The following is a 55,180-nucleotide window of genomic DNA, read 5'->3' as shown; positions in this document are numbered from 1 at the left end:
TATAATTTCGGATACGCCATCACGCATCCGCAGCTCTGGCTGAACTGGTCGGACAAAGAGGCGATCATGCGCTTTGTCTACTACGGCGGGTCGGTCGAGTTCTTCTTTGTGGTTTTCACCATCTTTCTGGTTCTGACGGCCGTTGGGCTGTATTTCAGGAACTTTATGTGGGGGATGGTGCGCGGTCTCGAAGGGTTCGCCAACACCACTGGCCGGTTCTTTGCCTGGGCCGGTCTGCTGATGGTCATCCAGCAGATCGTCATCGTTTTCATGCAGCGCGTGTTCGCGCGTCCCGACATGGCATTTGGTTTCGGTATTCCGATCCAGATGGACATCAGTTGGTATGCTGAAGAGCTTAAACTTTACAACGCCATGGTCGTATGCCTGTGCTGCACCTACACATTTGTGCAGGGCGGTCACGTACGCGTCGACCTGATCTATGCCGGGATCAGTTACAGGGCCAAGCGTGTGGTCGATATGCTGGGGTCGGTCCTGTTCATGATGCCGATGGCGGTACTGACCTGGATGTACGGCTGGTACTTCATGTGGCGGCATCTGATCGTGCCGAAACCATCGGCCAGCGACACGCTGGACAGGCTGGTCATGAAATCCCGCGCGATGCGCTGGAACGTCGAAACCATCGGTTTCAGCCCCAATGGTTTCAATGGCTACTTCCTGTTCAAAATTCTGCTGATTGCCTTTGCAGCAATGGTGTTCCTGCACGCGATTGCATTCCTTTACCGGTCTTACCTGGAATTTGTGGAAGGGCCGGAAAGCGAAGGAAAATACCTCGACAAGGACAGCCTTGGTGAGGGTGAAGAAGCCTACGAAGGCGCACATTAAGGACGGAGACCAAGACAATGCTATTCGGACTTGATGGCGTCGAGATAGGCCTCATTATCGTATTCTTCTGCCTTTTCGGAGGCATTCTGAGCGGCTTTCCGGTGGCCTTCGCCATTGGTGGGGCCGGGGTGATCTCGTTCGGGATCATCGCGGCTCTGGACAGCGCCGGTTTGCTGGTCCATCAGGCAATCGACACCGGGTCACAAGCCTATCGGGACGTCGTGAATTCGGGTGTAAAACCAGATGTGATCTCGGTGTTTCGATATCCGGACTTGCCGAGAATTGCTGAACCGGTCTTTACCGCAGGGTGGGAAACAGCGCTGGACCGGAACGTATCCTTCATCGTGAACCGGATGAATGAGCGTGTTCTGGCGGGGCAGTCGATTGAAACCCTTCTGGCCGTTTTGATGTTCGTGCTGATGGGCATCACCCTGGAACGCTCGAAAATCGCGAACGACCTGCTGACCACCATGGCCCGTGTCTTTGGCCCGCTGCCCGGTGGTCTGGCCGTTTCGATCGTGGTCGTGGGCGCGTTTCTGGCTGCCTCGACCGGTATTGTTGGCGCGACCGTTGTGACCATGGGTCTGCTGGCGCTGCCCACAATGCTGCGCAACAACTACTCGCCGGAACTTGCGACAGGTGTGATCGCTGCCTCGGGCACGCTGGGGCAGATCATTCCGCCCTCCATCGTGATCGTTCTGCTGGGAACGCTGGCGGGTGATCTGTATTCCACCGCACAGGAAACCCGGGCGGTTGAGGCTGGATGTACCGACGCGCTGACCTACCTGGGTGAGCCTGCTGTAGTTTCGGTGGGTACGCTGTTTCAGGCGGCATTGCTGCCGGGTATCATGCTCGCGTTGCTCTACGCGCTTTATGCCTTTGGTTACGCTCTGCTCAACCCGGAAAAGGCGCCTGCGGTCGAGATGTCCGGCGGTGGCGGTGAACCAATCACGCGCGCCGAGGGTCTGACATGGCTGTTGGGTGCTCCGGTGGCATTGATCGCCGGTGCCTTTCTGCTGAGCAGTGTTGGCGTTATCGGAAGCCAGAATATCACTGTCTCCGGGTTTTCGGATATCGGGCAGGGCGCTTCGCTGCGGACCAGCGTGTCGGCCGAATGTCAGGCGTCGATGATCGAATTGCATGGCCAGGAAGCATGGGATCAGGCCGTCGCCGAGCAAGAGGCGATTGACGCTGCCGGTGGCGTGTCCGAGGCGCAGCGGCTGAGCGAGGAAGAACTGGCCGCCGCGCAGGAAGCCAAGATCGCTGCCGCAGCGCCGATCGGAACCGGCGTTGCGATTGTTGTGGTACTGTTGGGCCTGACACTGGTGCTGGGCCGCGGCATCGCGCCGTCCCGTCCCGTGCAGCCCTTGATCGTGGGTGGGATTGGCTTGTTGCTGATGCTGCTGGTCGATGTGCTGCTGGTTGCACCGACGACCACGTCAGGGGCCACGTTCGTGCTGTTGGCGTTGCCATTTGCGCTGGCCATCTATGGCTGCAAGGAGGCCGCCGCGCGCTGCGCGACCAATGATCTGATCCGCGTGGTGTTCCCGCCTCTGGTTCTGATCATCGCCGTTCTCGGCTCGATCCTTGGTGGTGTGACCAACCCGACACCGGCAGCCGCGCTGGGGGCTGGTGGTGCGATCATGCTGGCTGCATACCGCAAGCTGAAGGATCAGGAACGGTCGGGCAATATCATCATCTGGTCGACCTTTGCCGTGATCATCTGCTTACTGCTTGGGGTGAATTTCGACCTTAGGATCAATCAGGGCGGTGTCACCGCTGAGACTTGGATAGCCTTTTTCCTGGCCTACGGTACCTATCTTTTCGCCTTGTTCGGCTTGCTGTTCGGATGCTGGGTGTTGTTCTCCAGCGGCGTTCTGACACCTGTGGTGCGGGAAACCGCAAAAGTGACATCGATGGTGTTCACGATCCTGATCGGCTCGCAATTGCTGAACCTGGTGGTGATCTCGTTCGGGGGCGAGCACTATATCCAGCAATTCCTCAAGAGTTTCGACAACGAGTTCACGGTCTTCCTGATCGTGATGCTGGTGCTGTTCATCCTTGGGTTCGTGCTGGATTTCCTGGAAATCATCTACATCGTGATCCCGATCGTGGGCCCGGTGATCTATGGCGGGTCGTTCGATCCGAAATGGGTGACGATCATGGTGGCGGTGAACCTGCAGACCTCGTTCCTGACACCGCCATTTGGGTTTGCGCTGTTCTACCTGAGGGGCGTTGCGCCTAAGGAGGTGACAACAGGTCATATTTATCGTGGGATCGTTCCGTTTGTCCTGATTCAGGTCGTGGGCATCGGAATCCTGTGGTTCTTCCCATCGATTGTGACCATTGTGCCGGATCTGATCCCGAATTGATCAAAGACTGACAAAATGAAAAGGGGGCCTTCGGGCCCCCTTTGCTTTGAACTTGGTAGGAAGGGGCCAGCCCCTTCCTGGCCTTTGGCCAGTTCATCCCCGGGATATTTTCAGCCAGATGAAGATACGGATCAGGTGAACTGGATCAGGTCCCAGCGATTGCCGAACGGATCGCACCAGACGGCGACGGTGCCATAGGGTTCGTGGCGGGGGTCTTCTTCGAAATGGACATCGTTTTCACGCATTGCGGCGTGGTCGCGTTGGAAGTTGTCAGTTTCGAGAAAAAAGCCGACACGGCCGCCTGTTTGATTGCCGATGGCGGCCTTTTGGTCGGGACCGTCAGCCTGTGCGAGCAAAAGCGATGCGCCTCCGGAACCCGGTGGCGCAACACGAACCCATCGCTTGCCTTCGCCAAGCGCAATATCCTGCAACAGCGCAAAATTCAGTGTTTCGGTATAGAATGCAATCGCCTCGTCGTAATCCGGAACCACCAGCGTGACGGCGTGCAGGTTTTGGCGCATGGATGCTGTTCAGCCTTTGGTCGGGTGGCGGTCAGGCAGCTGAATATTGGCCACTTGTTCCGCAATCGGAGCTGTAGACAATGGATGATGCTGCGCGTCAGGCAGGCCATCAGGATCCCGGATAGGTTTCCATTCGTTTTGAATATACGCTTCCAGACCCGAGAACCGGGCCTTGTATCCCATTTTGGGACTGCCCGGAACCCAATAACCCAGGTACACGTAAGGCAGGCCGGCCTCGCGCGCGATATCGATATGATCGAGGATCATGTAGGTGCCAAGCGAATTGGACGGTTGGGCGGGGTCGTAAAAGGAATAGACCATGCTGAGCCCGTCATCGAGCACATCTGTCAGGCTGACAGCGATCAGATTGCCGGTTTTGGGGTCAGCATATTCAACCACGCGACTGCGGATCGGCGTTTCCTCGATCATCGCGGCGAACTCGAAAACGTCCATGTCCGCCATACCGCCATCGGCGTGGCGGGTATCGAGATAGCGGCGAAACAGCTCGTACTGTTCGTCCGTCGCCCAGGGGGAATTGGCGCGGCGCTCCAGACCCTCATTGCGTTTTGCGGCGCGTCTCTGGCTTTTGTTGGGTTGAAAGGCCGACACGTCGATCCGGGCGGACAGGCAGGCGGCGCAGTCCGTGCAGGACGGGCGGTAGAGTACATTCTGAGAGCGGCGAAAACCCTGTTGGGACAACGAGTTATTCAACTTATCCGCGCCATCACCCTGAAGGGCAGTGAACAATTTACGCTCCATCCTGCCCTCAAGATAAGGACAGGGCTGTGGTGCCGTCACATAGAATTGTGGCGCTATTGGCAGCGTGTGTCGCATGAAAGTCCCGTGTTTCCCGCAACGCGATGATAGCAACGCTTCCGCGAGCCGCCAAGTGATTCAAGGCGTCGGTTCTTTTATGCCCGCTGGTTGATCATGACGGTTCCAAGGAACGCGTCGGTCAGCCCCTGGCAGCGGGAACTGGTCAGCATCATGATGACTGAGATGATCTGGATCACGAAGAATGCCATGCTGACAAAATAGCCGGCGGTATGGGCCAGTGCTTTGCCGGTATCCATCCGGGCGCCGAAGGCATCGCGCAACTCAATGTTCATGAAGCGCATTCCCAGCGTCGCGGATCCGTTAGAGATGGTGACAACCCGGTACACAAAGCTGATGATCCCGTAGATCAGGGGCAGGAAGAAAACGCCCATTCCAAATGTCAGGAAGACCGGGACGATGCAAAGAAGCGAGATGAAGGCGATGTCGAAAAGCCATGCGACAAAGCGTTTGGTCGCCACGGACTGATAGAATTCAGGCTGGCGGTCGGGATCGGGCAGGTGGGTCATCAAAGGAATTCCGGGAGGTTATGCAGGTGTACCCTGTCCCGAATGACGGGACAGGGTAAGGCTGGATCAGGCGCGCTCGCCGTTTTCCGGCTCATCATGGTTTTCGCGGGCGCGTTCATCCATGAACTGGTCGAATTCGGCCTTGTCCTTGGCTTCGCGCAGGCGATGCAGAAATGCTTCGAAATCTGCCTGTTCACGCTCCAGTCGGGCCAGCGTGTCGGCCTTGTAGGCGTCAAATGCGCTGTTGCCCGAAGGTTTCATGGCGCTCATGTGGCTGTGCCAGGTTTTGCGGCGGCTGCAGGATTTGCTGAACATACGTTTGCTCCAGATCATGTAGGCCAGAAGGGCCAGGCCAATCGGCCAGAAAATGATGAAACCAAGCACCATGACGGCGATCCAGGCGCCTTTGCCTTTGTCGTCAAGCCAGGCCTCGGAACGGTGCAGCCATCCCGGGTTTTGGGGAGTGGCGTGGTCGGACATTGCGGTCATTTCAGGTCTCCGGGGTTGATGTAAATCGTCTTCACATCACCAAGATGGGAGCGGTAAAACCGGGTTGCAAGGGGTAATGTGAAAAAGATTTACATTTTGGCAATTTCCTCAACTGCGGTTGACGCAGGGGCGTCACGCGCGCAGGTTCCGGCTATGGATGACCGCGAATACAAATCCGCCCCGACATTGGAAGAAATCCTTTCGCTTGAACGCCAGGTCTGGACGGCGCTGGTCGAGGGGGACGCGACGGCTGACCGGGCCTTGCTGAGCCCGGATTTCTTAGGCGTATACCCAACGGGCTTTGCGAACCGTGACGCTCATGTCGGGCAGTTCGCGGATGCGCCGACGATGGCCAGTTTTGAACTCGGCGATGCGAGGCTCCGGGTTTTGACGGAGGACATCGTATTGCTGAGTTATCGCGCTGACTACACGCGCCCGAATTCGAAGATGAAAGAGGCGATGTTGATTTCATCTCTTTGGGAAAGGCGGCACGGCGTTTGGGTGAACAGTTTCAGTCAGGACACGCCTTTGACCGGAGAGTGACCGGATTGTCTCATTGACGTTGCTCAACGGTGATGCGCAACCTGCGCGCATGACAGATGCACTTGCCATTATTCGCGCACCGCTTGCCTATGATCCCGTTTTGGGGGCCGAGACGCGGGCGTTGGTGCCCGATCTGACCAGCGAACAAGGTGATCTGATCGCCGGAACAGCCGGTTCCAGTCCTTATCTGAAAAGCCTTGTTGAACGAGAGGCCGAATGGCTGTCGGGCGCATTGCACCACCCTGATCAGGCGCTGGCAGATGTGATGGATACCGCCCGTGCTTTGCCGCCGGATCAGTTGAAACCGGGGCTGCGGCAGGCCAAGCGGCGCGTGGCCTTGCTGACCGCGCTTGCTGATCTGTCCGGGGCCTGGCCTCTGGAAAAAGTGACCGCAGCGCTGACCGATTTTGGTGCGCTGGCAGCGGATGTCGCCGCCAAGGCGGAAATCGCGGCTCTGATCAGACGCGGTAAACTGCCGGGAATGACCGAGGAAGATGTTGTAAACGCTGCGGGAATGGTCATCCTGGCTATGGGCAAGATGGGTGCGCACGAACTGAATTACAGTTCGGACATCGATCTGATCGTCTTGTTCGACGAGACACGTTTCGAACCGGATGATTTCTATGACGCGCGGCAAAGCATGGTGCGCGCGACCCGCAATTTCTGCGCCACGCTGAGCGAGAAAACCGCTGATGGCTATGTCTTCCGCACCGATCTGCGCCTGCGTCCCGACCCGGCCGTAACACCGGTCTGCTTGGCGATGGAAGCGGCTGAACGGTACTATGAAAGCCTGGGTCGCACATGGGAACGCGCCGCCTATATCAAGGCGCGCCCCTGCGCGGGCGATATTGCCGCCGGAGACAGGTTTCTTGACGCGCTGCGCCCATTTGTCTGGCGCCGCCATCTGGACTTTGCAGCGATTCAGGACGCCCACGACATGCGCTTGCGCATTCGGGAAAACAAGGGGACCGGCGGCACGCTGACCATTCCCGGCCATGACATGAAACTGGGGCAGGGTGGCATTCGGGAAATCGAGTTCTTCACCCAGACACGCCAGTTGATTGCGGGTGGCCGCGACCCGGATCTGCGGCTGCGCGCAACGGTTCCGGGGTTGGCGGCGCTGGCGAACAAGGGGTGGGTGCCGCAGGACGTTTCAGAAAAGCTCAGCGATCACTACCGCGCCCATCGCGAGGTTGAGCACCGCATCCAGATGGTTCACGACGCCCAGACCCACAAGGTTCCGAAATCCGAAGACGGAATTGAACGCGTCGCCTGCCTGATGGGGATCAGCAGCGCCGCGTTGCAATCTGACCTGACCCGCAGGCTGACCGAAGTACATGAACTGACCGAAGGGTTTTTCGCCCCGGGGCATGGCCCAAGACCGACCTCGGTAGAAAGCGTAGAATTTGACAAGAACGTTTTGGCCCGCTGGCCGACGTACCCCGCTTTGCGCTCGCAGCGCGGCGCACGGATATTCGAACGCCTGAAGCCCGAATTGCTCTCGCGTCTGGCCAAGACAGCCCAGCCCGACGAGGCGTTGCAGGCGCTAGATGGGTTTCTGGCCGGATTGCCCGCCGGGGTGCAGCTGTTTTCCCTGTTCGAAGCCAACCCGCAACTGATCGACCTGCTGATCGATATTGTCGGTACTTCGCACGCACTTGCCACGCATCTATCGCGCAACGCTTCGGTTTTTGATGCCGTTATTGGCGGCAGTTTCTTTGCCGATTGGCCCGGGCAGGCCGCGCTTGAGTCTGAGTTGACGCAGGCGTTGTCTGGTGAGGACGATTATGAATCCCGGCTGGATCTGGCGCGGCGCTGGTGCAAGGAATGGCATTTCCGCATCGGTGTACACCACCTGCGCGGATTGATTGACGGTGTAGAGGCCGGGCGGCAATATGCCGAACTGGCTCATGCCGTGATCGCCGCAATCCTGCCCTGCGTGGCCGAGCAGTTTGCCCGCAAACATGGCCCGGCACCGGGGCGCGGGGCCGTGGTGTTGGGCATGGGCTCGCTGGGGGCGGGGCAGATCAACTCGCAATCCGATCTGGACATGATTGTCATCTATGATCCGCTGGATCAGGATATGTCGGACGGGCCGCGTCCGTTGGGCACGCGTCCGTATTTTGCCCGATTTACACAGGCCCTGATCACCGCCTTGTCTGCGCCGATGTCGCAAGGACGGCTTTACGAGGTCGATATGCGCCTGCGCCCCTCCGGCAATCAGGGTCCGGTGGCTACAAGCTGGGCCAGTTTTACCAATTACCAGAAAAATGAGGCCTGGGTGTGGGAACATCTGGCGCTGACCCGTGCCCGCGTCGCGGGCGGTAACCCGGACCTTGGCGATGCGATCGAAACCTTCCGCGCAGATTTCATGGCGCAGCCGCGCGACCGGGACAAGATCTTGCGGGAGGTCGCCGAAATGCGGGAACGGCTTGCCGCCGCAAAATCGCCGGCTGGTATCTGGGACGCCAAGAACGGCCCGGGGCGGATGATGGATATCGAACTGATGGCCGAAACCGGAGCGTTGCTGGCCGGCATTCCCCAACGCGACGTGCATTCCGGGCTGGATGGCGCGGTCGCTGCCGGGTTGCTGGATGTCGCGCAGGCACAATCTCTGAAAGACTGTTACGACCTATGCTGGTCGGTACAATGCGCTGCGCGACTGCTGTCGGGTAAAGTGATCGAGGCTGATCAGATCGGCGAAGGCGGCACCGCCTTCCTTTGCCGGGCCACTGGATTTGATCAGGTCAGCCAGTTGCAGAACGCGCTGCAGGAAAGCTACGATACGGCCGCCCGGCTGATCGGGTTGGTGATGCAAGGGGAAGACGATGGGCCGAAACTCTGATCCAAACGATCACAAGGGTCTGATACTCGAAGCCTATCGTATTGACGGCATCACTTTGCCCGAATGTCGTAGTATCTTTCTGGACTGGGCGCTCAGCTTGCCTGCGGATCGTGATCAGACGCAGGCCCTGACCGAGTTGCACGCGGCTTATGCAACTGAAAATGCTGAACATCCTATGACGCAGGTGCTGAGTGAGGGGCTGCAAACCGCTCAGGCTCCGAAGCGGCGCGGCGGCTGGCGCGGGCGCGACAGGTAAACAAGGGGTTTCGCAGACTTGCGTTCGCCACTAAGAGGGCGTCATGACCCAGCCTGCTGAAACAGATCGCCCTTCCATCCGTCTGAAACCCAAGGCCAATGCGCGCGGTCTGCGCCATGGTTTTCCCTGGGTTTATGCCAATGACATCGTCACCGACCGCCGCACGCGAAAAATCGCGGCTGGTTCGCTTGCCGTTCTGGAAGATGACAAACGGACGCCGATCGCTTTGGTCGCGGTCAATCCGGTTTCAAAAATCATGTGCCGCGTTCTCGATCGCGATCTGAACGCGCAACTTGATGCAGTGTGGTTTGAAACCCGCCTGACACGGGCGCTGGAGATGCGCGAGCGTTTGTACGACGCACCCTATTACCGCCTCGTGCATGCCGAGGCCGACGGATTCCCGGGCGTCATCATCGATCGTTTTGGTGACGCCTGCGTGATCCAGCCTAACGCAGCTTGGGCCGAAGCCCATCTGGACAGGCTGACGGATGCGCTGGTCAAGGTGACCGGGGTTTCCACGGTGCTCAAGAATGCCTCTGGTCGTACGCGCGGGCTGGAAGGGCTGGATGATGTGAACATGACCCTGCGCGGTACAGCCCCGGATGCTCCGTTGCCCGTTCCGATGAATGGCGCGACCTACATGGCCGATCTGACGGGCGGCCAGAAAACCGGTCTGTTCTACGATCAACGCCCAAATCACGCCTTTGCCGCCAGACTGGTGCATCCGGGTGCTCAGGTACTGGACGTGTTCAGCCATGTGGGCGGCTTCGGTCTGGCGATGTTGGCGGGCGGCGCTGCTGGTGCGCTATCCGTAGATGGATCTGGGGCAGCGCTGGATCTGGCGACCAAGGGGGCTGCGGCCTCGGGCTTTTCCGACCGCTTCAGCACGCGGCAGGGTGATGCGTTCGATGTTTTGACCCAGTTGGGCGAAGAAGGAGCCCGCTTTGACGTTGTGGTCTGCGACCCCCCGGCATTTGCACCTTCGAAACAAGCGCTTGATGCCGGTTTGCGGGCCTATGAACGTGTTGCGCGTCTGGCCGCCCCGCTGGTCAAACCCGGCGGGTATCTGGGCTTGTGCTCCTGTTCCCACGCGGCGGATCTGGGCCGCTTCAGGGACGCATCCGCCCGCGGGATCGGGCGGGCCGGGCGGCAGGCGCAACTGATCCACACAGGTTTCGCCGGTTCCGACCACCCGCAGCTGCCGCAACTGGCCGAAAGCGGCTACCTCAAAGCGGTTTTCTTCCGGTTGTGAAGGCGGTTCTGGACACCTGCGTCATCTACCCCACGGTGATGCGAGAGATGCTGCTGGGCGCGGCCCGTCTGGGCCATTTCACACCTGTCTGGTCGAACCGTATCCTCGAGGAATGGGCCCGTGCCGCGCGCAAGCTGGGCCCTGACGGTGAAATGCAGGCCCGCGCCGAAATCGCTCTGACACAGACGCAATGGCCGGGCGCAGCAAAGTCAGCGGCTCCGGGTATCGAAAACCGACTGTGGCTGCCTGATGCTGCGGACATCCACGTGCTGGCAACTGCAGTCGCCAGTTCCGCTGATGTGATTGTCACGGTAAACGCCAAGGATTTTCCCAGAAACCTTCTGGCCGAAGAGGGCCTTGACCGCGTCGACCCCGATACCTTTCTGCATGGTTTCTGGAGTACCGACCCCGACGGAATAACCCAAAGCGCCGCGCGCGTTCTGGCCGAGGCCAACCGTCTGTCCGGCGATCAATGGTCCATGCGCGCGCTCATGAAAAAAGCCCGCCTGCCGCGTCTGGGCAAAGCGCTGCATACGACTTCTGTTTGAGAATCGCTCGGAGAGCGAAAGGGGCGGCGCCCCCAAGCTCCGACCTTATCCGTTTGACCCCCAACGCTGTTCAAGGACTTCCAGCGCCGCAATCCGCTCATCCGTCTTCGGGTGACTCATCAACCAGGCCGGAACGACACCGGCGCGCTGCTGGGTCAGGCCTTCCAGCTTGTGAAACAGTGATTTCTGCGGGCCAATTCCGATCCCTGCCTTGGTCAGAAGCGCAGCGGCATACTCATCCGCTTCATACTCATCGCCACGCGACAGTCGCGAGGCCAGCAGATGCGTCAGCATATTGGCAATCCAGGCACCGATGAAGGGAATGAACCGGTTCAGCAGCATCATCAGCGCTGCGCGCAAAGCGTTCTGCCCGGAAAAGTCGATCATCCGCCGCCGTGCATGTCCAAGCGCAACATGGCCCAGCTCATGAGCGATGACGCTGGCCATTTCTTCGGCGGAAACCTCTCCGTTTGCAAATTTCCGGTAAAAGCCGCGTGTGATGAAGATGCGGCCATCCGGCGAGGCCAGCCCGTTAACAGGATCAATCTCGTAAATATAGACCGGCACCCGATCCACATTCAAAGCGGCAGCCAGCCGGTCGGTCATCCGCTTCAGGGCCGGGTCTGCCAGCTCGGTCGATTTGGCATCCAGTTCCCGATGCGTGCGCCAGACCGAGATGCGATACATCACAACGGCATAGGCTATGGCCAGCAGGATCGGGGTCAGACGAAGCATAGTTCAGATATGGGCGTGCAGGCCGGTCAGGGCAACCTGAATTCTCGGTTTGAACGCAGGTTGTGATCTGTGCGTTGGAATTCAGGTTTCGACCAGATTGTAATGCTTTATCAATCTGCTTTCGACCAGTTCAGCCTCGGCGGGGTCGATATGCGGGCTGGCGTAATCTTCCCCGACAAAGGCTTTCAGGGCGTCCAAACTCTCCCAAACCATGACAAAACTGAATTCTCTGGGTGTCTCTTTCCGCGGCGCACCGGGAAGCACATTTACGATTCCCCTGGTGCTTTTCATAAGCGGAATAGCGGTTTCATGGAAAAACCTGCCAAACTCTTCCTCTTTGCCAGGGCGTGTTACAACCTGAAAGATGCGAATGATCATTTTCGTGTACCTCTCCGACATGGTGAGAATGGTACATCATAACATGGTGCGCCTTGCGCCCGGCTCCCCTGACGTTACCGCGTCAGTTCGCGCATCCCTTGCTCCAGTCCAGCCAGTGTCATCGGCACCATGCGATCCTCGAAAATCTCGCGGATCATTCCGATCGAGTGAGTGTATTCCCAGTATTTCTCGGGGACCGGATTGATCCACAGGTTCGATGTCCACTGCTCGCGCGCGCGTTGCAGCCAGACCTGACCGGCTTCTTTGTTCCAATGCTCGTTCGCGCCACCGGGATAGGCGATCTCGTAAGGGCTCATCGAAGCGTCGCCGACAAAGATACACTTGTAGTCCGGACCATAGGTGCGCAGCACTTCGTGGGTCGGTGTCTGTTGATCCCAACGACGGCGATTGTCGCGCCAGACGCCTTCATAGAGGCAGTTGTGGAAATAGTAGTATTCAAGATGTTTGAACTCGGTCCGGGCGGCCGAGAACAGCTCCTCGACCACCTTGATATGCGGGTCCATCGAACCGCCCACGTCCAGAAACAGCAGCACTTTTACGGCGTTGTGACGTTCAGGCCGGGTTTTGACATCCAGATAGCCGTGTTCTGCCGTGGCCCGGATGGTTCCGTCCAGATCCAGTTCTTCGGCAGCCCCTTCACGGGCCCAGCGACGCAGGCGTTTCAGTGCCACTTTGATGTTGCGGGTGCCAAGTTCAACTGTGTCGTCTAAGTTTCTGAATTCACGCTTATCCCAGACCTTGACCGCGCGCTGATGGCGGCTTTCCTTTTGACCGATCCGGACGCCTTCGGGGTTGTAGCCATAGGCGCCGAACGGCGAGGTTCCGGCGGTGCCGATCCACTTGTTGCCACCCTGGTGGCGGCCTTGCTGCTCCTTCAGACGCTCGCGCAGCGTCTCCATCAGCTTGTCAAATCCGCCCAGAGCCTCGATTTCGGCCTTTTCCTCGTCACTAAGGTGCTTTTCAGCCATCTTGGCAAGCCAGTCGGCGGGGATATCGACCGCCTCCAGCACCTGATCGAAAATGATCTCGCTCAGTCCTTCGAAGCTGGCGGCAAAGGCCCGGTCGAATTTGTCGATGTTACGTTCGTCCTTCACCATCGACACACGAGCGAGGTAATAGAAGGCCTCAACATCATAGGTGGCCAGCCCTTTTTCCATCCCTTCCAGAAACGTCAGATACTCGCGCAGAGACACCGGAATGCCTGCTTTGCGAAGGTTTTCGAAGAAGGGCAGAAACATCGGATCAGGCTACCAGACGAACCAGGATCAGGGACATCACCAAACCTGCCAGTGCGAACGCGATGCCGTATCCGGCGGCGTATTGTGCAATGTCCGCCCCGGACCCATTGCGTTTTCGCGCGGTCAGCGCCCCCAGAATTGCGCCCAGAACCGCCATGCCCAGAACCACTACCATTCGCCCGTCATCCGTTGTTTTCAGTGTTGGCGTTCGTCGCGGCGACTTCCTGAGTCACGGAACGCATTACCAGATCCGAGCCGAAGCCGTATCTTGCCCACCCAAGACTGTCCAGCCTGACGGCGCGTGCCTGTTCCGGGCGACCGGCCTGATTGAGAGCCTCGGATTTCAACAGCAGCAGCGTGGCCAGGATCGAGGCGTTTTCGGCCCTTGTCATGACATCAATCGCGTTGTCCAGTTGAGGCAGAACCTCCGGTCCTCTGCCTTGCGCCAGCGAATAGGCTGCAGTCTGTGTCGTGACATGCGCCCTATGAACTTCGGTGCCGGGGGTCTGCATCAGATATTGCATGGCAATGTCGTACTGACGTTTCGCTTCCAGCGGGTCATCGAACTGGGCCATTCGGCCCAACAGATAGTGTGGGTAAGCGCGGCGATGATCTGTCCAGCCGCGCGCTTTTCCGATCCGCGCTGCGTTCTCGGCTGCCCGGACCTGTCTGGACGAGCCCTGACCCGGCCCAAGCGCCTTCTGTATCGCAACAATCCACTCGCGCGGCGTTTCCGAAACGGGTTGCTTCGGCAATCTGTCACCGCGTGGGTTCAGGCGGCTCAGAACTCCGGGCAGGGCGGCCGCGACCTGTTCAGGGGTCATGCCGTTGCGCAGTTCGGGCGCGTAGGCGGTGCGCAGGATCAGCATGTCAAAGCCGGTCAGGACGGTGTGGATATTGTCGTCGTTGAAAACCGAATCCGGCAGGTGATACAGGTCATTCAGTGGCCCCAGCGCTTGCGCCAGTTCCTCGTGAAGGCAGTCGCGCATTTCCTGTGGGCTAACGTCGTATGGGATGAAAATCCCCAGACGTTCGCGCTTGCGCAATTCGGTCCAGTTGCTTTTGCGTTTACGCCGGTCGCGGCGGTATTCTTCAAAACTGGATGCGTTTGGCACCACAAAACAGGCGGCATTGGGCAAGATGCTGTGGATTTGTTTCTGACCGACCGCCTCGATGGTAATGTTGGCCTGACCGTCCCTGATCTGACGGATGTCGATCCCGGCTTCACGTTGCAGGCGGGTCAGCAACCTGGTCAGATCGCGTTGCATGCTGGCGGTCGGCGTGCCGGTCAACCGGACAGTGACCGGACCTTCAAAGCGCGTGAACACCGGCAGAACCGCGCCGGATTCCAGTGCGAAATGCAGCGACATAAAATCAGCAGCGATGTTTCCGTTCGAGCGCGCGGGCGGCATCGGATAAGATCTTGTGAACATCTTTGCCGGGGGCAGCACGGTTTCCACCGCTTGCACCCGGGTCGGGGGCTCCGTCGTTTTGACAGACGCACAGCCTGCCAATACGGCCGCCAGACAAAGAGCACCCCATCGCATCATGGGCGCTGATACCTGATAAACGGAGTTTGCGTTCCAATGCGGTCGTAAAGTTTTCGGGCAGTATGATTGAAATCCTGGGTCAACCAGTAGACTGACGGCGCACCTTGGCGATCCGCCTCGTCATAGACCGCCTGGATTAGTGCCCGCCCGACACCCGTGCCGCGCGCTTTGGGGCGTGTGAACAGATCCTGCAGATAGCAAACCTTTTCAACCTTCCAGGCGTGGCGGTGAAACAGGAAATGAGTCAGCCCGATCAGTTGCCCGTCCAGTTCGGCAACGAAACAGGAAAAATCACTTGGGTCATCTCCCAGAAGACGGGAAAAGGTCGTGTCATAGACGTCGTCCGGAACCGATGTTTCGTAGAACGCCAGGTAGTCGCGCCACATGTCGGACCACTGATCCCGGTCCTCGTTACGCAAGGGGCGAACTGTTGGGGCGTCGGGCATCTGTTGCAGATCCTGTCAATTCATGTCGGTCTCGGGGCGCGATGCGCCGGGGCTGGCCGGAGTTATGCTGACATCCGGTCGGACCCATGGCAACCCGCGATCACCCGATGTTCAGCCATATCGGCGGAATTACCGCTTGCTGCGCGCCATGAAAGCAAGGCGTTCGAACAAATGCACGTCCTGTTCGTTCTTAAGCAGTGCGCCATGCAGCTTGGGCAGAGCGTTGACACCATCACGCTTCAGGTCTTCGGCTGTCAGATCCTCGGCCAGAAGCAGCTTGAGCCAGTCCAGCACCTCCGAGGTCGAAGGTTTTTTCTTCAACCCCTGCGTTTCGCGGATTTCGTAGAACTGGGTCAGGGCCGTGGTCAGCAGCGCGTCCTTGATGCCTGGGTGGTGCACGTCGACGATCCGGCGCATCGTGGCCTCATCCGGAAAGCGGATGTAGTGGAAGAAGCAGCGGCGCAGGAATGCGTCGGGCAGTTCTTTTTCGTTGTTCGAGGTAATGATTACGATCGGCCGGTTTTTGGCGCGGATGGTCTCTCCGGTCTCGTAGACATGGAACTCCATCTTGTCGAGCTCCTGCAAAAGGTCGTTTGGAAACTCGATATCGGCCTTGTCGATCTCATCGATCAGCAGAACGACCTTTTCGTCCGTCTCGAATGCCTGCCACAGCTTGCCCTTGCGGATGTAGTTCGACACGTCGTGCACGCGCTCTTCGCCCAGCTGGCTGTCGCGCAGGCGGCTGACGGCATCGTATTCATATAGGCCCTGTTGCGCGCGCGTGGTCGACTTTATGTTCCATTCGATCATTCTCAGACCCAGCGCACCGGCCACCTGCTTGGCCAGTTCGGTCTTGCCAGTACCGGGCTCACCTTTGACCAGCAACGGGCGTTCAAGGGTCACAGCGGCATTGACGGCGATGTTGAGGTCGTCTGTGGCAACATATTCGGCTGTACCTTGGAAACGTGTGGTCATTGGGCCCCCGTGTCGTATCGTGCCCGTCATGGGCGGAATTTGCGCCCCTTGGGGTACAGAGGGCGGGCGGGTTTGACAACCCGCGCCGCTGCGTCCGTGCAGGCAAAATTGCAGCCCGGGAAGGCCAGGGAATTGATTCGCCCTCATCCTAAAGTTGCGCTGTTAACAAACTGCCCGGAAAAGGCCCGGAAAACTCCACAGAAAAACAAGGTTTTCCCTTGCAAAGTATCATTATTAGATACTGACATGATGACGGCGCAGCAGTCCGGGTTTTGTGTAGTGACATTCCCTGCGCCGTCGGATAAATGCTGCGCAGAGGGGGTGCCAAATGTCAGGTGAAACGACCGCGACCGACGTTTCTGGCCGTACCGAGGGAGCACAAATGAAACAGGAAGTTTTTCTGCCGGAAGATTATCGACCGGCCGAAGATGAACCGTTCATGAACGACCGCCAGCTTGAATATTTTCGACGCAAGCTGACCGATTGGAAGAATGAACTTTTAGCAGGCAGCCGCGATACCATCGAAGGGTTGCAGGGCAACACGCGTAACATCCCGGATGTCGCCGACCGCGCAAGCGAGGAAACCGACCGTGCGCTGGAACTGCGTACCCGTGATCGTCAGCGCAAGCTGGTGGCCAAGATCGACTCGGCACTGCGCCGGATTGACGAAGGCGAGTACGGGTATTGCGAGATGACGGGCGATCCGATCTCGCTCAAGCGACTGGATGCGCGTCCGATTGCGACCATGACGCTTGAGGCGCAAGAGCGTCACGAGCGCCGTGAAAAAGTCCACCGCGACGATTAACCGCCGGAATATTGCAATTCAAAAACGCCGGGGCCATTGGCTCCGGCGTTTTTTGTGCGGTAAGTCTGATTCATGAATACTCAGGGTTTGAAAATCGCGGTTGTGGGTGCGGGAATCGGCGGCCTTGCCGCCGCCTCCGCGTTGCGTCAGACCGGGGCTGATGTGGTGGTCCTTGAACAGGCCAGTGACATCAGCGAGGTCGGGGCCGGGTTGCAGATCAGTGCCAACGGCATGGTGGTGCTGAAAGCATTGGGTGCGGTGAGTGGCGCCATCGAATCTGGCCAGCGGTCCTATGGAACGGTTTTGCGTGATTATAAAACTGGCCGCTTCATCAGCCGAATACGGGAACCTTCGGCAGGTCCCACTTATTACTATCACCGGGCGGACCTGATTGAATTGCTGCTGAACTCCGCCCAGGCGGCTGGCGTGGAAATCCGTTTGAACAGCCAAGTTCAGGACATCCGGGAAGACGACGATAGTGTCGAGATCCGGATGGCAAACGGTGATCTGCTGACGGTCGATTGTCTGATCGCGGCAGATGGCGGCCGCAGCGCCATTCGTCCCTATCTGAACGGCGAAGAGATACCGGGTTTTTCCCATCAGGTTGCCTGGCGCGCGACCATCCCCTGGAGTGTTGAGCTGAGCGCACCCAAGGCGCATCTGACGATGGGGCCAGGGCAGCATGTCGTGACTTACCCCCTGCGGGATCAGAGCCTTATGAACATTGTCGCAATCGAGGAACGATCCGACTGGCAACAGGAAGACTGGCGCCTTGCGGGTGATCCGGAGGAATTGCGCCAACGGTTCTCGGATTTTGGCGGAAAAGTGCGTGAGATTCTGGGCGAAGTGCAAGAGACTTTTGTCTGGGCGCTTCACCTTCGGCCGGTTGCACGGAAATGGCAGAATGGACGCATTGCCTTGCTGGGGGATGCCGCCCATCCGACGCTTCCGTTCATGGCGCAGGGCGCCTGTCTCGCACTGGAAGATGCACTGATACTGGCGCGTTCGTTTCAGGCCGACAGTCTGGAGGATGCGCTTGGCAATTATGAAACCGCGCGCGCCACGCGCGCCAGAAAGGTTGTCGAAACGGCAACGGCCAATGCGCGCAACTTTCACCTGCGCGGGCCGATGCGCGTTGCAGCACAAATGGCACTGACCGCGATGGGGCCGCGACTGGGGCGGCGGTATGAGTGGATCTACAGTTACGACGCCACGGCGTGACGACTTACAGATCGAAATCGACCCAGACCGGAACGTGGTCGGATGGTTTTTCCTGTCCGCGAACCTCGGCATCGATCCGGCAATCGCGCATCAGGTCGGCCGCTTGAGGGGTCAGCAGAAAATGATCAATGCGAATGCCGTCATTCTTGTTCCAGGCTCCGGCCTGATAATCCCAGAATGAATAGTGGCCCGGCCCCTGCGTGCGTGCCCGAAAGGCCTCGGTAAACCCAAGGTTCAGGATCTTGCGAAACGCCGCACGGCTGTCCGGGCGAAACAGGGCGTCCTCGCGCCAGGCGTCCGGACGTTTGGCATCTTCGGCCTGAGGAATGATGTTGTAGTCACCGGCCATCAAGGCGGGCTCTTCACTGGCCAGCAGATCTTTGGCCCGCTCATAAAGCCGGTCCATCCACGCCAGTTTGTAATCGTATTTCGGTCCCGGAACGGGATTGCCGTTCGGCAGATACAAACCGCAAATGCGCAGGGCCTTTTTTCCGACGACAGTCGCCTCGATCCAGCGTGCCTGTTCATCCGCATCATCGCCCGGCAATCCGCGGGTCACGTCCTCAAGCGGCAACTTGGACAGGATGGCCACGCCATTGAAACTTTTCTGGCCGTGGGTCTCGACGTTGTATCCCCGCTCTTCGAACATTTCCCTTGGGAAATTCTCGTCTACCGATTTGATTTCCTGAAGAAGCACCACATCCGGTTGCGCATCGTCCAGCCACCGGGGCAGCGCTTCGGCCCGCGCCTTGATGCCATTGATGTTGAATGTGGCGATTTTCATGCGCGGTCCTCCGTGGCTTTGGGCAACCTATCGCCCAGAAAAGGCCCTGCGGCAAGATCATGGGCGGATTTGCGAGGCTCGGCCTCGCCGTTCGAGGTTCTTTTGACAGAAGCAGAGCAGGGACCATGCTTCTTTTGTTTGCAAACGCCTTGGGGGGGGGCGGGTCTTTCCCGGGGTGGGGGTAGAGCCCCCATTTCAGTCGCTACATTGAGAAAGATGTGCCGCAGCCACAGGAGGACGTGGCATTGGGATTATCAATCACAAACCGCGCCCCGATCAGTTCCTGCGAGAAATCGATCACCGCATTTTCAAGAAACGGCAACGAGACCGAGTCCACAATGACCTTCTGACCTTTTCCTTCCAGAACAAGGTCATCCTCTTTCGGGATATCCAGCGCGATTTCGTATTGAAAACCGGAACATCCGCCGCCTTCCACTGCAACGCGCAGGGCCTGACCCTGATCTGCCGCGCCGATTTCGGCCAGGCGATCAAAAGCGCGTTCTGTAACTGTCGGAGGCAGATTCATGCCGGGCTCCAAAGGTTTATTTCCGCATTACCTTACAATATAGAAATTGCAAGGACAGGCGACAAGGACAAGACTATTGGAGCGAGCGTGTTTTGCCTCGGATCCGGGCCGCGCAAGGGGGCGGCTAGTTCCCGAGGAGGAAAGCAGTTTCCGGTCATGCTTTCAGCGCGACCGCGACAGGATCATTCATGCCAGCGCATTTCGGCGGCTCAAACACAAGACGCAGGTGTTTGTCGAGCATGAGGGTGACAGCTATCGCACGCGCCTGACCCATTCCATCGAAGTCGCTCAGGTCGCGCGCACGATTGCTGGCGCGTTGCGGTTGAATCCCGAACTGACCGAGGCCGTCGCGCTGGCCCATGACCTGGGGCATACACCGTTCGGGCACACCGGCGAGGACGCGTTGCACGCTTTGATGAAACCCTATGGCGGCTTTGATCATAACGCCCAAGCCATTCGGATCGTCACGAGGCTGGAGCGTCATTATGCCGAGTTTGATGGTTGCAACCTGACCTGGGAATGTTTGGAAGGCATCGCAAAGCACAACGGCCCGGTTGTCGGTGAACTGCCGTGGGCACTGGCGGAATGCAATCAAGGTTTCGATCTTGAACTGCACACACATGCAAGTGCCGAGGCGCAGGTTGCAGCGCTGTCGGATGACATTGCCTATAACAACCACGACCTGCTGGATGGCTTGCGCGCAGGTTTGTTTTCGGACGATGAAATCCTGCAACTTCCTATCGTCGGCGATTGCTACTCGGAAGTGGATCAAAAATACCCGGGTCTGGACGCGTACCGTCGTCGGCATGAAGCGCTTCGGCGGGTCTTTGGTGTTATGGTCGCTGATGTCATCGACACATCAACCAAACTGATTGCAGCTTCCGGCGCGCAATCGGTCGAGGATATCCGCAACCTTGGCTATCCGGTTGTGCGGTTCTCGGACGACTTGTGGGCGCGGCTCCGGGAAATCCGGGCCTTGTTGTTTTCGCGCATGTATCGCGCGCCCAGCGTCATGAAAGTGCGGGCCGAGGTCGGAAAAGTTGTTGAGGAACTTTTCCCCATCTACCTGAGCGACCCGAAACAGATGCCCGCGCGCTGGCACGAGGACATCGAAGCCGCCCAAGGTGAAACCGCGTTGGCGCGCATAGTCTCGGACTATATCGCCGGTATGACGGACCGGTTCGCCTTGCAGGATCACGCAAGGCTGACCGGTGTTTCAGCTACGAAGGACTGACTACTCGACCCCGATATAGGCCAGCGCCCAGACTTGTTGCCCGGATTGTGTCTGGGCTAGGTCGGCGTCATCGGTGGGCGGAAAAACGATCATGGTGGGGCCATATCCGCCGATCCCCATTGGTGCGCCATCTGCGTGGGTTGCAACAATGGGCTTGTGGGCGACGATGCTGTCCCACGCAATTTCGGCTTGATAGCCGTCCATGGCCATGGGCCTTGCTGTTTTGCCTTCCGCGCCTGCCATTTTCATCACGTCCGACAGAAGTGGCCCGGAAAAGGCAATCTCTCGCTTGTTGCCTTCGCGGCCATAGGTGATTGAAATCTCGGTCTGTTCCAGCGCATCCAGCATTGCGGCATCAAAACCTGCGCCGCCATCGTGCTGAACCTCGAGGTATCCCAGCAATCCGCCGTCATTTTCGCTGCGCGCGGGCAGGTTTGTCTGGGATACCGCACCGCCCAGGGTCAGCAACACGTGGCCTTGGGGCGAAGGCATATCCGCCCAAACCGGCAGGGATGTTGTCAGCAGCAGGGCAAGGGGCAGGGCAAGGCGCATAATTGGTACTCCTGTTGGTGGTTTTTGCCGACATTAGCCCGGTTCACGTCTAAACCAAGCCTAAACTGATCGCTTCCATTGACCTTGCCGCTTTGCGTGGTAAACCGCCGGGCAAGCAAAAGGACATCCGAAATGAACCTGTTTTCCGAGATCCGCGGCCTCGTTCTGGACGCGCTGGCACAGATGCAGTCCGAAGGCGCTTTGCCAGAAGGGCTGAGCTTTGACAACGTGGCCGTCGAGCCGCCGCGTGACGCCGCGCATGGCGACATGGCGACGAATGCAGCGATGGTGTTGGCGAAGCCAGCCAAGATGAAGCCGCGCGACATTGCCGATGTGCTGGCCGGGAAACTGGCGGCGGATGACCGGATCACAAGTGCCGAGGTCGCCGGGCCGGGCTTCCTGAACCTGCGGCTGGCTCCCGCTGTCTGGCAGGGCGTTCTGGCTGCCGTGCTGGAAAAGGGCACAGACTATGGCCGTTCGACCATGGGTCACGGGCAGAAAGTGAACGTGGAATACGTGTCCGCAAACCCCACCGGTCCGCTGCACGTGGGCCATACGCGGGGCGCGGTATTCGGTGACGCTCTGGCAAGCTTGCTGGCCTACTCGGGTCATGATGTGACGCGTGAGTATTACATCAACGACGGCGGCGCGCAGGTCGATGTGCTGGCGCGGTCTGCCTACGAGCGGTATCGCGAGGCCAACGGACTGAGCCCCGAGATCGCCGAAGGGCTGTACCCCGGGGATTACCTGATCCCGATTGGTGAGGCGCTGAAAGAGAAATACGGTGACAGCCTGATCGACAAGCCGGAAAGCGAATGGCTGGAAGAACTGCGCGAGTTCGCAACCGATGCGATGATGGATTTGATCCGGGCCGATCTGAAGGCGCTGGGCGTCGAAATGGACGTGTTCTTCTCCGAAAAGTCGCTCTACGGCACGGGCCGGATCGAGGCGGCGCTGCAATCGCTGACTGACAAGGGCCTGATCTACGAAGGCGTACTTGAGCCGCCCAAGGGCAAAAAGCCCGAGGATTGGGAACCGCGCGAGCAGACCCTGTTCAAGTCGACCGAGCATGGCGACGACGTCGATCGCCCGGTCAAGAAATCGGACGGCAGCTGGACCTATTTCGCCCCGGATATCGCCTATCACTATGACAAGGTGACCCGCGGTTTTGATGCGCTGATCGACGTGTTCGGTGCCGACCACGGTGGCTATGTCAAGCGGATGAAGGCGGCTGTGTCGGCGCTGTCCGACGGCAAAGTGCCGCTGGATATCAAGCTGACCCAGTTGGTGAAACTGTGGAAGAATGGCGAGCCGTTCAAGATGTCAAAACGGGCAGGGAACTTTGTCACCCTGCGCGATGTGGTTGATCAGGTGGGGCCAGACGTGACCCGCTTTGTGATGCTGACCCGCAAGAACGACGCGCCGTTGGATTTCGATTTCGACAAGGTGCTGGAACAGAGCCGCGAGAACCCCGTGTTCTACGTCCAATACGCCCATGCCCGGGTCATGAGCGTGCTGCGCCGCGCAGCCGAGGCGGCGATTGCCACGGATGACGCGACCCTTGCCGGGGCGGATTTGGGCAAGAACGACCATGCCTCTGAACTGACGGTCGCCAAAAAACTGGCCGAATGGCCGCGTCTGGTGGAAATCGCCGCGCGTACCAACGAGCCGCACCGGGTTGCCTTCTACCTGTACGAGCTTGCGGGCGACTTCCACGCGCTGTGGAACAAAGGCAATGACGAAACCCAACTGCGCTTTATCCAGGATGGCGATGTTGCCACAAGCCAGTCGAAAATCGCTTTGGCCCGGGCCGTTTCTGTTGTGATTTCAGCGGGCTTGGGTATTCTTGGCGTCACTCCGGCGCAGGAGATGCGGTAACCAACACCGCCCGAACCGCCGGATCGAGGCAGACAAGAAATGACCCGCGCGCCACGTATTAAGGCGCATTCGGGCGGTGAGGCGGAAATGACGAGTTACGATTACTCGGGGCAGTCAGGCCCCGGGCACATGCATTACACGAATCAGGCGCATCCCGAAGATGGCTATGATTTTTCCGACGACATGCAGGACTATGATGCCCCGCACAGTGCGGTTGGACTGGGCCGGATCGTCAATGTGCTTGGTGCGGTCGCCTCTCTGGCGCTGGTCGCCGGTGTCGCTGTCTGGGGTTACAAACTGATCATGCGCGATGTCAGCGGGGTCCCGGTGGTGCGCGCTGTCGAAGGACCGATGCGTATCCAGCCGGAAAACCCGGGTGGAACACCCGCCGATCACCAGGGGCTTGCTGTGAACGCAGTTGCCGCGCAAGGCTCGGCCGCCGCGCCGGCTGATCGCCTGATCCTTGCACCGCGTCCGGTTTCATTGGCGGACGAGGATGCTCCGATGGGCACCTTGAAGCCGACAAAGGCCGTACACCACATCGAAGAGCCGATCTCGGATCAAGAGGCCGCGCGGTTGCGGCAGGGCGCAGTTGACGCGCTGGTTGCCGAGCTGGCCCAGGAAGCTGCCAGTCCCGGTCAGGTGGAAGAGGAAGGCGTGCAATTGGCCTCGCTGTCCACGCTAGATGACGAGCCCGCCATTGATCCGGCCGATCTGGCCGCACAATTGCCGGATCCAGAACTGGCGGTTCTGCCCGGCGTTCGCAGATCTCTGCGTCCGGTGGTGAGACCAGCACGCGCGGTGCATCGCGGTGTGCCTGCGGACAGCCAGACCGAAGCCGCAATCAATGCCGCCGTCAAAGCGGCGGTCGGGTTGGATGTTGATCCGAATGCGCTGCCGAAGGGTACCCGGATGGCCCAGCTGGGGGCCTACGAAAGCGTTGAAGTCGCGCAGGCAGAATGGGGCCGGATGAGCGGTCGCTTTGATGAGTATATGGATGGAAAGCAAAGGGTTATCCAGAAAACCTCAAGTGGTGGCCGGACATTCTATCGACTGCGCGTTCTGGGCTTCGATGATCTGAGCGACTCGCGTCAGTTCTGCGCGGCGCTCCAGGCACAGGGGGCTGACTGCATCCCGGTTGCAGTACGGTGACATTTGGTGCCGCGATCACCGATGCCGAAGGCCTGCGTCTGACACCTGATGAAAAGAGCCTGTTCCGTCAGATGAACCCGTTCGGGTTCATTCTGTTTGCCCGCAACATCGACACCGCAGATCAGATCCGCGCCCTGTGCGATGATTTCCGCGAGGCGGTGGGCCGCAACTGCCCCATCACCATCGATCAGGAAGGCGGGCGGGTTCAGCGCTTGCGCTCGCCTTTGGCAAGGGAATGGATGTCCCCACTGGACCACGCCAGTCGCGCTGGCGATCAGGCCGAACGCGCCATGTACCTGCGCTATCGTCTGATTGCGAATGAACTGTTCGAGTTGGGGATCGACAGCAATTGCGCCCCAATGGTTGACCTGGCCCGCGACGAAACGCATCCATTTCTGAAGAACCGCTGCTACGGCACTGACCCCGCATCGGTTTCCAAAATTGGTAAAGCCGTGGCTCAGGGGCATCTGGACGGTGGTGTCCTGCCGGTTATCAAGCATATGCCGGGGCATGGTCTGTCGACATTGGACAGCCACCATGACCTGCCGCATGTGGATCTGGCTCAGGACGAGTTGGCACAGGCCGACTTTGCACCGTTTCGCGCCCTTAACGACCTGCCAATGGGGATGACCGCGCATCTGGTCTACGACCGGATCGATCCACAACCGGCAACGATTTCGCCGACGATGATTGCGTTGATCCGCGACAAGATCGGTTTTGATGGCCTGATCATGACCGACGATATCTCGATGAAGGCGCTCAGCGGCGCGCCCGAAGAAATTGCCGGTCAGGCACTGGCCGCAGGGTGCGATGTGGTTCTGCACTGCAACGGGTCTTTCGAAGCCCGCGCCAGTGTGCTTGAAGCTGCCGGAGAGATGACCGGGCAGGCGCAAACCCGCGCTGAACGGGCGCTGGCGATGCGCAAACCCCCTCGGGAACTTGACATCCCCGCGGCCGAGGCGGAACTATCTGCCCTAATGGGCGGGCAGGTGTATGAACGATAACCTTTTCAGCGAAGACCCGGTTTCGGTCGCGGACCGGCTGGCAGCCGAGGCGCTGATCGTTGACGTCGACGGGTTCGAAGGCCCGTTGGATGTCCTGCTGACCCTGTCGCGGACGCAAAAGGTCGATCTGCGCAAAATCTCGGTCCTGGCGCTGGCGCAGCAATATCTGGCCTTCGTCGAAAAAGCCCGTGCGCTGCGGATCGAACTGGCTGCCGATTATCTGGTCATGGCCGCCTGGCTGGCGTTTCTGAAATCTCGTCTGTTGTTGCCCCCTGACCCGGATGATGAAGGCCCCTCGGGCGAGGAACTGGCCGCCCATCTGGCGTTCCAGCTGGAGCGTCTGCAGGCCATGCGCGACGCGGCCGCGCGTCTGATGGCGCGCGACCAGCTTGGGCGCGACTTTTTCAAACGCGGGCAGGGCGAGGATGTCACCCGCATCCGCACCGTGACGTATTCAGCGACGCTGCTGGATCTGATGCAGGGCTATGCGCGTATCCGGACGCGCGACGAGTTCCGCCCGTTTGTGATGGACCGCGACGCCGTGTTTACCATGGAGCAGGCGCTTGAACGGATGCGTCCGCTGATCGGGTTCGCGGGCACCTGGACAGATATGGAGACCTATCTGCCCGAGGGCTGGAATGCCGACCCGATGCGGCGGCGCTCGGCCACGGCGGCGACGTTTGCAGCCTCGCTGGAACTGGTGAAAGAAGGACATATGGAGATCAAGCAGAGCGAAACCTTTGCTCCGATCCATCTGCGCAAGAGGACTGACACTCGTGACTGACGCTCCCGAAGACGAAGGCACCGGCACCCTGTTCGAAGCGCCGCCCCTGGCAGAACAGGAACGTATGGTCGAAGCCGTGCTTTTCGCCAGTGCCGAGCCGGTGACGATCGCCGATCTTGAGGCGCGCATGCCTCATGGCAGCAACGCCGCGCAAGCTGTTGAATTGTTGCAGAAACGTTATGAGGGGCGGGGCGTGCGCGTGGTCCGGGTGGGCGAAGCCTGGGCGATCCGTACCGCCCCCGATCTGGGTTTTCTGATGCAGAAGGAAACGGTCGAGACCCGCAAACTCAGCCGTGCCGCGATTGAGACGCTGGCCATTGTCGCCTATCACCAACCCTGTACCCGCGCCGAGATCGAGGAAATTCGCGGCGTTTCGGTATCACGCGGAACCATCGACCAGTTGCTGGAAATGGAGTGGATCAGGCTGGGCCGCCGCCGTATGACACCGGGTCGGCCGGTGACATTTGTTGTGACACCGGAGTTTCTGGATCATTTCGGGCTTGAGAATGCCCGCGATCTGCCGGGCCTCAAGGAATTGCGCGCCGCCGGTCTGCTCGAGAACAGGCCCCCTCCGGGCACGATCCCGCTGGGTGAAGGGCGCGAAGAAGAGACGGACGACGAGCAGACCGAGCTGTTCGAGGGCGAATAGGCAGGACGCCCATTTGTTGCCGCATGGATCGACTAGATTAAGGGCAGAAAACGGAGTTGAGCAATGAATGCAAATCGGATCATCGACATGATCGTGCGTCAGGTCATGCGCCGGCTTGTCACGCGGGGCGTGGACATGAGCTTTGACATGGCCGACCGGATGACCCGCAAGCCCGGGCAGACAAATGATGCGCCCCGCGACCCGGAGGCCGACCGTCACATGCAGGAAAGCGCCAATCGGCAGGCGCAGGGCATGAAGCAGGCTCAGCGTATGACCCGGCAGATGCGCCGGTTCATGAAGTTCTGACCGTTAGCCGGCTGCTTTGAAATGCTTGGACAGTTTCAACCCCTGTCCCTGATAGTTCGAAGCGATCCCGGCGCCGTATAGCTGCGTTGGCATCTCGGACATCTTTTCGTACACCAAACGCCCGACGACCTGCCCGTGTTCCAGAACAAAGGGCGCTTCGTGGCAACGCACTTCAAGAACGCCGCGCGACCCTTCGCCACCGGCGGCAGCATGGCCGAAACCCGGATCGAAGAAGCCGGCATAGTGTACGCGAAACTCTCCGACCATCGCCAGGTATGGGGCCATTTCAGCGGCGTACATAGGTGGGATATGAACCGCCTCGCGACTGACGAGGATGTAGAATGCGCCCGGATCAAGGATGATGCAGCCATTTCGGGTCCGCACTTCTTCCCAGTAATCCTGCGGGTCATATTCACCGATGCGATCCAGATCAATCACGCCGGTATGGGGTTTGGCCCGATACCCAACCAGATCAGTATCCGGCAATTGCAGATCGACCGAGAAACCCAGCCCGTCCTGAATCACCGCAGGGCCATCGACCAGCGGCGATTCAGCGTGCAGTGCAGTCAACTCCGCGTCGCTCAGCATGGCCTGACCCTGACGGAAGCGGATCTGGTTCAGGCGCATCCCCGGACGAACAAGAACCGAGAACGACCGGGGGCAAATCTCCGCATAAAGCGGGCCGGAATACCCCTTCGGAACCCGGTCGAACTCCGTGCCTTCGTCGGTGATGGTTCGGGTCAGCAAGTCCAACCGCCCGGTCGAGCTTTTGGCGTTGGCGACGGCGCTGGTGTCGGCAGGCAGGACCAGCGCCTCCATCAGCGGCACCAGATAGACGCATCCCTTTTCCAGAACGGCACCGTCGGTAATGTCGATCTGATGCATCTCGAACTCGGCCAGACGATCCGCGACTGTGCGTCCTTCACCCGCGAGGAACGAAGCGCGCACCCGGTAAGCCATTGTTCCAAAACGCAAATCCAGGCTGGCAGGTTGGATTTGCGCCGGCAGGACATGGGGGTTGGCGGTAATCTCACCGCGCGCAATCATTGCCTCGATCTGCTGGTTCGGGCATACGCCTGTCATTCCGATCCCCCCTGATGCCAGAGCGGGATCTGGCCTGTCTGCCATAAACGTCGGTGTGATTTGGTCGGGCTAGCAGGACTCGAACCTGCGACCTTCCGTCCCCCAGACGGACGCGCTACCAGGCTGCGCCATAGCCCGACGTTGAGGTGTTCATAAAGACTTTCCCGGCAGGGGCAAGAGGAAATCATCGCCTTTTTTCTTATCCTGCCGATCGGTTTTCTATTCTGTTCAACAGTGCGCGCAGTTCATTTGCGACAGGGGCGATTTGCTTCAGCAGGTCCTCGTCAAACTCGGTCCTGTTCCAGGCTTGCGATGCGATTCCGCCCAGCAACGGTGCCTCATCCAGATATTCAGGTTCAGCTTTTCTGGCAGCTTCCGAGCCGTTTGTTGCCGGGGCTTCCGCCGCTTCGGGCCGGGCCGAAACTTCCGGGGTAACGGAATCGCCGTCGCCCAGATCAAGATCAATCTGACCGGATGTCGGGACAGGCGGGGCTGTGAACGGAACGACGGTGTCGTTCTGTGTGACCACATCCGCCTCGGCCGCATCCTCGAGCGGCTGAGACAGCGAGGCCACATGCGCGACACCCTGTTCGCGCAGGATACGCTGAACACCTTTGATGGTGGTTCCATCTTCGTGCAGAAGCTTCTTGATGCCACCCAGCAGCCGCATGTCATTGGGGCGGTAATACCTGCGGCCACCAGCACGTTTGACAGGTTTGACCTGCGTGAAGCGGCTTTCCCAGAACCGCAAAACATGAGCCTGAACGCCCAACCAGTCCGCAACTTCACTGATGGTGCGAAACGCGTCGGGGGACTTGCTCATAATCGTGGCGCCCTGAACTTACTTGCGATTCCCTGCGGCGACGCGATCTTTCATCAGATGCGACGGACGGAAAGTCAGCACGCGGCGCGGCTGAATGGGAACCTCTTCACCGGTTTTGGGGTTGCGGCCGATACGGGCGGTTTTGTCGCGAACGCTGAATGTACCGAAAGATGAAATCTTCACCTGTTCGCCACGTACCAGTGCGTCGGACATGTGGTTCAGCACGCTTTCGACCAGCTGCGCGCTTTCATTGCGTGAAAGGCCAACTTCACGAAAGACGGCCTCGCTCAGATCCATTCGGGTCAGTGTTTTGTCGCCCATGCCATTTCCCCTGTTGATAACAAAGCATAGGGGTAGGGCAAATTCGCTGTCAATATCAATGAATTGCAAGCGGACATGTAAGCCGAATTGCGCCTGTTACCAGCGTAGGACTACAGCACCCCAGGCGAGACCGCCGCCAATTGCTTCGGTAACGATCAGGTCACCGGGTTTGATTTGGCCACGCTTCTTGCCGACCGACAGGGCCAGGGGAATCGAGGCTGCAGATGTGTTTCCATGATCCTGAACTGTGACAACGACATTTTCCATGGGCAATCCCATCTTCTTGGCCGTGCCCTGAATGATGCGGATATTGGCCTGATGCGGGACGATCCAGTCCACGTCGGCACTGCCAAGGCCGGCTCGTTCAAGCGCGGTGTTCGCTGTTCCGGCCAGCTTTTCGACGGCATGGCGGAACACCTGATTGCCTTGCATCCGCAAATGGCCGGTCGATTGGGTGGATACACCACCATCGACATAGAGCAGATCCTTGTAGCGCCCGTCCGAGTTCAGGTCGGTCGCCAGAATTCCACGGTCCTGCGCCGTGCCTTCACCTTCCTGTGCCTCAAGTATCAGCGCACCGGCGCCATCTCCGAACAGCACACAGGTCGACCGGTCGGTCCAGTCCATGATTCGCGAAAACGTCTCGGCGCCGATCACCATAACCCGCTTTGCCTGACCGGCCAGGATCAACGCGTTCGCATTGCCGAGCGCAAAAACAAAGCCGGCGCAAACAGCCTGCACATCGAAAGCAAAACCACGGGTCATGCCCAGTCCGGCCTGCACCATTGTAGCAGCGGACGGGAAGGTCAGATCGGCGGTCGAGGTCGCCAGAACAATGGCATCGATATCATCAGCGGTCAGACCGGCATCTTCCAGCGCAGCAGTTGCTGCCTTGATGGCCAGATCGGATGTCGTCTCATCATCGGCGGCAAAGTGACGGCGTTCGATTCCGGAACGGGTTCGAATCCACTCATCCGTTGTATCCAGCGTTTTTTCGAATTCAGAGTTCGGGACCACGCGTTCCGGCAAATAATGCCCGATACCAACTACAACTGAACGGCCTGCCATTTTGTAGGTACTGCCTTTTTTGTTATTCTTCCGCCTGGGGCGGAGTATGCGCGGCATCTTGTGCAAGCTCGGCTGTGGATGCAACCCGTGCCGCCAATTTTTCAGCGAAACCCGACTCGGCCAGGGTAAACGCCAGTTTGACGGCCGCCGAGACACCCGTGGCATCCGCCCCGCCATGCGATTTCACGACCGTCCCGTTCAGGCCCAGAAACACGCCGCCATTCACGCGACGGGGATCAATGCGTTTCTTCAGGCGTTGCAACGAGGTGATCGCAAGAACCGAGGCCAGCCGGGACAGGGGCGAATACTTGAACGCCTCGCGCAGCAGATCGCCAATCAGGCTGGCTGTGCCTTCTCCGGTCTTGATGGCGACATTGCCGGTAAAGCCATCGGTTACAATGACATCCGCCTTGTCACCGGGGATATCACTGCCTTCGACGAATCCCACAAATTCGAAATTCGCCTGCTCTGCGAATTCCGTGATCATAGTGTGGGCTTCTTTCAGTTCGGCGCGGCCTTTATGTTCTTCGGTCCCCACGTTTAGCAGGCCGATGCGGGGGCGACCAAGCGCCATGCCATTGCGCGCGTAGGATGCGCCCATCAGTGCATATTGCAGCAGATCCTTTGCGTCGGCGCGGACATCCGCCCCGACATCCAGCATCACGTTGAAACCCTGTGGGTTGCGCGAAGGCCACAGAATGGCGATGGCAGGGCGGTTCACGCCGGGCAATTTGCGCAGGCGCATCATCGACAACGCCATCAGCGCGCCGGTATTGCCGCAGGACACCGCGCCATGGGCATCGCCCTCGCGGACCGCTTCCAGCGTCGACCACATCGAGGTCTGCTTGCCGTTGCGCACCACTTGGCTGGGCTTGTCCTCCATCGTGACCACGTCCGGGCAATCACGAAAAACGACGCGCCCTTCAAGGACACGCCGTTTGGCAACCAGTCTGCGCAGCTCTTCTTCCGGCCCGTGCAGGATAAATCCGATGTCCGGGTTCTTACTTGCCGATTTGGCAATACCCGCGACAACGGCAGCGGGCCCTGCATCACCACCCATAGCATCAACCGAGATGATGATCCGGTCGTTTTGCGTGGGCTGATCCGTCATGCCTGGGCCTGCGTCCTGTCAGGCTTAGGCCGCGTCTTCGTCCAGATCGATTTCGTCGGCTTGTGCGACGACTTCGCGATCATCATAGTGGCCGCAGGATGCACAAACGTGGTGCGGGCGCTTCAGCTCACCGCAGTTCGGGCATTCGTTCGGGTTTGCAGCAACCAGAGCGTCGTGTGCGCGGCGGTTGTTGCGACGCGACTTGGAAACTTTGTTCTGTTGGACGGCCATGGTCTCAACCTTTGTCTACTATGGGCCGACAGATTCGCTGTGGCCGGGGTTTCATTCTTCGTTTTCTCGTGGTTTGACGCGCGTTTAGGGGACGAGCCCCGCAATGTCCAACCCAAATTCCGATGAGCGCGCGAAAATACTGCGATTCTCGTCATGTTCAAGCGATTTTTCTGAGCGCCTGCTATGACAGGAAATCGCCCTCGTGTCACTCGTCTTTTTTCATCGCATCGCGCAAACCAGCCAGTCCGGCGAACGGCTTGACGTCCTCATCCGTCATCGCCTGTTTGCCCGGCTCGGTATAGTCAGCTTGCCCCAGTTCCGCGCCGTCCTTGCGCGGGTATTGGGGCAAGGCCAGCGACAGCGCCTCGATCATGATCGCTTGCGGATCGATTTCGGCGCCCAGCGGTTCGGTTTCGTCCCCTTCGGGAATTTCGAACTCTTCTTCGTCCGGGTCACTCCAGTCGGCCAGAAATACTCGTGTGACCGGGAGATCGATCCGGGTTGTCACCGGATCCAGCGAGACGACACAGGGCTGAACGACCGTCGCGCCGAGTTTGCCGCTGACCACCCAGTCTCGCTTTCCCTGCGCGCGCACGTCTCCCTTGAAGCTGAGTTTGCGCAGCCCCAGCAGCCCAAGTTCGTCCTTGATCGCCGCCAAAGATTGGGTCCCGGGGCGCAAATCAAACGGCGTCGGCGTGTTTTGCGGCAGGTCGGCCACCCGCAGAGATGTATGGTTGCTCACTTCATGGCCCTTTCCTGTGTTGAACCGAGGCACCGGTTTCTGTAATCGGATAGAAGCCGCAAGAGGCCAAGGCAAGAGGGTGCAGATGTTGAAGATCGTGAACAGGTTCAATCCGGCGTCAAAGACGCTTGTCTTTGCTGCGTGCCTGGCAACCCTGGGTGCCTGTACGGCGACCTACAAAAACCACGGCTATATTCCACCGGCCGAAGAGCTGGCAGAAATCAAAGTTGGCGTAGACACCCGCGACAGCGTGGCCGAAGCGGTCGGCGCGCCCACCTCGACCGGTGTAGTTCGGGATTCGGGGTACTACTATGTGGCGTCGCGTGTCCGGTTTTACGGCCCCAAGAAGCCCGAAGTGGTATCGCGAGAGTTGCTGGCCATCAGTTTCGACCAGCGGGGTGTTGTGCGAAACATTGAACGTTTTGGCCTGGAGGATGGAATCGTAGTGCCGCTGGAGCGCCGCGTTACCGAATCCAACATCGAGGACCAAGGGCTTATTCGCCAGCTGATCGGTAACATTGGCAACTTCAACCCGGCCAACATCCCGGGGGCAACAAACTAAAGTTCCGCCAAACTTGCGATGGTCACACGACAGTCACACATTGCATGGTATCGATACGGCAAGTCGATTTCGGGTCAGCAACCGCGGAGGATGCGACCATGGCACTTTTGCTCGGTAAGGGGCGGTATCGCGCCCGTCTTGCGCAGTCACCGCAGGACGTTGCGGCGGCGCAGCGACTGCGGACACTGGCTTTTGGAACGGGGCAGGCCGATCAGGACGATTTCGATCCGGTCTGCGCGCATATACTGGTTGAAGACGTGCGAAGCAGCGCGCAATTGGTTTGCTGCTTCCGCATGCTGACAATGAACAGCGGCGCTGACATCGGGCGCAGCTATTCCTCGCAATTCTATGACCTATCGGCGCTTGAAGGTTTCAGCGGGCGGATGGTCGAGATGGGGCGGTTCTGCATACATCCCGACTATTTCGATCACGACATACTGCGCGTCGCGTGGGGGGCCATGACCACTTATGTGGACGAGAACGAGGTCCGGATGCTGTTTGGCTGTTCCTCTTTCGCAGGCACCGAGACGGCCGAGTATCTGGACGCATTCGCCATGCTCAAACATCGTCATCTGGCGCCGAAGCGCTGGTTGCCCCGGGTCAAGGCACCGGATGTTTTCCGCTTTGCCGCGCGCCTGCGGCGCAGGCCGGATGTGAAGAAGGCGATGCTGCGGATGCCGCCACTGTTGCGGACCTATCTGATGATGGGGGGCTGGGTCAGCGATCATGCGGTGGTGGATCGGCGCATGAACACGTTGCACGTGTTTACCGGGCTTGAGATCGGAGCGATACCCCCGAGCCGCAAACGTTTGCTGCGAACCGCGGCCGGGTGATTTGAGTATTTTGGAAAAGGTGAAGCCGGGGCGTTGACGCGTCCCGTCAGCCGGTTTAGCTGGCGGGCATGGCGAGAATTCCTTTGTTGCAGATGTCCGGTATTTCCCTGACGTTCGGGGGTGATCCGGTGTTTTCCGGGCTTGATCTTGTGGTCCAGCCCGGTGATCGGGTGGCCCTTGTCGGGCGCAACGGATCAGGCAAATCCACATTGATGAAAGTGATGGCGGGTCTGGTCGAGCCTGATCACGGCGAAATCGTTGTGCCTCCCGGAAAATCGGTTGGGTACATGGAGCAGGACCCGACGATGGAAGGGTTCGCAACGCTGGGCGATTACGCGTCCAGCGGATTGGAGCCGGGCGAACTGTACAAGGTGGAACGCGCCGGTGAGGGGTTGAAGTTCGATCCGTCACGCGCGGTTGAGACCGCCTCGGGCGGCGAGCGGCGGCGGGCGGCGCTGGCCAAGCTGATGGCCGAAGCACCGGATCTTATGTTGCTGGACGAGCCGACCAACCATCTGGATATCGAAGCGATTGGGTGGCTTGAACGCGAGCTGGGGTCAGCGCGGGCGGCTTTTGTCCTGATCTCACATGACCGTGCCTTTTTGCGCGCACTGACGCGGGCGACTTTGTGGATTGATCGCGGGTCGGTGCGGCGGCAGGAACAGGGGTTTGACGCGTTCGAGGCGTGGCGGGACAAGGTCTGGGAGGAGGAAGACCAGCAACGCCACAAGCTGAACCGGCTGATCAAGTCCGAGGCGAAATGGGCAGTTGAGGGCATCAGTGCCAGACGCAAGCGCAATCAGGGTCGTGTGCGTGCCTTGCAGGCGCTGCGGGCGGAGAAAGCAGCGCAGATCAAACGTCAGGGCGCTGCCGCCATGTCATTGGAATCCGGCCCGAAATCCGGCCGAAAAGTGATTGTGGCCGAGAGGCTGGCCAAGAGCTTTGGGGATACGCAGATCGTGCGAAATTTCGATCTGCTGGTTCAGCGCGGTGATCGTGTGGCCTTTGTCGGGCCCAATGGTGTGGGCAAGACGACGCTGTTGAAGATGCTTCTGGGACAAGAGGCGCCGGATGAGGGCGCGGTCAACCTGGGGACTAATCTGGAGATCGCGGTTTTCGATCAGACACGGGCGCAGCTTGATCCCGAAATGACCTTGTGGGACAGCCTGACCGGTGATCCGGACATGCGGGTGTCGGGCAAGGCTGATCAGGTTATGGTCGGCGGCCAGCCCAAGCATGTGGTTGGCTATCTCAAGGAATTTCTGTTCGACGAGCGGCAGGCGAGAGCAGCCGTTAAGTCTTTGTCTGGTGGGGAAAAAGCACGATTGCTGTTGGCGAAGCTGATGGCAAAATCATCGAATCTGCTGGTGCTGGACGAACCGACCAACGATCTGGATGTCGAGACGCTGGACCTGTTGCAGGAACTGCTGGACGACTATGATGGCACGGTTTTGCTGGTCAGCCATGACCGGGACTTTCTTGATCGCGTGGCCACCACTACCATCGCGATGGAGGGTAATGGGCGCGCCACGGTCTATGCTGGCGGCTGGTCGGATTACATCGCGCAACGCGGCGACGTGATCGATAAGAAAGAAGAAAAATCAAAACCTTCAAAGGCAAAGGTCAAGCAGGAAACGAAGCCGAAATCGGGACTGTCCTTCTCGGAAAAGCACCGGTTGGAAAAGCTTCCGGCCGAGATCACGCGCCTTGAGGCTGAGATTGCCAAGCTGGAAGACCTGATGTCCGACCCGGAGCTGTTTACCCGAGAACCGGTCAAGTTTCAGAAAGCCACTGATGCGCTGGTCGAGCGGCAGGAGAAACTGTCCGCGGCCGAGGAAGAATGGCTGATGCTGGAAGAAAAGGCCGAAGGCACTTAGTGCTGTTTTGTACGTCCCGGCATCCCGGGTGTGTTTGATTTGTACCAAATTCCTGCGGCCGTATTCGGTGCATCAGCGCATGCGCAGCGCGCCGTCGATGCGGATGACTTCGCCGTTCAGGTAACCCATCTCGACGATGAATCCAGCCAGACGCCCGTATTCACGCGGATCACCCAGACGGGGCGGGTTGGGCACGTCGGCGGCAAGCTGCTGCTGCACCTCTTCCGGCAACCCGGCCAGCATCGGGGTCATGAAGATACCGGGCGCGATGGTCATGACGCGTATGCCGGTCGAGGCCAGATCACGGGCCATGGGCAGGGTCATGCCCACCACGCCACCTTTGGAGGCAGCATAGGCGGCCTGACCTTTCTGTCCGTCGAAAGCCGCGATCGACGCCGTGTTGATGATCACCCCGCGTGCGCCGTCGGGTTCGGGTTCGTTCCGCGCCATCTCGGTTGCGGCGAGACGTGACACGTTGAAGGTGCCGACCAGATTGATGTCGATGGTTCGCTGGAACGCGTCTAGCGGGTGGGGGCCATCCTTGCCGACCGTCTTGATGCCATAAGCGATACCGGCGCAGTTCACGGCGGCCGTGATCTTGCCCATCTTGTCCGTGGCCAATGCGATGGCAGCAGAGACCGAGGCCTCGTCAGTCACGTCCGTATTGGCAAAGTGCCCATTGATATCCTTTGCCACCTGCGTTCCCCGATCAGCGTCCCGGTCCAGAATCGTGACCTGAGCACCGTTTTCGGCAAAATAGCGGGCAGTGGCTTCGCCCAATCCGGATGCGCCGCCGGTGACGATCGCGGCTGTGGTGGACAATTGCATGGCGGGCTCCTCTGCGGTGATTTGAACGTATGTTCATTTAATGGGAAGAGGCTATGCCTGTCCAGTCGTGTGTGCATGAAGGTCCGTTTCCGTCCCAAATGGGTAGCGTATCGCCTGACGGGTGGTTTCAATCGGCGGCTGAGACGTCAGGAATGGTTGCTGTGACAACGTCCGAAGCTTTGATCTTGTAGACTGAAGGCGCGAGTTCGCTCTGAGTCTGTCGGATGAAGATTTCACCTGTCACCCAAACCGGATCCGCAGTTATGTCGACGCCTTCCGGATACTCAATAGAAATTACCTGATCAGGAAGTGGTGCGGTTGGATGCCGGCACGTCTGAGACAACAGAGGCACTAACAGGAAGTCTTTCACGTCCTTGAATTCAAACTCAACGGGATGAGCGTACCCGGCAATGAGAACAAGGCCGCCTTCCAGGTCAGAGTTCCCCGGCACGCATTCGGCAATCTGCATCGATAGCATGCGATCGCTTAAGTCTCTGGGCAGGCAACTTGGGTTTGACAGGTATTCATCCAAAAACTGAGCGCACTCGACAAGGCGGCCTTCGCGAAGATCAGACCACGAAATCTTCTGCGGCTCGGACTGTGCTGCCAAACCGGTCAGAGATACAAGGAAGGCTGAACAGACCGGAAGCCTAGTTGTCATTCTGACCGTGTGAAACAGTGAGCGGGCTTTTGTAATCCGGTTCGGTCAGACCCTGTTTACGCATCGCAATGCCGGTCAGGCATTCCCTGATCGTTCGATTGGCATTCAATGCCGAAACGTAGGTTGGGTCCATCAACGGAGCCAGTTCGACAATTTCGAACCCAATCACATTTGACTCGGCGCAGAGACGTCGAATTATCGGAAAGATCTCGCGCGGCATCAGGCCGCCAGGTTCGGGCGTTCCCGTGCCGGGGACAAATGCCGGGTCAAAAGTGTCGATGTCGAAAGAGATAAAAATATACTCCGGTCCGTCATTTGCCTCGGCAATGACGTCTTCCATAACCGCGTCCCAGCCGCGATGTTCGATCTCGGCCATGGTATGATAGCGGAACTGGTTCGTGCGCATCCATTCAAACGCTTTTTCGTCCGGGTAATATCCGCGCAAAGCCACCTGAATGAAATTCTTGCCCTCAACTAGGTCTTCTTCGATCAACCGGTAAATTGGCATACCGTGATTGATCAGGTGCCCAAAACTGTATTTCCCGGCATCGTAATGTGCGTCGAAATGAACAACGCCGACGTTACCCTTGCCGTAAACGTCCGTCATGGCTGCTACGTTCGGATACATTAGTGAATGATCGCCACCTACGACAAAAGGTATCACATGGCTGCCGTCGGCGTGTTGTACCGCCGCTGCCTGACCAACAAACGAGCGAACCGCGTGAATTGTGCGCTCGGTGCTCATCATGTCGTTCGGGGCGTTGCCGTAGTCGACGACTGTCATGTCCTGAAGTGGGTCCACCATGACGTGCATGTGTGGCTGCCGCGCCCCGTAGCCGAGGTAGATTGATGAGTTGCGTACTGCGTTTGGCCCGCGTGAGGCGCCGCGTGCGCCGCTGCCCATATCCGTAAATGCCCCCATGATCGCGACGTCGACTTCTGCCGCTGCAAGATCGCCGGGCGTGAAGGCCAGAGGTTGGTGCAAAAACGTTGGAAGCTGCGCATAGCCTTGACCAAAGAAACGCTGAGGGTCGACAAGTCCGGGCTCTCGTCCTTCCCGCTCTCCTTCAAAACTCGGCAGGGTGGTGCGCCATGCATTGTAGGTTGGGTCCTCGGTGTCCAGAGGGATAACGGGTTGTTCCCCTTCGCGGATCGGAGACTGGCTGCCTTCGAACTCATGGCCATAAATTTGAGCGTTGGCGGAACCAGCAAAGGCAACGCACAAAAAAGCGAGCGTGAATTGGAGACTTTGAAACACCGGAAGCCCCTCCCTTGGTTTTGGCTTAACCAAAACTATCGCCGAAACTGCAGTTTTTCGCAAATTCTGGCTCGGGTACGTCCTTTGCACTGGGATGTAAGGCCTTTTGTCAGCCTGTTTTTCCTCCTGCAAATCCAGAGTTTCTTTTCCAGACTTGCGACCTTGTCCACTTAGCTGGCGCTCCGCCCATGGTTAAGCTTGGCGGTCAAACGAAAACGGCCACCGGTCAGGTGGCCGCTTCGAAGAATTGTATTTGTGTTCAGCCCAGCTGCACCAGCGCGTGACGCTTTTTTCCGGCGCTCAGCTTAATCGGTGAAGACAGCGCACCTGCGTCGATCATCAGGCCCGCATCCGTCAACGGTGCGTCGTCCAGTTTGGCGCCGTTTTCGGCGATCAGGCGTTTGGCTTCCTTGCCCGATTTTGCCAGACCGGATTTCACGATGATCTGCACGATGGACATGCCGTCGCCCAGTTCATCCACGCTGAGGGTTAGGGTAGGCAGATCACCTCCGACACCGCCTTTTTCGAACACCTCGCGGGCGGTGGCTTCTGCCGTCGCGGCGGCGTCGGCCCCGTGCAGCAGGGTGGTGACCTCATTGGCGAGACGGATTTTAGCCTCGTTGATCTCGGACCCGGCCAGCGCGCCCATGCGGTTGCATTCCTCGACAGGGAGTTCCGTGAAGATTTTAAGGAAGCGGCCCACATCTGCGTCGGTGGTGTTGCGCCAGAACTGCCAGAATTCGTAGGCGCTCAGCATGTCACCGTTCAGCCAGACCGCGCCGCCCTGCGACTTGCCCATCTTGCGGCCATCGCTGGTCGTCAGCAGCGGTGTGGTCAGGCCGTAGATCTCCTGATCCAGAACCCGGCGGGTCAGGTCTATGCCGTTGACGATATTGCCCCACTGGTCTGAACCGCCCATCTGCAGAACGCAGCCATAGCGGCGGTTCAGCTCGAGGAAGTCGTAGGCCTGCAGGATCATGTAGTTGAACTCGAGGAAGGACAGCGATTGTTCACGGTCCAGGCGTGATTTCACCGATTCAAAGCTCAGCATCCGGTTGACTGAGAAATGCCGCCCGATATCGCGCAGGAAATCGAGGTAGTTCAGACCGTCCAGCCATTCGGCATTGTTCAGCATCAGCGCGCCGGTCTCGCTGTCGTCATAGGACAGGTATTTGGCGAAAACCTGCTTCATGCCCGCGATATTGGCGTCGATCTGTTCGGGGCCCAGCAAAGGGCGCTCGTCCGAGCGGAACGAGGGGTCGCCCACCTTGGTCGTGCCGCCGCCCATCAGGGTGATCGGCTTGTGGCCGGTCTTTTGCAGCCAGCGCAGAACCATGATGTTCATCAAATGACCCACGTGCAGCGACTGCGCCGTGGCGTCATATCCGATATAGGCAGTTTGCACCCCGCTGATCAGCGCGTCGTCAAGGCCCTGATAATCGGTGCAGTCGGCGAGAAAGCCGCGCTCGATCATCGTGGCGATGAAATCCGATTTGGGGTGGTAGTTCATATCGTGCCCTCGGGGTTGATGTTGCGGGGCACTGTATAGGCGGCGGGATGGGTAAGGGAAAGGCACCTTTTTCGCTGAGATCGATGCCTAGGGGTCTTTCGGTTCAGGTGACTGGTCGACCGGTGGCAGGCTGAACGCGTATATCATTGCGATCAGGTTCAGCACCGCCAGCACGAAAATGGGCGTGACCGGGTCATGCAGATGGGCCACGGCGCCAAGAATGGCGGCGAACACGATGCCGACCAATCCGGCAATCACGTCCCCCAGCGCGACAAGGTAGGGACGTTCCTTTTCCTCGGTCAACTCGATCAGATAGAGGTAGCGACCGTAGATCACGCCATTACCTCCGACGGACAGCAGCAGGATCACCAGCGCGTAGAGCCAGACGTTCTGTGCGTAACCCAGCATCGTGAACGCCAGCGCCAGAATGGCCGATATCATCGAAATCAGGCACCCCAGCCACATGACCGGCTTGACCGATATGCGCCCGCTGAGCCAGCCCCAGACGACCGAGCCGATCACGACACCTGCGCTGGCGGCCATGACGAAGTAGCTGAGCGAGTGTTTGGTGCCCACATGGTAGGTCGCCGCGTGGATGGTGTAGAACGGCATGGCCAGTTCCACCGAGATGAAGATCATACGGGCGGTCAGAAATTTGCGATACCAGCCCAGGGCCATGCCGGTTTTGAAGCCGGTGGCAAGCTCGGCGAGGGGTTTGGGCTTTTGTGCCGGTGCGGGTTTGGCAGCGTGTTCTTCCTCAAGCAGGCGGACTCCGGCAAAGCTGATACCGGCGGCAAACATCGCGACAACACCGCACCACATGACGACGATATGGCGTTGCAGGGGTTCTTCTGAGGCCAGAAGATCCTTGGTGATCCAGACGATCACAATGGCCAGAACGCCCGAGATCGTGGCCTGGGCAAAGACCATCCGGTTACGCTTGGCCTTGGGAACCGACACGCCGTAGATCTGGCTGGTGCCAAGGCTGGTGATCCCCTGACACAGGCCCATGATGATCGCGGTGATCAGGAACAATGCGACCACCATGATCTGTGGCAGGTTGGTGGCAAACAACGCCACGACGGCCAGGATGGCCCCGGTCAGGATGTTTGGGATATAGACCGCCACTTTCGCGCGCGTCACGCGGTTGATGAAGGGCGAGACGAAGATTTCTGCAATCAGCCTTGCGCCGGTGACAAACGGCAGCAGCAGCCCTGCAACGAAGGTGGGGGCACCAAGCGCAAGATAGAGGAATGGCAGAACCAGCCGGGGGTTGACCAGTTGCCCGCCGATCGTCGCCAGCGCGCCTGACCAGAAAATCAGCTGGTAGTTGCGGGCCTCAATCGGATTGGTGCCCTCGGGGGTGTCCGGTCGCTGCATCAGGTAATGACTCGGGTGTTCTGGTTTCCATATGGTTGTAACTTGCCATACTCCGTCACTTTTTCGCAAATCCCGCACAGTCAGATCGCGGTGCCGGGTTGGATATAGATTTGAGGCAACGATTCCGGTTGCCTTGTGATCGGCGAATTCCATGCGACTTGCTTTGTACGGCTATACATGGGCAGGTTGAGCCTGACGCCGGGATTTCAGGCGCAGAATGAAGTTGCAGGAGAGACAAGGGTGGGGCAGGCCATCAAGAAAAACGGGTCCGTCAGAGCTTTGGGCGCCATGTCCGGAACTTCCCTGGACGGGGTGGATGCCGCCGTAGTGGTAACGGACGGGCGCGAGATTCTCGGGTTTGGGGAAAGCCTGTACCGCGCCTATTCGGATGAGGAACGCACGCTGTTGCGCAGGGCGCTGGGACGCTGGCACGGCCCCGAGGTCGACGCAGCGGAGGAGTTGGTGACCCGCGCCCATGCCGAGCTTCTGTCAGAGTTCGAAGAGGTGGACGTTATCGGGTTTCACGGACAGACCCTGGCCCATGCGCCGAAAACACAAGGGACGTTGCAGGTTGGCGATGGCGTTGGCCTGTCGCAGGCGCTGGGCTTGCCGGTGGTCTGGGATTTCCGCAGCGACGACGTGGCGATGGGGGGCGAGGGGGCGCCGCTGGCACCGTTCTTTCACTTTGCCTGCGCCAAATGGATTGGCGCGACCCGGCCACTGTGTTTCCTGAACCTTGGCGGGGTCGGCAACCTGACCTATGTGGATCCGGCCTGTGCCGGGCCAGAGGCGCCGGGCGCGCTGCTGGCTTTTGACACGGGTCCGGCCAATGCGCCGGTTGACGATCTGATGCAGGCGAGGTTGGGTTTGCCAATGGATCGGGACGGGGCCGTGGCGCGGGGCGGTTCGGTGGAGACCGGCGCGCTTGAGCTGTTTCTGGCCGAGCCGTTCTTTGCCCGTATGCCGCCGAAATCACTGGATCGCAACGATTTTGCGGAGATGATTGAACTGGTCAGAGAGCTCTGCGATGCGGATGCGGATGCGGTCGCAACCCTGACCGGGATGTGCGCGGCCGGTGTGGCGCAGGGGATGGAACATTGTCCAAAACCGCCCGAACGGGTGCTGGTTACGGGCGGCGGACGGCGCAATCCGGTGCTGATGAAGATGCTGAGTGTGTCGCTGGATTGTCCGGTCGAACCGGTCGAGGCCGTCGGACTGGATGGCGACATGCTGGAGGCGCAGGCTTTTGCCTATCTCGCCGTGCGCGTCGCGCGGGGGCTGCCGACCTCGTGCCCGGGAACAACCGGGGTCAAGGCGTTGGTGGGAGGCGGGATTGTATCCTCGCCGTCCCCTGGGGTCGCGGTTGGCGGGTAAGGGGCGCTGCCCCTCGGCCTTGCGGCCTCACCCCGGGATATTTGGGGCCAGATGAAGAACGGATCCTAACGGCTAAGGCTTTGGGCGTAGTCCGAGGTGAATTCGGCATAGCCGTTTGACGTGGACTTCAGATGCGCCTGTGTCCAGCGGTGCAGTTCGGGCAACTGATGGAACGGGACGTTCGGAAACGCGTGGTGTTCCGCGTGGTAGGGCATGTTCCAGGCGAGAAAGCGGATCAGCCTGTTGGTAAAGGTGGTGCGCGAGTTTTCCAGCATGTTGGCGACGGGCGGGCAGAGGCCGTGTTCGGCCAACAGGTAGAGACGCAGGAATGGCTGGCCGATCAGAACCGGAAGGATCCACAGCCAGAAGAGGGTTGGGGAAAACAAAAGGCTGAGGACCGCGAGGGTGTAGAGGGACAGGAGACAGCGCGCCTCGGCCCGGATTGCGCGATGCTGGCGGGCGGGCGGGTAGGGCGCGTCGATCCTGCCGAAAGCGTTTCGGAACATCACCTGTGCCATGCCGGACCAGTAGGGCCAGCCGCTGAGGTAGACCGCAAGGCTGCGCCAGTTGTCCGGGCGGGGCTTGCCGTCGAGCTCGGGGTCATTCTGCGGGTGATTGGTCCATTTGTGGTGGGCCAGGTGGAAAAAGCGAAACCATGTGAAGGGCAGCGCGATGGGAACCGAGACCACGTGGTCGACCGCGTCGTTGAGCCATCCGGTCCGGAACGGGGTTTTGTGGGTGCATTCGTGGCTGAGCGTGAACAGGAAGACAAGAAGAATGCCCTGCGGCAAGAGCAGAACGGGCCAGAACGGAATTTGTACAGCGATGCCGGCACTGGTAGCAGTCAGAACCCCAAGATAGATCAGAAGATGTTTCAACCCGAAGATGTCCGAGCGTGTTTGCAGACGGTCCTTTGTGTCTGCCGGGATGGAAGAGACGAGCGCGCGGTGATCCATGAGGTCAGCCGCGCGGGATGTCGAAGCCGGGTTCGGCCAGTTCGAAGCCTTCGAACTGAAACCCCGGCGAGACCGTGCAACTGACCAATGTATAGGCGCCGGTGCTGCGGGCGGATTGCCAGTGGTTTTCCGGCACGATCAGTTGCGGCTCACCCTCAGACAGATCGGGGGTGAGCAGGTGGTCGGTGGCCGGGCCGTGGCTGGTTGCGCTCAGCGAAAGGACCAACGGCGCGCCGGCGTGGTAAAGCCAGATTTCCGTGGCATCGACACGGTGCCAGTGGCTGCTTTCGTCTTGCTGCAGAAGGAAATAGATGCAGGTTCCAGTAGCGCGGCCTGAATTTCTGGCGCGCCAGGTTTCGCGGAACCAGCCACCTTCAGGGTGGCGCTGCATTTGCAGGTGATTGATGATCTCTTGTGCGCTCATTTGATCCTCGGATGTTCGGGGCAATTATGCACGGGATGGCGCAATCCGCTATGGCAATCGCAGGCACAGGCCATATGTTTGGCGCATGACCATGACGATCCCCTTTGACAATTCCTACGCCCGGCTGCCGGATTCGTTTTTTGCGCGACAGGCGCCGGTTCCCGTTCGTGCACCGCAGATGATCGCGTTCAATGCCGATCTGGCCAAGGTTCTGCGAATTTCCGCAGGTGATGTGCAGGAGATGGCCGAGGCCTTTGCAGGAAACACCGTGCCCGCAGGGGCCGAACCGTTGGCGCAGCTTTATGCCGGGCATCAGTTCGGGCACTACAATCCGCAACTGGGCGATGGCCGCGCCGTACTTTTGGGTGAGACGGTCGGCACGGATGGGGTGCGCCGGGACATTCAGTTGAAAGGGTCCGGACCGACCCCGTTTTCGCGGCAAGGGGACGGACGCGCCTGGCTGGGTCCTGTGCTGCGCGAATACGTGGTGTCCGAAGCCATGCACGCGCTGGGCATCCCGACGACCCGGGCGCTGGCGGCAGTGGAAACAGGTGAGGTTGTTCTGCGAGAAGGTCCGTTGCCCGGCGCGGTTCTGACCCGTGTGGCGCAAAGCCATCTGCGGGTGGGTACCTTTCAGGTGTTTGCCGCGCGCGGGCAGTTGGACAGTTTGAAACGACTGACGGACTATGCGATTGCGCGCCATTATCCCGACGCAGACGGCCCTATGGGCCTGCTGCGTGCGGTTGTCGACGCGCAGGCGCAACTGATCGCGGGCTGGATGAGCGTGGGGTTTATTCACGGGGTGATGAACACCGACAATTGCTCGGTTGCCGGAGAGACCATCGATTACGGGCCGTGTGCCTTCATGGACAGCTATCATCCGAACACGGTCTACAGTTCGATTGACCGGATGGGGCGGTATGCCTATTCCAACCAGCCCGAGATTGCCGTCTGGAATGTGGCGCAACTGGCCACATCGCTGATCCAGCAGATGGAGGACAAGGAAGCCGCCGTCGAGGAGGCAACGGAGATCGTGCACGCCATGCCCGAGCTGCTGCAGGCGAACTGGTTGCGCCGGTTCCGGACCAAGATCGGGCTTGCAGCGGCAGAGGAAGGGGATCTTGAGATGATTTCCGATCTGCTGACGCGGATGGCCCAGAACGGCGCCGATTTCACAAATACCTTCCGCGCGCTGGGCAGCGATACGGCACGGGACCAGTTCACCGAACGCGAGGCGTTTGACGCCTGGGCCGAAGGATGGAGCGCGCGTCTGGCACGCGAGGCAGACCCGCAAAGCGTTATGGCAATGGCCAATCCGGCTTTCATCCCGCGCAATCACCGTGTCGAACAGATGATTCAGTCCGCCGTAAAAGGGGACTACGCGCCGTTTCATAGTCTGAACAAGGTACTGGCGAACCCATACTTGGATCAGCCCGATGCGGCCGACCTGATGCGGCCCCCGACCGAGAATGAAGTGGTCCGGGCGACCTTCTGTGGCACGTGAGCGCAGAGGCTAGGGTGTCGCCTGATACGGGTTGATCGTGTCCGGCCAGCGCCGCTGGTACTGGGTGACCAAAAGCAGCACATCCGATTCAGGCAGCGCGGTTCGTGAATCGCTGATCATGCGCAGGTTCAGGGTGTCGATTTCGTCTGCAGTGACGGGGCGGCCCGGATCATAGTAGACTGTCACCAGAAAGCTGCGCCCCTGTTTTGTCACGGACATGTCCCGCAAGGTTCCGCCGTCTTCGGCGATGGCTTCGCGCAGGGCCCGGCGCGCGGTCGCCAGGTGTTCGGGGTTTGCGGTGACATTCGCCAGTTCTCCCAAACCGCCCCGGAACTCGCGAAAATAGGTACCGACAGCCAGCAGACAGAGCACCAGAACGATGATCGAGTCCCCGATCGGAGCGATGGGCGCAAGGGGGCCATCGCGGAATAGGTAGATGGCGCCCAGACCCAGTCCGGCGGCGGCGGTGATCATGCCATCGAAAAGCGAAGCGCGGGCCTCCAGACGCAGGATCGAACTGTTCTTTCCGGTCTTTCGCCAGGTGAAGTGATGAAAAGCCCAGAGGAAAAGACAGGTGGCCCCGATCGTCGCGAAATAAACGAACATCGGCGCGAAATTCAGCGGCTCGGGATCAATGCCGCTGAGATAGCTGTAGATGTTCTTGATTGCGTTTGTGATGGCGAACAGGACAAGCCCCAGCAGTGACAGGGCACGGAAGGTGGAGAAGATGGCCTCGTCCGCCGCATATCCGAAAGGACGCAGCTTGTCGGGTCCTGCGCCGACGCGCTGGCTGATCCGGCGGCCCAGAACGGCAGAGCCGAAACCGATCAATGAAAACAGGCCATCCATCATGATGGCATTGGAGTTTGACAGGATACCGGCCAGAATACCGGCCCCGGCCATGAACAGGTTGCCCCACATGGCCACAAGCAGCGACCGACCTTCGAGGCGTTTCTTCTTGTCTGTGTCCGGCATTGCCATCCCGTTTTACCCCGAAGTAACATCAATCCGCTGCACAAATAGTCAATAGCGTGCATTTCGCCAATGATTTGAACTGCGCGGATATTGCACCGAAAAACAAGTATTCCGGGGTTGCACACGGGAACGGGCGACGCAATCTTAGAGGTCTACGACAACCGGAAGCCCATGACCCGTTCGCCGACCCTTCGACTTGCCAGCTACAACATTCAGAAATGCGTCGGGCTGGACCTTCGGCGCCAGCCGCAGCGTATCCTTCAGGTTCTGGAGGGAATGAAAGCGGATATCGTGGTTTTGCAGGAGGCCGACAAACGTCTGCCGCCCCGGCCTGCGGCGCTGCCGCATTTCATGCTGGACGAAGCTGGCTGGAACATTGTCGATCTGGGCGGCGCGGGCAGCCTGGGCTGGCACGGCAACGCGGTAATCTGGCGGGGTGACGCCATACAGGTGCGCAGCGCATCCCATCACGAGTTGCCGGGGCTGGAGCCGCGCGGGGCCGTTCAGGTGGAATTTGACACTCAGATCGGTCCGCTTCGGGTCATGGGGATGCATCTGGGCCTGCTGCCTGCATCCCGCCGCCAGCAGCTGACGCAACTCAGGCGCAGCGATGCGGGGCAGAACAGTATGCCGACTGTCTGGGCGGGGGATTTCAACGAATGGTCGCGTCAGCCCGTGCTGGATCACCTGGTTCCGGGCATGCGGTTTCTGCCTCCGGTCGCAAGCTTTCCGGCGGCGCAACCCCTGGGCGCGCTGGACCGAATCGCGCTGGGCGGCGGCCTTGAGGCAATGCTGCACGGTGTACATAACGCGCGGCCGGCGCATATTGCGTCGGATCATCTGCCGGTCTGGGCTGACCTGCGGTCAGCAGTCTAGGGCGCGCTGGAAAATCACCTGTGGCGCGCGCCGTGCAGACGTATTAAGACAGAAACCCGAACACATCTGGGGGTCATCATGCCGGATACGATCATCACCCGATGCGAAGCCAAAGGGCTGCGCATGACGGGGCAGCGCCGCACAATTGCCCAGGTGCTGGAGGAAAGCGAAGACCATCCGGATGTCGAAGAACTGTACACGCGCGCCTCGGCCGTTGATTCCGGCATTTCCATTGCAACAGTCTACCGGACCGTCAAATTGTTCGAAGAGGCGGGAATACTGGAGCGGCTGGAATTCGGCGACGGACGCGCGCGGTATGAGGACGCCGAGCGCGATCACCACGATCATCTGATCGACATGCAGTCGGGCGAGGTGATCGAGTTCGTTGATCCCGAGATCGAGGCACTGCAGGAAAAGATTGCCGCTAAGCTAGGCTACAAGCTGAAAGGGCACCGGCTGGAACTGTATGGTGTGCCGCTGGAACAGGACTGACCTATCACGAAAAGCGATTGGTCGCTTCAAATCAATTCATTAAACCTGTCGTAATCCGGCTTGCGACGTCGCGAATGTTCCGGTTTTGGTGACTCACAGGCTCAGATTTTTTCAGCCCACCCAAACGGACACGCGCATGAACAACGTAAACGGCATATTGCTGATCATTGGCTCGATGGCGGCCTTTTCGCTTGAAGACATGTTCATCAAGCATCTGTCGACCAGTGTTTCGACCGGCCAGATCATGATTGTTCTGGGGCTGTTTTGCAGCCTTGTCTTCGTGCTGATGTCTTTGGCCACACGCAAGCGCATCTTTGATCCGGTGGCGTGGCAGCCGTTGCCTCTGGCCCGTGCCGCGACCGAAGCGGTGGGGGCACTGACCTTTGTTACCGCCCTGTCGCTTGTCGACCTGTCCACAGTTGCAGCCGTGTTCCAGGCGATGCCGCTTGCGGTGACAATGGGGGCGGCGCTGTTTCTTGGGGAACAGGTAGGCAGGCGGCGGTGGAGCGCGATTGGCGTTGGCTTCATCGGTGTTCTGATGATCATTCGTCCCGGACTTGAAGGTTTCCAGCCCGAGTCCCTGTTTGTCGTGGCAACCGTGATTGCCATTGCGGCGCGGGATCTGATCACGCGGAAACTTGATGTTCGCGTTGCGTCATCTGTTGTGGCGCTGCAGGCCTACATCGCGGTGGCGTTTGCCGGTGCGGTTCTGATGGTGTTTTCGGCTCAACCGGTCATTCCGCTGCAAACGGCGCAGATCGGTCCTTATCTTGGCGCGATCGGGTTTGGCGTTCTGGGATATTATGGCATCGTAACCGCGATGCGGATCGGTGAGGCGTCGGCCCTGACGCCATTCCGGTACACCCGCCTTGTCTTCTCGATTGCGGCGGGGATGCTGATGTTCGGCGAGCGCCCCGACCAAATGACACTGGCCGGTGCCATGCTGATCATGGGTTCCGGCCTTTACACCTTTGTTCGCGAGCGCCGGCTGGCGCGTGCCATTGCAGTTGCGGCCTGACGGATCGTCGCAGGTTGGCGCAAACAGGGTGCTGTTAGCCCTAAAGGCCACCTGATCGATGTGTTAGCGATAACATGACCGGTTTACTTTTCACCCGTTGATGGTATGAGGCGTGCAACTGAACGCAGCCACAGGGACGGGCCTTATGAGCACCATCATCGACATCCATGCACGTGAAATTCTGGACAGCCGGGGCAACCCGACGGTCGAAGTGGACGTGATCCTGGAAGACGGCACCATGGGACGCGCCGCTGTGCCCTCTGGCGCATCAACCGGCGCCTATGAAGCGGTGGAAAAGCGCGATGGCGACAAGTCGCGCTATATGGGCAAGGGCGTTCTGGAAGCCGTCGCCGCCGTGAACGGTGAGATCGCGGAAGAACTGGTGGGCTATGACGCGACAGAGCAGGTGGCGATCGATCAGGCGATGATCGAACTGGACGGGACCGAAAACAAGGGCCGTCTGGGCGCAAACGCGATCCTGGGTGTCTCGCTGGCGACTGCCAAGGCCGCGGCGGATTTCACCACGCAGCCATTGTATCGCTATGTGGGCGGCACTTCGGCCCGTGTTCTGCCTGTACCGATGATGAACATCATCAACGGCGGTGAACATGCAGACAACCCGATAGACATTCAGGAATTCATGATCATGCCCACCTCGGCCGCGAATATCCGCGAAGCCGTGCGCATGGGGTCCGAGGTGTTCCACACGCTGAAACGCGAGTTGTCAGCCGCTGGTCTGGCCACCGGTGTCGGCGATGAGGGCGGCTTTGCCCCCAATATTGCATCCACCCGCGAGGCTCTGGATTTCATCCTGCAGTCCATCGAAAAGGCAGGCTACAAGCCGGGCGAGGAAATCCACCTGGCGCTGGATTGTGCGGCAACCGAATACTACAGGGACGGCAAATACGTCCTGTCGGGCGAGAATATCTCGCTGACGTCCGAGGAAAATGCCGAGTATCTGGCGGCGCTGGTCAAGGATTACCCGATCATCTCGATCGAAGACGGCATGTCCGAGGATGACTGGGACGGCTGGAAAGCTCTGACCGACATGATCGGCGACAAGGTACAGTTGGTGGGTGATGATCTGTTTGTAACTAACCCGGCGCGTCTGGCCGAAGGGATCGAGCGCGGTTGCGCCAACTCGATGCTGGTCAAGGTAAACCAGATCGGATCGCTGACCGAGACCCTGCGCGCTGTCGATATGGCGCATCGCGCACGCTACACCAATGTGATGTCGCACCGCTCGGGCGAGACCGAGGACGCAACCATCGCTGATCTGGCGGTTGCAACCAATTGCGGTCAGATCAAAACCGGCTCGCTCGCGCGGTCGGACCGGCTGGCCAAGTACAACCAGTTGATCCGGATCGAGGAGTCACTGGGTGAGGTCGCGGAATATGCCGGAGCATCGATCCTGCGCTGAGTCGGAGCCTTTCGGTATGTGCTTGGGGAAACAGGTCCAGCAACTGAAACCCCAAGCTAACACCTATAAGAGGTGCCGCCAGAATAATCATTGGCTCGCCATACTAGCGGGCTGAGGGATTGGAGGTTTCGTAACTAACGGACGTTGGGATGAATTCTCGAGAGGTAAAGCTTTCGAAGATAGAAGTAATTCTGACAACGAGACCAATGTCGTGTGATTTTTCTTGGTATCCGGTTTACGTAGCTTGTCTGAAACCACAGTTTTTGTCAGCGCCTTACGCCAGCGTGGGTCTTTTCGACAGTAGCCCCGTTTTGGCGAACTCTGCTATCTGATACGGCTTGGCTAGGTGTTCCGTTAATTCAATCGCATCCAACGCCCCAGTTCCAATTGGCTGAGAACTTTTTGCCTGTAAGCTTCCGGTGTAAGCGGTTGCTTTGACCGATGTCGGTTACAGTTACAGAATCTGCAGGCCGCGACGATGTTTGATGTTGAGGTGGGTCCGCCATCGGACGCCGCGAGCAAGTGTTCCGCCGTACATTGGAACCATCGCGCTTTGCGCTCAGAAATGGAATGAAACTGCTCAAACTGTATTGACGAGCCGGACCACATCGGTTGATTGCAATAGTAGCATCGGCCGTTTTGTTGGGCGTGCTTTTCGCTTCGGATTTTTTGTAGTTTTTTTTATCATTTCTCAGTCCTGGTTTCGATTTTGAATCGAGAACCGACTGCGAAGGCGATTTGCCCATTCGCGGGCGCAGACTATTCGGATCAGCGCCCTAGTTCTTGGCCACGTAAAGCGCCCCTGTGGCAAACTTTCCGCAGGGCCAATCTCTGAAACAAGTCGGTGGATGTCAACCGCCGGGAAGCCCTATCGATATTCGCGAAGGAAGTTCCTGAAATAGAACCTCTCTTCCTGCAGTCTTCCCGAGGTGCCGGTAAGCAAGTATCTGATCCGCTATACTATGAAGTGCAATTCAACCTGTCTGGATTTGTGTTGATTGGTATTCCCAAGTTTTGGATTGGTCACGTAATCTGGCAAAAGGCCGCGAAGTTCTCTGTTCTCAGCATTGCTCTCAGGTTGTGAGAAGTGGCCACGCTTTATCGCGTAGGTATAACTTTCGGGATGCGAGGACAGAAAATATTCAAAAAATCCGAGACGAAATTAGGAAAACGCTCGAAAAGTCCGATCGCTGGATCGTTTATGGTTATCAATGCTCTAGCAGTGAATATTCTGGTCAAAAGACCGCGAAAACAGACATATCGGCGGAAAATGGCCGAGTATTATATCGTTATGTGTGAACTTGTTCCTAACGGCGGTGTCTCAACATGAGTTATCCTGATTGCATTGCAGAAAGGAGCTCACGATGTCTGTATCAAAATTCCTTCTGATGGTTTCGGCCCTGTCCGTATCCTTCCTTGCGGCCTGCGCAGGACCCGATACCTACCCGATCACAGGGATGCAGGTGTCTCAGGATGACCCGGTTCAGGAAATGTATAACCCCGATGTGATCTTCCGCGGGGAAAGCCGCTAGAGCGTTCTGCTCATCAGCATATAGCGGTCGCGGGCCTTGAAGCCGCTGCGCAGGTAGAGTTTTTGCGCAGCGTCATTGGTGCGATCGACTTCCAGATGCAGGGCCGTCACTCCGGCCTCGGCAAGGGCTTTGGGCAAATCGTGCAGTACTTCGGATGCGATACCGCGGCCACGCACGGCCGGGCGGATGTAGATTTCATCGACAAAGCCGTCCATGCCGCCGAACTCGACCGACCACCCGAAAGTCAGGATGATGTAGCCCAGCGGCGCCCGTCCGGGGCCAATCAGGTAGATGCAGCCATGCGGGATTCCTTCCAGAAGGGGACGCAGAGCTTCGCGCCGCTGGTCGGCATCCTGTTCAATTCCGGTCTCGGCATGGAATGCGGAAACCAGCGTCATCAGGCGGTCCAGGTCGTCCGGTCGGGCGAGGCGGAGTGCTGCGGTCATAGCCGGGCCAGCCTTTCTGTAAGCAGTGCAAAGAAACCATCAGCGTCCAGATCGCCCATGAATGTGGCGTTTGGTGCGCGGTCGGTGACGCCCCACCAATCTGCGACGGTCATGCCCATGGTCAGTTCCGAATGGGTTTCAATCTCGACATTGATGTGACGCCCGCTGAACAGGTCGGGACGGATCAGATAGGCGGTGACGCAGGGATCGTGCAGCGGAGCGCCTTCGCTGCCGTATTTGTTCATGTCGAACCGCTCGAAGAAATCTGTCATTTCGGCCACGGCGATGCCGACCTTGTTGCCGAGCGAACGGAAGGCGTCATTTCGGGGTCTGGTGACAAGTGCCTTGTGAGTGACATCCAACGGCATGACGACGATAGGCCTGCCGGATCTGAACACGATATCAGCAGCTTCCGGATCCACGTGAATGTTGAATTCCGCCGTTGGGGTGATGTTTCCGACCTCAAAATAAGCCCCGCCCATCAGGACAATTTCCTGAACACGGTCGACTATGTCGGGGGCCTTCTGAAACGCCGTTGCGATATTGGTCAGCGGACCCAGCGGGCAAAGCGTCACGGTCCCCGGTGCCTGTGTACGCAGGGTGTCGATGATAAAATCGACCGCGTGTCCTTGCGCCAGCGGCATCTGCGGGTCGGGCAGAACAGGGCCGTCCAGGCCGGTTTTACCGTGCACATGTTCCGCAGTGATCAGAGGGCGGTTCAGCGGGCGGTCGCATCCGGCATAAACGGGCACTTCGGTGTGACCGGCCAGTTCGCAGACGATACGCGCATTCTTGGCAGTCAGTTCCAGCGGCACGTTTCCGGCGACGGCGGTGATGCCCAGAACCTCGACCTCTTCGGGGCTGGCCAACGCCAACAGGATGGCGACGGCATCGTCCTGTCCGGGATCGGTGTCGATTATGATCTTGCGGGCGGTCATGCTCTGCCTCCGGGGGTGGTGAAGGTCGGACACTGACAAGCTGAGCGTGTCTTGTCCAGTTGTTTCAGGCCCCGGTTGTTGCGCTTACCGGCGGGAGTTTGCCATTGGCGCGATGTTCCTCGATTTTCACCTCGTCCCACAGCGCATCCATCTCGGCCAGATCACTTTGGGTGGGCGTCTTACCGCGTTCGGCCAGCCGGGCTTCGACCTTTTCGAAGCGGCGGGTGAACTTGGCGTTTGTGCGGCGCAGGGCGGCCTCGGGTTCGATGCCTAAGTGGCGGCCAAGGTTGACGATCACGAACAGCAGATCACCGAATTCGTCCTCGAGCGCGTCGGCATCCATGCTGTCGCGCGCCTCTTCCAGTTCAGCGGCCTCTTCCGTGATCTTGGCCAACACGTGGCTGGCATCGGGCCAATCAAATCCGACCCGGGCGGCGCGTTTTTGCAGTTTATGGGCACGCAGCAGGGCAGGCAGGTTGGCCGCAACCCCGTCCAACGCGCCTTTCTGTTTCTTGCCTGCACGCTCTGCCGCCTTGATGGTTTCCCAGTCCGCTGTCTGTTGTTCGGCGGATTTATCGCGGGACTCGTCGCCGAACACATGCGGGTGGCGGTCGACCATCTTGTCCGACATGGTACGAACCACGTCCTGAAAGGTGAAATGCCCAGCCTCTTCAGCCATTTGCGCGTGAAAGACGGATTGAAACAGCAGGTCTCCCAACTCGCCCTTCAGCTCGTCATACGCCTCACGTTCGATGGCGTCAGCGACCTCGTAGGCTTCTTCGATCGTGTAGGGGGCGATGGTGGCGAAATCCTGTTCAATGTCCCACGGACAACCCGATTCGGGGTCGCGCAGGCGGCGCATGATTTCCAGCAAGCGCTCGATCCCAGCGTCAGAGTCGGTGATCAGCGGATTTTCAGCCATTGCGAAGCCCCTTGTTCCGGTGTCAGATGCATCCATCCCGCAGCTTGGATCAGGAGTCCACCCCCGATGCCCGTCGTGAACCGAATTGCCGATTTCTCTGCCGATATGGCCGCATGGCGCCAGCACCTGCATAAAATCCCGGAACTGGAGTTCGAATGCCATGAAACTGCGGCTTTTGTCGCGGACCGTCTGCGCGAGTTCGGCGTGGATGAACTGCACGAAGGGATCGCCAAAACCGGCATGGTCGCCATCATCAACGGGAAGGGTGAAGGGCCGACCATTGGCTTGCGTGCGGACATGGATGCGCTGCCGATCACGGAGGAGACGGGTGTCGCCTATGCCTCGACGAATCCGGGCAAGATGCATGCCTGCGGCCATGATGGGCACACGACCATGTTGCTGGGGGCCGCGCGGTATCTGGCCGAGACACGGAATTTCCGGGGGCGGGTTGCGCTGATCTTTCAGCCCGCCGAGGAAGAAGGCGGCGGAGCCGGCGTGATGGTGGAAGAAGGCATCATGGACCGGTTTGACATCTCGCAGGTCTATGCGCTGCACAACGCGCCGGGCATTGCCGAAGGGGCGTTCCACACAACGCCTGGCCCGATCATGGCGGCGGTCGACACGTTCGAGGTGCATATCCAGGGCAGGGGCGGCCATGGCGCGATGCCGCACGAAACCCGCGATCCGGTGATGGCGGCCTGCGGTATCGCTCAGGCGATCCAGACCATTGTCAGCCGCAACAACTACGCGTTGGATGATCTGGTG

The 55,180-nt window shown here is 59.2% G+C and carries 60 protein-coding genes and 1 tRNA gene (2 of these 61 only partly in view); 27 read left to right on the top strand and 34 right to left on the bottom strand.

Annotated features, from left to right (window positions below; all coding sequences use genetic code 11):
- Together ACR0J2_RS03910 and ACR0J2_RS03905 are read left to right on the top strand one after the other, a co-directional pair.
- Positions 1-843 carry the 3' portion of a TRAP transporter small permease subunit gene (locus tag ACR0J2_RS03910; protein WP_170610432.1) on the top strand. Its footprint begins 84 nt before the window's first position, so the window shows 843 of its 927 coding nt (coding positions 85-927); its start codon lies beyond the left edge, outside the window; its stop codon occupies positions 841-843.
- 17 nt (positions 844-860) lie between these two features.
- Positions 861-3,215 (top strand): TRAP transporter large permease subunit, encoded by a 2,355-nt coding sequence (locus ACR0J2_RS03905; RefSeq protein ID WP_480811722.1) that lies wholly within the window; start codon positions 861-863, stop codon positions 3,213-3,215.
- A 131-nt stretch (positions 3,216-3,346) separates the two neighbouring features.
- On the opposite strand, the gene ACR0J2_RS03900 is transcribed toward ACR0J2_RS03905, so the two are convergent.
- From ACR0J2_RS03900 to ACR0J2_RS03885, 4 genes are all read right to left on the bottom strand, one after another.
- Positions 3,347-3,736, bottom strand: a complete 390-nt coding sequence (locus ACR0J2_RS03900; RefSeq protein ID WP_480811721.1) for a VOC family protein — start codon at positions 3,734-3,736, stop codon at positions 3,347-3,349.
- A gap of 9 nt (positions 3,737-3,745) precedes the next feature.
- The gene (locus ACR0J2_RS03895; RefSeq protein WP_480811720.1) at positions 3,746-4,570 is read right to left on the bottom strand and encodes an arginyltransferase; all 825 of its coding nucleotides are present in this window, start codon (positions 4,568-4,570) and stop codon (positions 3,746-3,748) included.
- 77 nt (positions 4,571-4,647) lie between these two features.
- On the bottom strand, positions 4,648-5,079 hold the full coding sequence (locus ACR0J2_RS03890; protein ID WP_480490121.1) for an RDD family protein: 432 nt from the start codon (positions 5,077-5,079) through the stop codon (positions 4,648-4,650).
- A gap of 66 nt (positions 5,080-5,145) precedes the next feature.
- Positions 5,146-5,568 (bottom strand): DUF2852 domain-containing protein, encoded by a 423-nt coding sequence (locus ACR0J2_RS03885; protein WP_480811719.1) that lies wholly within the window; start codon positions 5,566-5,568, stop codon positions 5,146-5,148.
- Between the two features lie 78 nt (positions 5,569-5,646).
- Here ACR0J2_RS03885 and ACR0J2_RS03880 point away from each other — a divergent pair, with 78 nt between their 5' ends.
- The 5 genes from ACR0J2_RS03880 to ACR0J2_RS03860 are packed head-to-tail and all read left to right on the top strand — an operon-like array spanning position 5,647 to position 11,012.
- The gene (locus tag ACR0J2_RS03880; RefSeq protein WP_480440397.1) at positions 5,647-6,111 is read left to right on the top strand and encodes a DUF4440 domain-containing protein; all 465 of its coding nucleotides are present in this window, start codon (positions 5,647-5,649) and stop codon (positions 6,109-6,111) included.
- 49 nt (positions 6,112-6,160) lie between these two features.
- Complete coding sequence (locus ACR0J2_RS03875) at positions 6,161-8,956, top strand: bifunctional [glutamine synthetase] adenylyltransferase/[glutamine synthetase]-adenylyl-L-tyrosine phosphorylase (RefSeq protein WP_480811718.1); 2,796 nt, start codon at positions 6,161-6,163, stop codon at positions 8,954-8,956.
- Positions 8,940-9,212 carry a hypothetical protein gene (locus tag ACR0J2_RS03870; protein WP_170805528.1) on the top strand — a complete coding sequence of 91 codons (273 nt, stop codon included), beginning with the start codon at positions 8,940-8,942 and terminating at the stop codon, positions 9,210-9,212. The genes ACR0J2_RS03875 and ACR0J2_RS03870 overlap by 17 nt, the downstream gene beginning before the upstream one ends.
- A gap of 43 nt (positions 9,213-9,255) precedes the next feature.
- The gene (locus tag ACR0J2_RS03865) at positions 9,256-10,464 is read left to right on the top strand and encodes an RSP_2647 family RNA methyltransferase (protein ID WP_480811717.1); all 1,209 of its coding nucleotides are present in this window, start codon (positions 9,256-9,258) and stop codon (positions 10,462-10,464) included.
- The gene (locus ACR0J2_RS03860) at positions 10,461-11,012 is read left to right on the top strand and encodes an RSP_2648 family PIN domain-containing protein (RefSeq protein WP_480811716.1); all 552 of its coding nucleotides are present in this window, start codon (positions 10,461-10,463) and stop codon (positions 11,010-11,012) included. Before ACR0J2_RS03865 ends, ACR0J2_RS03860 begins: the two co-directional genes overlap by 4 nt.
- 45 nt (positions 11,013-11,057) lie before the next feature.
- Here ACR0J2_RS03860 and ACR0J2_RS03855 read toward each other — a convergent pair whose 3' ends face one another.
- From ACR0J2_RS03855 to ACR0J2_RS03825, 7 genes are all read right to left on the bottom strand, one after another.
- Positions 11,058-11,747 (bottom strand): M48 family metallopeptidase, encoded by a 690-nt coding sequence (locus tag ACR0J2_RS03855; RefSeq protein ID WP_170805531.1) that lies wholly within the window; start codon positions 11,745-11,747, stop codon positions 11,058-11,060.
- A gap of 81 nt (positions 11,748-11,828) precedes the next feature.
- Positions 11,829-12,125: an antibiotic biosynthesis monooxygenase gene (locus ACR0J2_RS03850; RefSeq protein WP_170805532.1), complete on the bottom strand. Its 297-nt coding sequence runs from the start codon at positions 12,123-12,125 to the stop codon at positions 11,829-11,831.
- A 74-nt stretch (positions 12,126-12,199) separates the two neighbouring features.
- Positions 12,200-13,384: a vWA domain-containing protein gene (locus tag ACR0J2_RS03845; protein WP_480811715.1), complete on the bottom strand. Its 1,185-nt coding sequence runs from the start codon at positions 13,382-13,384 to the stop codon at positions 12,200-12,202.
- Between the two features lie 4 nt (positions 13,385-13,388).
- On the bottom strand, positions 13,389-13,559 hold the full coding sequence (locus ACR0J2_RS03840) for a hypothetical protein (RefSeq protein WP_170610462.1): 171 nt from the start codon (positions 13,557-13,559) through the stop codon (positions 13,389-13,391).
- A 7-nt stretch (positions 13,560-13,566) separates the two neighbouring features.
- Positions 13,567-14,817, bottom strand: a complete 1,251-nt coding sequence (locus tag ACR0J2_RS03835; protein WP_480811714.1) for a DUF2927 domain-containing protein — start codon at positions 14,815-14,817, stop codon at positions 13,567-13,569.
- 113 nt (positions 14,818-14,930) lie between these two features.
- Positions 14,931-15,380, bottom strand: coding sequence for an N-acetyltransferase family protein (locus ACR0J2_RS03830; RefSeq protein WP_480811713.1), 450 nt, complete (start codon positions 15,378-15,380; stop codon positions 14,931-14,933).
- Positions 15,381-15,509: 129 nt separating this feature from the next.
- The gene (locus ACR0J2_RS03825) at positions 15,510-16,355 is read right to left on the bottom strand and encodes an AAA family ATPase (RefSeq protein WP_170610468.1); all 846 of its coding nucleotides are present in this window, start codon (positions 16,353-16,355) and stop codon (positions 15,510-15,512) included.
- Between the two features lie 382 nt (positions 16,356-16,737).
- On the opposite strand from ACR0J2_RS03825, the gene dksA reads away from it, so the two are divergent.
- Both dksA and ACR0J2_RS03815 read left to right on the top strand, forming a co-directional pair.
- Positions 16,738-17,160 (top strand): RNA polymerase-binding protein DksA, encoded by a 423-nt coding sequence (dksA, locus tag ACR0J2_RS03820; protein WP_170610471.1) that lies wholly within the window; start codon positions 16,738-16,740, stop codon positions 17,158-17,160.
- Positions 17,161-17,232: 72 nt separating this feature from the next.
- On the top strand, positions 17,233-18,381 hold the full coding sequence (locus tag ACR0J2_RS03815) for an FAD-dependent monooxygenase (protein WP_480811712.1): 1,149 nt from the start codon (positions 17,233-17,235) through the stop codon (positions 18,379-18,381).
- Between the two features lie 4 nt (positions 18,382-18,385).
- On the opposite strand, the gene xth is transcribed toward ACR0J2_RS03815, so the two are convergent.
- Positions 18,386-19,165: an exodeoxyribonuclease III gene (gene xth, locus ACR0J2_RS03810; RefSeq protein WP_480811711.1), complete on the bottom strand. Its 780-nt coding sequence runs from the start codon at positions 19,163-19,165 to the stop codon at positions 18,386-18,388.
- A gap of 202 nt (positions 19,166-19,367) precedes the next feature.
- Positions 19,368-19,691 (bottom strand): HesB/IscA family protein, encoded by a 324-nt coding sequence (locus ACR0J2_RS03805; protein ID WP_170677503.1) that lies wholly within the window; start codon positions 19,689-19,691, stop codon positions 19,368-19,370.
- Positions 19,692-19,767: 76 nt separating this feature from the next.
- On the opposite strand from ACR0J2_RS03805, the gene ACR0J2_RS03800 reads away from it, so the two are divergent.
- Positions 19,768-20,925: a deoxyguanosinetriphosphate triphosphohydrolase gene (locus tag ACR0J2_RS03800; RefSeq protein ID WP_480811710.1), complete on the top strand. Its 1,158-nt coding sequence runs from the start codon at positions 19,768-19,770 to the stop codon at positions 20,923-20,925.
- Here ACR0J2_RS03800 and ACR0J2_RS03795 read toward each other — a convergent pair whose 3' ends face one another.
- Entirely contained in the window at positions 20,926-21,477 is a 552-nt protein-coding gene (locus ACR0J2_RS03795; protein ID WP_480811709.1) for a putative pterin-binding protein, read from the bottom strand.
- A gap of 132 nt (positions 21,478-21,609) precedes the next feature.
- On the opposite strand from ACR0J2_RS03795, the gene argS reads away from it, so the two are divergent.
- The 6 genes from argS (at position 21,610) to ACR0J2_RS03765 (ending at position 27,250) form a co-directional block, all read left to right on the top strand.
- Positions 21,610-23,355, top strand: coding sequence for an arginine--tRNA ligase (gene argS / locus ACR0J2_RS03790; protein ID WP_480811708.1), 1,746 nt, complete (start codon positions 21,610-21,612; stop codon positions 23,353-23,355).
- Between the two features lie 39 nt (positions 23,356-23,394).
- A complete protein-coding gene (locus ACR0J2_RS03785; RefSeq protein ID WP_321252473.1) occupies positions 23,395-24,507 on the top strand; it encodes an SPOR domain-containing protein in 1,113 nt (370 codons plus the stop codon).
- Positions 24,504-25,511: a beta-N-acetylhexosaminidase gene (gene nagZ, locus ACR0J2_RS03780; protein WP_480811707.1), complete on the top strand. Its 1,008-nt coding sequence runs from the start codon at positions 24,504-24,506 to the stop codon at positions 25,509-25,511. Before ACR0J2_RS03785 ends, nagZ begins: the two co-directional genes overlap by 4 nt.
- A complete protein-coding gene (locus ACR0J2_RS03775; RefSeq protein ID WP_170677493.1) occupies positions 25,501-26,295 on the top strand; it encodes a segregation and condensation protein A in 795 nt (264 codons plus the stop codon). Before nagZ ends, ACR0J2_RS03775 begins: the two co-directional genes overlap by 11 nt.
- Positions 26,288-26,944, top strand: coding sequence for an SMC-Scp complex subunit ScpB (scpB, locus tag ACR0J2_RS03770; RefSeq protein ID WP_480811706.1), 657 nt, complete (start codon positions 26,288-26,290; stop codon positions 26,942-26,944). The genes ACR0J2_RS03775 and scpB overlap by 8 nt, the downstream gene beginning before the upstream one ends.
- 63 nt (positions 26,945-27,007) lie before the next feature.
- Positions 27,008-27,250, top strand: a complete 243-nt coding sequence (locus tag ACR0J2_RS03765; RefSeq protein WP_170610500.1) for a hypothetical protein — start codon at positions 27,008-27,010, stop codon at positions 27,248-27,250.
- A gap of 3 nt (positions 27,251-27,253) precedes the next feature.
- Here ACR0J2_RS03765 and ACR0J2_RS03760 read toward each other — a convergent pair whose 3' ends face one another.
- From ACR0J2_RS03760 to ACR0J2_RS03725, 8 genes are all read right to left on the bottom strand, one after another.
- Positions 27,254-28,333: a 2'-deoxycytidine 5'-triphosphate deaminase gene (locus ACR0J2_RS03760; RefSeq protein ID WP_480811705.1), complete on the bottom strand. Its 1,080-nt coding sequence runs from the start codon at positions 28,331-28,333 to the stop codon at positions 27,254-27,256.
- 61 nt (positions 28,334-28,394) lie between these two features.
- Positions 28,395-28,471, bottom strand: a tRNA-Pro gene (locus ACR0J2_RS03755).
- A 61-nt stretch (positions 28,472-28,532) separates the two neighbouring features.
- Positions 28,533-29,156, bottom strand: a complete 624-nt coding sequence (locus ACR0J2_RS03750; protein WP_480811704.1) for a MerR family transcriptional regulator — start codon at positions 29,154-29,156, stop codon at positions 28,533-28,535.
- Positions 29,157-29,174: 18 nt separating this feature from the next.
- Positions 29,175-29,477, bottom strand: a complete 303-nt coding sequence (gene ihfA, locus ACR0J2_RS03745; RefSeq protein WP_008755922.1) for an integration host factor subunit alpha — start codon at positions 29,475-29,477, stop codon at positions 29,175-29,177.
- Between the two features lie 96 nt (positions 29,478-29,573).
- Complete coding sequence (locus ACR0J2_RS03740; protein ID WP_170677483.1) at positions 29,574-30,545, bottom strand: beta-ketoacyl-ACP synthase III; 972 nt, start codon at positions 30,543-30,545, stop codon at positions 29,574-29,576.
- A gap of 22 nt (positions 30,546-30,567) precedes the next feature.
- Positions 30,568-31,656 (bottom strand): phosphate acyltransferase PlsX, encoded by a 1,089-nt coding sequence (gene plsX, locus ACR0J2_RS03735; protein WP_170610513.1) that lies wholly within the window; start codon positions 31,654-31,656, stop codon positions 30,568-30,570.
- Between the two features lie 24 nt (positions 31,657-31,680).
- Positions 31,681-31,887, bottom strand: a complete 207-nt coding sequence (gene rpmF / locus ACR0J2_RS03730; RefSeq protein ID WP_008756996.1) for a 50S ribosomal protein L32 — start codon at positions 31,885-31,887, stop codon at positions 31,681-31,683.
- Positions 31,888-32,092: 205 nt separating this feature from the next.
- A complete protein-coding gene (locus ACR0J2_RS03725) occupies positions 32,093-32,629 on the bottom strand; it encodes a YceD family protein (RefSeq protein ID WP_480811703.1) in 537 nt (178 codons plus the stop codon).
- 85 nt (positions 32,630-32,714) lie between these two features.
- On the opposite strand from ACR0J2_RS03725, the gene ACR0J2_RS03720 reads away from it, so the two are divergent.
- The 3 genes from ACR0J2_RS03720 to ACR0J2_RS03710 all read left to right on the top strand — a co-directional run bounded on the left by ACR0J2_RS03720 (position 32,715) and on the right by ACR0J2_RS03710 (position 35,901).
- The gene (locus ACR0J2_RS03720) at positions 32,715-33,191 is read left to right on the top strand and encodes an outer membrane protein assembly factor BamE (protein WP_170610518.1); all 477 of its coding nucleotides are present in this window, start codon (positions 32,715-32,717) and stop codon (positions 33,189-33,191) included.
- Positions 33,192-33,289: 98 nt separating this feature from the next.
- A complete protein-coding gene (locus ACR0J2_RS03715; protein WP_170677477.1) occupies positions 33,290-34,024 on the top strand; it encodes a GNAT family N-acyltransferase in 735 nt (244 codons plus the stop codon).
- 68 nt (positions 34,025-34,092) lie between these two features.
- The gene (locus tag ACR0J2_RS03710) at positions 34,093-35,901 is read left to right on the top strand and encodes an ABC-F family ATP-binding cassette domain-containing protein (protein ID WP_480811702.1); all 1,809 of its coding nucleotides are present in this window, start codon (positions 34,093-34,095) and stop codon (positions 35,899-35,901) included.
- A 72-nt stretch (positions 35,902-35,973) separates the two neighbouring features.
- Here the strand turns inward: ACR0J2_RS03710 and ACR0J2_RS03705 are convergent, their stop codons facing one another.
- The 5 genes from ACR0J2_RS03705 to ACR0J2_RS03685 form a co-directional block, all read right to left on the bottom strand.
- Positions 35,974-36,729 carry a 3-hydroxyacyl-CoA dehydrogenase gene (locus ACR0J2_RS03705; protein ID WP_480811701.1) on the bottom strand — a complete coding sequence of 252 codons (756 nt, stop codon included), beginning with the start codon at positions 36,727-36,729 and terminating at the stop codon, positions 35,974-35,976.
- Positions 36,730-36,856: 127 nt separating this feature from the next.
- Positions 36,857-37,339: a DUF3299 domain-containing protein gene (locus tag ACR0J2_RS03700; RefSeq protein WP_480811700.1), complete on the bottom strand. Its 483-nt coding sequence runs from the start codon at positions 37,337-37,339 to the stop codon at positions 36,857-36,859.
- Between the two features lie 40 nt (positions 37,340-37,379).
- Positions 37,380-38,648: an agmatinase family protein gene (locus ACR0J2_RS03695; protein WP_480811699.1), complete on the bottom strand. Its 1,269-nt coding sequence runs from the start codon at positions 38,646-38,648 to the stop codon at positions 37,380-37,382.
- 259 nt (positions 38,649-38,907) lie between these two features.
- Complete coding sequence (gene tyrS / locus ACR0J2_RS03690) at positions 38,908-40,158, bottom strand: tyrosine--tRNA ligase (protein ID WP_170677471.1); 1,251 nt, start codon at positions 40,156-40,158, stop codon at positions 38,908-38,910.
- An 87-nt stretch (positions 40,159-40,245) separates the two neighbouring features.
- Positions 40,246-41,538, bottom strand: a complete 1,293-nt coding sequence (locus tag ACR0J2_RS03685) for an MFS transporter (protein WP_480811698.1) — start codon at positions 41,536-41,538, stop codon at positions 40,246-40,248.
- A gap of 240 nt (positions 41,539-41,778) precedes the next feature.
- On the opposite strand from ACR0J2_RS03685, the gene ACR0J2_RS03680 reads away from it, so the two are divergent.
- Positions 41,779-42,912, top strand: coding sequence for an anhydro-N-acetylmuramic acid kinase (locus ACR0J2_RS03680; RefSeq protein ID WP_480812025.1), 1,134 nt, complete (start codon positions 41,779-41,781; stop codon positions 42,910-42,912).
- Positions 42,913-42,977: 65 nt separating this feature from the next.
- Here ACR0J2_RS03680 and ACR0J2_RS03675 read toward each other — a convergent pair whose 3' ends face one another.
- Both ACR0J2_RS03675 and ACR0J2_RS03670 read right to left on the bottom strand, forming a co-directional pair.
- A complete protein-coding gene (locus ACR0J2_RS03675) occupies positions 42,978-43,868 on the bottom strand; it encodes a fatty acid desaturase (protein ID WP_480811697.1) in 891 nt (296 codons plus the stop codon).
- A 4-nt stretch (positions 43,869-43,872) separates the two neighbouring features.
- Positions 43,873-44,292 carry a cupin domain-containing protein gene (locus ACR0J2_RS03670; protein WP_480811696.1) on the bottom strand — a complete coding sequence of 140 codons (420 nt, stop codon included), beginning with the start codon at positions 44,290-44,292 and terminating at the stop codon, positions 43,873-43,875.
- An 85-nt stretch (positions 44,293-44,377) separates the two neighbouring features.
- Here ACR0J2_RS03670 and ACR0J2_RS03665 point away from each other — a divergent pair, with 85 nt between their 5' ends.
- A complete protein-coding gene (locus tag ACR0J2_RS03665) occupies positions 44,378-45,796 on the top strand; it encodes a protein adenylyltransferase SelO (RefSeq protein ID WP_480811695.1) in 1,419 nt (472 codons plus the stop codon).
- A 9-nt stretch (positions 45,797-45,805) separates the two neighbouring features.
- On the opposite strand, the gene ACR0J2_RS03660 is transcribed toward ACR0J2_RS03665, so the two are convergent.
- Complete coding sequence (locus ACR0J2_RS03660) at positions 45,806-46,771, bottom strand: cation efflux transmembrane domain-containing protein (protein ID WP_480811694.1); 966 nt, start codon at positions 46,769-46,771, stop codon at positions 45,806-45,808.
- Positions 46,772-46,942: 171 nt separating this feature from the next.
- Between ACR0J2_RS03660 and ACR0J2_RS03655 the strand changes: the two genes are divergently transcribed.
- The 4 genes from ACR0J2_RS03655 (at position 46,943) to eno (ending at position 50,577) form a co-directional block, all read left to right on the top strand.
- The gene (locus ACR0J2_RS03655) at positions 46,943-47,647 is read left to right on the top strand and encodes an endonuclease/exonuclease/phosphatase family protein (RefSeq protein WP_170610549.1); all 705 of its coding nucleotides are present in this window, start codon (positions 46,943-46,945) and stop codon (positions 47,645-47,647) included.
- A gap of 78 nt (positions 47,648-47,725) precedes the next feature.
- Positions 47,726-48,139, top strand: coding sequence for a Fur family transcriptional regulator (locus ACR0J2_RS03650; protein ID WP_170610551.1), 414 nt, complete (start codon positions 47,726-47,728; stop codon positions 48,137-48,139).
- A 136-nt stretch (positions 48,140-48,275) separates the two neighbouring features.
- A complete protein-coding gene (locus tag ACR0J2_RS03645; RefSeq protein WP_480811693.1) occupies positions 48,276-49,157 on the top strand; it encodes a DMT family transporter in 882 nt (293 codons plus the stop codon).
- Positions 49,158-49,302: 145 nt separating this feature from the next.
- Positions 49,303-50,577, top strand: a complete 1,275-nt coding sequence (gene eno / locus ACR0J2_RS03640) for a phosphopyruvate hydratase (protein WP_170610557.1) — start codon at positions 49,303-49,305, stop codon at positions 50,575-50,577.
- Between the two features lie 354 nt (positions 50,578-50,931).
- On the opposite strand, the gene ACR0J2_RS03635 is transcribed toward eno, so the two are convergent.
- Complete coding sequence (locus tag ACR0J2_RS03635; RefSeq protein WP_480811692.1) at positions 50,932-51,186, bottom strand: HNH endonuclease; 255 nt, start codon at positions 51,184-51,186, stop codon at positions 50,932-50,934.
- Between the two features lie 755 nt (positions 51,187-51,941).
- Between ACR0J2_RS03635 and ACR0J2_RS03630 the strand changes: the two genes are divergently transcribed.
- Positions 51,942-52,109 carry a hypothetical protein gene (locus ACR0J2_RS03630; RefSeq protein WP_170610563.1) on the top strand — a complete coding sequence of 56 codons (168 nt, stop codon included), beginning with the start codon at positions 51,942-51,944 and terminating at the stop codon, positions 52,107-52,109.
- On the opposite strand, the gene ACR0J2_RS03625 is transcribed toward ACR0J2_RS03630, so the two are convergent.
- From ACR0J2_RS03625 to mazG, 3 genes are all read right to left on the bottom strand, one after another.
- Entirely contained in the window at positions 52,106-52,555 is a 450-nt protein-coding gene (locus ACR0J2_RS03625) for a GNAT family N-acetyltransferase (RefSeq protein ID WP_170610566.1), read from the bottom strand. The genes ACR0J2_RS03630 and ACR0J2_RS03625 overlap by 4 nt on opposite strands.
- Positions 52,552-53,493 (bottom strand): nucleoside hydrolase, encoded by a 942-nt coding sequence (locus ACR0J2_RS03620; RefSeq protein ID WP_480811691.1) that lies wholly within the window; start codon positions 53,491-53,493, stop codon positions 52,552-52,554. The genes ACR0J2_RS03625 and ACR0J2_RS03620 overlap by 4 nt, the downstream gene beginning before the upstream one ends.
- 64 nt (positions 53,494-53,557) lie before the next feature.
- Positions 53,558-54,415: a nucleoside triphosphate pyrophosphohydrolase gene (gene mazG / locus ACR0J2_RS03615; RefSeq protein ID WP_170677449.1), complete on the bottom strand. Its 858-nt coding sequence runs from the start codon at positions 54,413-54,415 to the stop codon at positions 53,558-53,560.
- Positions 54,416-54,481: 66 nt separating this feature from the next.
- Between mazG and ACR0J2_RS03610 the strand changes: the two genes are divergently transcribed.
- Positions 54,482-55,180, top strand: partial view of a M20 aminoacylase family protein gene (locus ACR0J2_RS03610; protein ID WP_480811690.1) — the 5' portion only. Its footprint extends 465 nt past the window's final position; 699 of the gene's 1,164 nt are visible here — the first part of the coding sequence; the start codon lies at positions 54,482-54,484; the stop codon falls past the right edge of the window.

This window comes from Ruegeria sp. CG4, assembly GCF_056537185.1.
Note: the sequence above shows the minus strand (reverse complement) of the source record. Positions and strands in the feature narration are given on the sequence as shown.

Excerpts from the sequence above, each read along its gene's own strand:
- ACR0J2_RS03905 (WP_480811722.1), top strand. The coding sequence starts at position 861 with ATGCTATTCGGACTTGATGGCGTCGAGATAGGCCTCATTATCGTATTC.
- ACR0J2_RS03900 (WP_480811721.1), bottom strand. The coding sequence starts at position 3,736 with ATGCGCCAAAACCTGCACGCCGTCACGCTGGTGGTTCCGGATTACGAC.
- ACR0J2_RS03895 (WP_480811720.1), bottom strand. The coding sequence starts at position 4,570 with ATGCGACACACGCTGCCAATAGCGCCACAATTCTATGTGACGGCACCA.
- ACR0J2_RS03890 (WP_480490121.1), bottom strand. The coding sequence starts at position 5,079 with ATGACCCACCTGCCCGATCCCGACCGCCAGCCTGAATTCTATCAGTCC.
- ACR0J2_RS03885 (WP_480811719.1), bottom strand. The coding sequence starts at position 5,568 with ATGACCGCAATGTCCGACCACGCCACTCCCCAAAACCCGGGATGGCTG.
- ACR0J2_RS03875 (WP_480811718.1), top strand. The coding sequence starts at position 6,161 with ATGACAGATGCACTTGCCATTATTCGCGCACCGCTTGCCTATGATCCC.
- ACR0J2_RS03870 (WP_170805528.1), top strand. The coding sequence starts at position 8,940 with ATGGGCCGAAACTCTGATCCAAACGATCACAAGGGTCTGATACTCGAA.
- ACR0J2_RS03865 (WP_480811717.1), top strand. The coding sequence starts at position 9,256 with ATGACCCAGCCTGCTGAAACAGATCGCCCTTCCATCCGTCTGAAACCC.
- ACR0J2_RS03855 (WP_170805531.1), bottom strand. The coding sequence starts at position 11,747 with ATGCTTCGTCTGACCCCGATCCTGCTGGCCATAGCCTATGCCGTTGTG.
- ACR0J2_RS03850 (WP_170805532.1), bottom strand. The coding sequence starts at position 12,125 with ATGATCATTCGCATCTTTCAGGTTGTAACACGCCCTGGCAAAGAGGAA.
- ACR0J2_RS03845 (WP_480811715.1), bottom strand. The coding sequence starts at position 13,384 with ATGTTTCTGCCCTTCTTCGAAAACCTTCGCAAAGCAGGCATTCCGGTG.
- ACR0J2_RS03840 (WP_170610462.1), bottom strand. The coding sequence starts at position 13,559 with ATGGTAGTGGTTCTGGGCATGGCGGTTCTGGGCGCAATTCTGGGGGCG.
- ACR0J2_RS03835 (WP_480811714.1), bottom strand. The coding sequence starts at position 14,817 with ATGTTCACAAGATCTTATCCGATGCCGCCCGCGCGCTCGAACGGAAAC.
- ACR0J2_RS03830 (WP_480811713.1), bottom strand. The coding sequence starts at position 15,380 with ATGCCCGACGCCCCAACAGTTCGCCCCTTGCGTAACGAGGACCGGGAT.
- ACR0J2_RS03825 (WP_170610468.1), bottom strand. The coding sequence starts at position 16,355 with ATGACCACACGTTTCCAAGGTACAGCCGAATATGTTGCCACAGACGAC.
- dksA (WP_170610471.1), top strand. The coding sequence starts at position 16,738 with ATGAAACAGGAAGTTTTTCTGCCGGAAGATTATCGACCGGCCGAAGAT.
- ACR0J2_RS03815 (WP_480811712.1), top strand. The coding sequence starts at position 17,233 with ATGAATACTCAGGGTTTGAAAATCGCGGTTGTGGGTGCGGGAATCGGC.
- xth (WP_480811711.1), bottom strand. The coding sequence starts at position 19,165 with ATGAAAATCGCCACATTCAACATCAATGGCATCAAGGCGCGGGCCGAA.
- ACR0J2_RS03805 (WP_170677503.1), bottom strand. The coding sequence starts at position 19,691 with ATGAATCTGCCTCCGACAGTTACAGAACGCGCTTTTGATCGCCTGGCC.
- ACR0J2_RS03795 (WP_480811709.1), bottom strand. The coding sequence starts at position 21,477 with ATGCGCCTTGCCCTGCCCCTTGCCCTGCTGCTGACAACATCCCTGCCG.
- argS (WP_480811708.1), top strand. The coding sequence starts at position 21,610 with ATGAACCTGTTTTCCGAGATCCGCGGCCTCGTTCTGGACGCGCTGGCA.
- ACR0J2_RS03785 (WP_321252473.1), top strand. The coding sequence starts at position 23,395 with ATGACCCGCGCGCCACGTATTAAGGCGCATTCGGGCGGTGAGGCGGAA.
- ACR0J2_RS03775 (WP_170677493.1), top strand. The coding sequence starts at position 25,501 with ATGAACGATAACCTTTTCAGCGAAGACCCGGTTTCGGTCGCGGACCGG.
- ACR0J2_RS03765 (WP_170610500.1), top strand. The coding sequence starts at position 27,008 with ATGAATGCAAATCGGATCATCGACATGATCGTGCGTCAGGTCATGCGC.
- ACR0J2_RS03760 (WP_480811705.1), bottom strand. The coding sequence starts at position 28,333 with ATGACAGGCGTATGCCCGAACCAGCAGATCGAGGCAATGATTGCGCGC.
- ACR0J2_RS03750 (WP_480811704.1), bottom strand. The coding sequence starts at position 29,156 with ATGAGCAAGTCCCCCGACGCGTTTCGCACCATCAGTGAAGTTGCGGAC.
- ihfA (WP_008755922.1), bottom strand. The coding sequence starts at position 29,477 with ATGGGCGACAAAACACTGACCCGAATGGATCTGAGCGAGGCCGTCTTT.
- ACR0J2_RS03740 (WP_170677483.1), bottom strand. The coding sequence starts at position 30,545 with ATGGCAGGCCGTTCAGTTGTAGTTGGTATCGGGCATTATTTGCCGGAA.
- plsX (WP_170610513.1), bottom strand. The coding sequence starts at position 31,656 with ATGACGGATCAGCCCACGCAAAACGACCGGATCATCATCTCGGTTGAT.
- rpmF (WP_008756996.1), bottom strand. The coding sequence starts at position 31,887 with ATGGCCGTCCAACAGAACAAAGTTTCCAAGTCGCGTCGCAACAACCGC.
- ACR0J2_RS03720 (WP_170610518.1), top strand. The coding sequence starts at position 32,715 with ATGTTGAAGATCGTGAACAGGTTCAATCCGGCGTCAAAGACGCTTGTC.
- ACR0J2_RS03715 (WP_170677477.1), top strand. The coding sequence starts at position 33,290 with ATGGCACTTTTGCTCGGTAAGGGGCGGTATCGCGCCCGTCTTGCGCAG.
- ACR0J2_RS03710 (WP_480811702.1), top strand. The coding sequence starts at position 34,093 with ATGGCGAGAATTCCTTTGTTGCAGATGTCCGGTATTTCCCTGACGTTC.
- ACR0J2_RS03705 (WP_480811701.1), bottom strand. The coding sequence starts at position 36,729 with ATGCAATTGTCCACCACAGCCGCGATCGTCACCGGCGGCGCATCCGGA.
- tyrS (WP_170677471.1), bottom strand. The coding sequence starts at position 40,158 with ATGAACTACCACCCCAAATCGGATTTCATCGCCACGATGATCGAGCGC.
- ACR0J2_RS03685 (WP_480811698.1), bottom strand. The coding sequence starts at position 41,538 with ATGCAGCGACCGGACACCCCCGAGGGCACCAATCCGATTGAGGCCCGC.
- ACR0J2_RS03675 (WP_480811697.1), bottom strand. The coding sequence starts at position 43,868 with ATGGATCACCGCGCGCTCGTCTCTTCCATCCCGGCAGACACAAAGGAC.
- ACR0J2_RS03670 (WP_480811696.1), bottom strand. The coding sequence starts at position 44,292 with ATGAGCGCACAAGAGATCATCAATCACCTGCAAATGCAGCGCCACCCT.
- ACR0J2_RS03665 (WP_480811695.1), top strand. The coding sequence starts at position 44,378 with ATGACCATGACGATCCCCTTTGACAATTCCTACGCCCGGCTGCCGGAT.
- ACR0J2_RS03660 (WP_480811694.1), bottom strand. The coding sequence starts at position 46,771 with ATGCCGGACACAGACAAGAAGAAACGCCTCGAAGGTCGGTCGCTGCTT.
- ACR0J2_RS03655 (WP_170610549.1), top strand. The coding sequence starts at position 46,943 with ATGACCCGTTCGCCGACCCTTCGACTTGCCAGCTACAACATTCAGAAA.
- ACR0J2_RS03650 (WP_170610551.1), top strand. The coding sequence starts at position 47,726 with ATGCCGGATACGATCATCACCCGATGCGAAGCCAAAGGGCTGCGCATG.
- ACR0J2_RS03645 (WP_480811693.1), top strand. The coding sequence starts at position 48,276 with ATGAACAACGTAAACGGCATATTGCTGATCATTGGCTCGATGGCGGCC.
- eno (WP_170610557.1), top strand. The coding sequence starts at position 49,303 with ATGAGCACCATCATCGACATCCATGCACGTGAAATTCTGGACAGCCGG.
- ACR0J2_RS03635 (WP_480811692.1), bottom strand. The coding sequence starts at position 51,186 with ATGTGGTCCGGCTCGTCAATACAGTTTGAGCAGTTTCATTCCATTTCT.
- ACR0J2_RS03630 (WP_170610563.1), top strand. The coding sequence starts at position 51,942 with ATGTCTGTATCAAAATTCCTTCTGATGGTTTCGGCCCTGTCCGTATCC.
- ACR0J2_RS03625 (WP_170610566.1), bottom strand. The coding sequence starts at position 52,555 with ATGACCGCAGCACTCCGCCTCGCCCGACCGGACGACCTGGACCGCCTG.
- ACR0J2_RS03620 (WP_480811691.1), bottom strand. The coding sequence starts at position 53,493 with ATGACCGCCCGCAAGATCATAATCGACACCGATCCCGGACAGGACGAT.
- mazG (WP_170677449.1), bottom strand. The coding sequence starts at position 54,415 with ATGGCTGAAAATCCGCTGATCACCGACTCTGACGCTGGGATCGAGCGC.